The organism is Paenibacillus sp. O199, from assembly GCF_001636635.1.
Taxonomy (GTDB): Bacteria; Bacillota; Bacilli; order Paenibacillales; family Paenibacillaceae; genus Paenibacillus; species Paenibacillus marchantiae.
The window spans coordinates 230,686-288,356 of record NZ_LGRP01000007.1 but is presented as its reverse complement, the minus strand read 5'-3'; the positions used below and the strand labels follow the sequence as shown (position 1 = coordinate 288,356).

At 45.4% G+C, this 57,671-nt stretch carries 47 protein-coding genes and 1 riboswitch (2 of these 48 only partly in view); of the genes, 36 read left to right on the top strand and 11 right to left on the bottom strand.

The genetic code is table 11. The features are described from left to right. Nucleotides 1–1,048 carry the 5' portion of an alpha-amylase family protein gene (locus A6049_RS13630; protein WP_063565164.1) on the bottom strand. It extends 929 nt beyond the left edge of the window, so the window shows 1,048 of its 1,977 coding nt (coding positions 1–1,048); it begins with the start codon at nt 1,046–1,048; its stop codon lies off the left edge, out of view. A gap of 135 nt (nt 1,049–1,183) precedes the next feature. On the opposite strand from A6049_RS13630, the gene A6049_RS13625 reads away from it, so the two are divergent. Further along, nucleotides 1,184–2,062, top strand: a complete 879-nt coding sequence (locus A6049_RS13625) for an AraC family transcriptional regulator (protein WP_063565163.1) — start codon at nt 1,184–1,186, stop codon at nt 2,060–2,062. A 73-nt stretch (nt 2,063–2,135) separates the two neighbouring features. Here the strand turns inward: A6049_RS13625 and A6049_RS13620 are convergent, their stop codons facing one another. After that, the gene (locus tag A6049_RS13620; protein WP_063565162.1) at nt 2,136–2,792 is read right to left on the bottom strand and encodes an NADPH-dependent F420 reductase; all 657 of its coding nucleotides are present in this window, start codon (nt 2,790–2,792) and stop codon (nt 2,136–2,138) included. A 145-nt stretch (nt 2,793–2,937) separates the two neighbouring features. Here A6049_RS13620 and A6049_RS13615 point away from each other — a divergent pair, with 145 nt between their 5' ends. Together A6049_RS13615 and A6049_RS13610 are read left to right on the top strand one after the other, a co-directional pair. After that, a complete protein-coding gene (locus A6049_RS13615) occupies nt 2,938–3,528 on the top strand; it encodes a TetR/AcrR family transcriptional regulator (protein WP_063565161.1) in 591 nt (196 codons plus the stop codon). 89 nt (nt 3,529–3,617) lie between these two features. Beyond that, nucleotides 3,618–4,787, top strand: coding sequence for an MFS transporter (locus A6049_RS13610; RefSeq protein ID WP_063565160.1), 1,170 nt, complete (start codon nt 3,618–3,620; stop codon nt 4,785–4,787). A 162-nt stretch (nt 4,788–4,949) separates the two neighbouring features. Here the strand turns inward: A6049_RS13610 and A6049_RS13605 are convergent, their stop codons facing one another. The 3 genes from A6049_RS13605 to A6049_RS13595 all read right to left on the bottom strand — a co-directional run bounded on the left by A6049_RS13605 (nt 4,950) and on the right by A6049_RS13595 (nt 8,762). Next, the gene (locus tag A6049_RS13605) at nt 4,950–6,131 is read right to left on the bottom strand and encodes a multidrug effflux MFS transporter (RefSeq protein WP_063565159.1); all 1,182 of its coding nucleotides are present in this window, start codon (nt 6,129–6,131) and stop codon (nt 4,950–4,952) included. 224 nt (nt 6,132–6,355) lie between these two features. Continuing rightward, a complete protein-coding gene (locus A6049_RS13600; protein WP_063565158.1) occupies nt 6,356–6,841 on the bottom strand; it encodes a CcdC protein domain-containing protein in 486 nt (161 codons plus the stop codon). A gap of 394 nt (nt 6,842–7,235) precedes the next feature. Next, a complete protein-coding gene (locus A6049_RS13595) occupies nt 7,236–8,762 on the bottom strand; it encodes a multicopper oxidase family protein (RefSeq protein ID WP_095206084.1) in 1,527 nt (508 codons plus the stop codon). 185 nt (nt 8,763–8,947) lie between these two features. Here A6049_RS13595 and A6049_RS13590 point away from each other — a divergent pair, with 185 nt between their 5' ends. The 18 genes from A6049_RS13590 (at nt 8,948) to A6049_RS13510 (ending at nt 31,215) form a co-directional block, all read left to right on the top strand. Continuing rightward, nucleotides 8,948–9,712: an IclR family transcriptional regulator gene (locus tag A6049_RS13590; RefSeq protein WP_063565157.1), complete on the top strand. Its 765-nt coding sequence runs from the start codon at nt 8,948–8,950 to the stop codon at nt 9,710–9,712. Nucleotides 9,713–10,010: 298 nt separating this feature from the next. Beyond that, the gene (locus A6049_RS13585; protein ID WP_063565156.1) at nt 10,011–11,150 is read left to right on the top strand and encodes an ABC transporter ATP-binding protein; all 1,140 of its coding nucleotides are present in this window, start codon (nt 10,011–10,013) and stop codon (nt 11,148–11,150) included. Beyond that, complete coding sequence (locus A6049_RS13580) at nt 11,147–11,797, top strand: ABC transporter permease (RefSeq protein WP_063565155.1); 651 nt, start codon at nt 11,147–11,149, stop codon at nt 11,795–11,797. Before A6049_RS13585 ends, A6049_RS13580 begins: the two co-directional genes overlap by 4 nt. A 29-nt stretch (nt 11,798–11,826) precedes the next feature. Continuing rightward, nucleotides 11,827–12,765, top strand: a complete 939-nt coding sequence (locus A6049_RS13575) for an ABC transporter substrate-binding protein (RefSeq protein ID WP_063565154.1) — start codon at nt 11,827–11,829, stop codon at nt 12,763–12,765. A gap of 76 nt (nt 12,766–12,841) precedes the next feature. Further along, complete coding sequence (locus A6049_RS13570) at nt 12,842–14,203, top strand: LLM class flavin-dependent oxidoreductase (RefSeq protein ID WP_063565153.1); 1,362 nt, start codon at nt 12,842–12,844, stop codon at nt 14,201–14,203. 67 nt (nt 14,204–14,270) lie between these two features. Next, complete coding sequence (locus tag A6049_RS13565) at nt 14,271–15,941, top strand: urocanate hydratase (RefSeq protein WP_205412014.1); 1,671 nt, start codon at nt 14,271–14,273, stop codon at nt 15,939–15,941. 45 nt (nt 15,942–15,986) lie between these two features. Next, nucleotides 15,987–17,093, top strand: coding sequence for a DUF917 domain-containing protein (locus tag A6049_RS13560; RefSeq protein WP_063565151.1), 1,107 nt, complete (start codon nt 15,987–15,989; stop codon nt 17,091–17,093). Next, nucleotides 17,086–18,630: an HAL/PAL/TAL family ammonia-lyase gene (locus tag A6049_RS13555; RefSeq protein ID WP_063565150.1), complete on the top strand. Its 1,545-nt coding sequence runs from the start codon at nt 17,086–17,088 to the stop codon at nt 18,628–18,630. Before A6049_RS13560 ends, A6049_RS13555 begins: the two co-directional genes overlap by 8 nt. 36 nt (nt 18,631–18,666) lie before the next feature. After that, a complete protein-coding gene (locus A6049_RS13550; protein WP_063565149.1) occupies nt 18,667–19,494 on the top strand; it encodes a DUF427 domain-containing protein in 828 nt (275 codons plus the stop codon). A gap of 1 nt (nt 19,495) precedes the next feature. Beyond that, entirely contained in the window at nt 19,496–20,338 is an 843-nt protein-coding gene (locus tag A6049_RS13545) for a DUF427 domain-containing protein (protein WP_063565148.1), read from the top strand. A gap of 133 nt (nt 20,339–20,471) precedes the next feature. Beyond that, on the top strand, nt 20,472–20,594 hold the full coding sequence (locus tag A6049_RS32590; protein WP_079697598.1) for a sporulation protein YjcZ: 123 nt from the start codon (nt 20,472–20,474) through the stop codon (nt 20,592–20,594). A gap of 158 nt (nt 20,595–20,752) precedes the next feature. After that, complete coding sequence (locus A6049_RS13540; protein ID WP_063565147.1) at nt 20,753–22,465, top strand: sensor histidine kinase; 1,713 nt, start codon at nt 20,753–20,755, stop codon at nt 22,463–22,465. After that, nucleotides 22,462–23,868, top strand: coding sequence for a response regulator transcription factor (locus tag A6049_RS13535; protein ID WP_063565146.1), 1,407 nt, complete (start codon nt 22,462–22,464; stop codon nt 23,866–23,868). Before A6049_RS13540 ends, A6049_RS13535 begins: the two co-directional genes overlap by 4 nt. 49 nt (nt 23,869–23,917) lie before the next feature. Next, nucleotides 23,918–25,576 (top strand): extracellular solute-binding protein, encoded by a 1,659-nt coding sequence (locus A6049_RS13530; RefSeq protein ID WP_240321390.1) that lies wholly within the window; start codon nt 23,918–23,920, stop codon nt 25,574–25,576. Nucleotides 25,577–25,913: 337 nt separating this feature from the next. Beyond that, nucleotides 25,914–27,650: an extracellular solute-binding protein gene (locus A6049_RS13525; RefSeq protein ID WP_063565145.1), complete on the top strand. Its 1,737-nt coding sequence runs from the start codon at nt 25,914–25,916 to the stop codon at nt 27,648–27,650. A 61-nt stretch (nt 27,651–27,711) separates the two neighbouring features. Continuing rightward, a complete protein-coding gene (locus A6049_RS13520; RefSeq protein WP_063565144.1) occupies nt 27,712–28,626 on the top strand; it encodes an ABC transporter permease in 915 nt (304 codons plus the stop codon). Between the two features lie 13 nt (nt 28,627–28,639). Next, nucleotides 28,640–29,533 (top strand): carbohydrate ABC transporter permease, encoded by an 894-nt coding sequence (locus A6049_RS13515; RefSeq protein WP_079697595.1) that lies wholly within the window; start codon nt 28,640–28,642, stop codon nt 29,531–29,533. Nucleotides 29,534–29,592: 59 nt separating this feature from the next. Further along, nucleotides 29,593–31,215 carry a glycoside hydrolase family 13 protein gene (locus A6049_RS13510; RefSeq protein WP_063565143.1) on the top strand — a complete coding sequence of 541 codons (1,623 nt, stop codon included), beginning with the start codon at nt 29,593–29,595 and terminating at the stop codon, nt 31,213–31,215. Between the two features lie 30 nt (nt 31,216–31,245). Here A6049_RS13510 and A6049_RS13505 read toward each other — a convergent pair whose 3' ends face one another. Next, nucleotides 31,246–32,139: a LysR family transcriptional regulator gene (locus tag A6049_RS13505; protein ID WP_063565142.1), complete on the bottom strand. Its 894-nt coding sequence runs from the start codon at nt 32,137–32,139 to the stop codon at nt 31,246–31,248. 182 nt (nt 32,140–32,321) lie between these two features. Between A6049_RS13505 and A6049_RS13500 the strand changes: the two genes are divergently transcribed. Both A6049_RS13500 and A6049_RS13495 read left to right on the top strand, forming a co-directional pair. Next, on the top strand, nt 32,322–33,377 hold the full coding sequence (locus tag A6049_RS13500; RefSeq protein ID WP_063565141.1) for a YeiH family protein: 1,056 nt from the start codon (nt 32,322–32,324) through the stop codon (nt 33,375–33,377). 576 nt (nt 33,378–33,953) lie between these two features. After that, nucleotides 33,954–37,337 carry a galactose-binding domain-containing protein gene (locus A6049_RS13495; RefSeq protein ID WP_063565140.1) on the top strand — a complete coding sequence of 1,128 codons (3,384 nt, stop codon included), beginning with the start codon at nt 33,954–33,956 and terminating at the stop codon, nt 37,335–37,337. Nucleotides 37,338–37,460: 123 nt separating this feature from the next. On the opposite strand, the gene shc is transcribed toward A6049_RS13495, so the two are convergent. Beyond that, nucleotides 37,461–39,356 carry a squalene--hopene cyclase gene (gene shc, locus A6049_RS13490; RefSeq protein ID WP_063565139.1) on the bottom strand — a complete coding sequence of 632 codons (1,896 nt, stop codon included), beginning with the start codon at nt 39,354–39,356 and terminating at the stop codon, nt 37,461–37,463. Between the two features lie 354 nt (nt 39,357–39,710). On the opposite strand from shc, the gene A6049_RS13485 reads away from it, so the two are divergent. Both A6049_RS13485 and A6049_RS13480 read left to right on the top strand, forming a co-directional pair. After that, nucleotides 39,711–41,222, top strand: coding sequence for a glycoside hydrolase family 30 protein (locus A6049_RS13485; RefSeq protein WP_063565138.1), 1,512 nt, complete (start codon nt 39,711–39,713; stop codon nt 41,220–41,222). Between the two features lie 229 nt (nt 41,223–41,451). Then, entirely contained in the window at nt 41,452–45,519 is a 4,068-nt protein-coding gene (locus tag A6049_RS13480) for an S-layer homology domain-containing protein (protein ID WP_063565137.1), read from the top strand. Between the two features lie 126 nt (nt 45,520–45,645). Here the strand turns inward: A6049_RS13480 and A6049_RS13475 are convergent, their stop codons facing one another. Together A6049_RS13475 and A6049_RS13470 are read right to left on the bottom strand one after the other, a co-directional pair. Then, nucleotides 45,646–46,104 (bottom strand): OsmC family protein, encoded by a 459-nt coding sequence (locus A6049_RS13475; protein WP_063565136.1) that lies wholly within the window; start codon nt 46,102–46,104, stop codon nt 45,646–45,648. 181 nt (nt 46,105–46,285) lie between these two features. Continuing rightward, entirely contained in the window at nt 46,286–47,203 is a 918-nt protein-coding gene (locus A6049_RS13470) for an AraC family transcriptional regulator (RefSeq protein WP_063565135.1), read from the bottom strand. A gap of 244 nt (nt 47,204–47,447) precedes the next feature. Between A6049_RS13470 and A6049_RS13465 the strand changes: the two genes are divergently transcribed. The 8 genes from A6049_RS13465 to A6049_RS13430 all read left to right on the top strand — a co-directional run bounded on the left by A6049_RS13465 (nt 47,448) and on the right by A6049_RS13430 (nt 53,831). Beyond that, nucleotides 47,448–48,035, top strand: coding sequence for an NAD(P)H-binding protein (locus tag A6049_RS13465; RefSeq protein ID WP_063565134.1), 588 nt, complete (start codon nt 47,448–47,450; stop codon nt 48,033–48,035). Between the two features lie 85 nt (nt 48,036–48,120). After that, complete coding sequence (locus A6049_RS13460; RefSeq protein ID WP_063565133.1) at nt 48,121–49,107, top strand: aldo/keto reductase; 987 nt, start codon at nt 48,121–48,123, stop codon at nt 49,105–49,107. A gap of 178 nt (nt 49,108–49,285) precedes the next feature. Continuing rightward, nucleotides 49,286–50,263 (top strand): aldo/keto reductase, encoded by a 978-nt coding sequence (locus tag A6049_RS13455; RefSeq protein WP_063565237.1) that lies wholly within the window; start codon nt 49,286–49,288, stop codon nt 50,261–50,263. A gap of 76 nt (nt 50,264–50,339) precedes the next feature. Next, nucleotides 50,340–50,440: riboswitch (guanidine-I (ykkC/yxkD leader) on the top strand. 95 nt (nt 50,441–50,535) lie between these two features. Continuing rightward, nucleotides 50,536–50,877, top strand: a complete 342-nt coding sequence (locus A6049_RS13450; protein ID WP_063565132.1) for a DMT family transporter — start codon at nt 50,536–50,538, stop codon at nt 50,875–50,877. Then, nucleotides 50,874–51,188, top strand: coding sequence for a DMT family transporter (locus A6049_RS13445; protein ID WP_063565131.1), 315 nt, complete (start codon nt 50,874–50,876; stop codon nt 51,186–51,188). The genes A6049_RS13450 and A6049_RS13445 overlap by 4 nt, the downstream gene beginning before the upstream one ends. A gap of 177 nt (nt 51,189–51,365) precedes the next feature. After that, nucleotides 51,366–52,745 carry a DEAD/DEAH box helicase gene (locus A6049_RS13440; RefSeq protein WP_063565130.1) on the top strand — a complete coding sequence of 460 codons (1,380 nt, stop codon included), beginning with the start codon at nt 51,366–51,368 and terminating at the stop codon, nt 52,743–52,745. A gap of 174 nt (nt 52,746–52,919) precedes the next feature. Continuing rightward, a complete protein-coding gene (locus A6049_RS13435) occupies nt 52,920–53,249 on the top strand; it encodes an antibiotic biosynthesis monooxygenase (RefSeq protein ID WP_063565129.1) in 330 nt (109 codons plus the stop codon). Between the two features lie 231 nt (nt 53,250–53,480). After that, entirely contained in the window at nt 53,481–53,831 is a 351-nt protein-coding gene (locus A6049_RS13430; RefSeq protein ID WP_063565128.1) for an MmcQ/YjbR family DNA-binding protein, read from the top strand. Between the two features lie 150 nt (nt 53,832–53,981). Here A6049_RS13430 and A6049_RS13425 read toward each other — a convergent pair whose 3' ends face one another. Beyond that, nucleotides 53,982–54,530: a TetR/AcrR family transcriptional regulator gene (locus A6049_RS13425; protein WP_063565127.1), complete on the bottom strand. Its 549-nt coding sequence runs from the start codon at nt 54,528–54,530 to the stop codon at nt 53,982–53,984. Nucleotides 54,531–54,732: 202 nt separating this feature from the next. Here A6049_RS13425 and A6049_RS13420 point away from each other — a divergent pair, with 202 nt between their 5' ends. Together A6049_RS13420 and A6049_RS13415 are read left to right on the top strand one after the other, a co-directional pair. Continuing rightward, nucleotides 54,733–55,908 carry an MFS transporter gene (locus tag A6049_RS13420; RefSeq protein ID WP_063565126.1) on the top strand — a complete coding sequence of 392 codons (1,176 nt, stop codon included), beginning with the start codon at nt 54,733–54,735 and terminating at the stop codon, nt 55,906–55,908. Nucleotides 55,909–55,994: 86 nt separating this feature from the next. Beyond that, nucleotides 55,995–56,465, top strand: a complete 471-nt coding sequence (locus A6049_RS13415) for a GNAT family N-acetyltransferase (RefSeq protein WP_063565125.1) — start codon at nt 55,995–55,997, stop codon at nt 56,463–56,465. Between the two features lie 91 nt (nt 56,466–56,556). Here the strand turns inward: A6049_RS13415 and A6049_RS13410 are convergent, their stop codons facing one another. Continuing rightward, nucleotides 56,557–57,153: a TetR/AcrR family transcriptional regulator gene (locus tag A6049_RS13410; RefSeq protein WP_240321389.1), complete on the bottom strand. Its 597-nt coding sequence runs from the start codon at nt 57,151–57,153 to the stop codon at nt 56,557–56,559. A 129-nt stretch (nt 57,154–57,282) separates the two neighbouring features. Between A6049_RS13410 and A6049_RS13405 the strand changes: the two genes are divergently transcribed. Next, nucleotides 57,283–57,671, top strand: the 5' portion of a protein-coding gene (locus tag A6049_RS13405; RefSeq protein WP_063565123.1) for a cysteine hydrolase family protein. Its footprint extends 193 nt past the window's final position; 389 of the gene's 582 nt are visible here — the first part of the coding sequence; its start codon is at nt 57,283–57,285; the stop codon falls past the right edge of the window.

Here is a 57,671-nt window from a genome sequence, read left to right as displayed (position 1 = left end):
AGGCTGCTTCCACTGACAGCAACGCGATATCGGCCATAGCGGTAGTATCTCGGCACCATTCTTCCTTTGCTTCTACCTCGCGGTAAGCTTCCCCGATCAACGAATACGTGGCAAGGTCCATCTGACCACCTGGATGCAGCTGATCTCCAATGGAGCAGCGTGCCCCGTTCGCAAGGCTCAGTGCAGTTTCATAACGCAGCGCGTTGGGGTGCTTGTATCCACCGAATTCGCCCCAAGAGGTATGGAATTTTCCGGTCATGCCGAGGAAATCCATGCCCAGTGTTTGCGCATAACGTGCAGAGAGTGGGAAGTGGTCGTACCCCCAGCCGCCCGTTGGTAGCGATTCCAACTCTAAATGGGTATTTACATGGGCGAGATCCCGCCGCCCTCGGTCGACGTGACTGCTGTTGTGGAACACTGGTAATCCGGGTTTCACTGCATGCACAGTCTCATTCATTCGATTAGCATAACGAGCATACGTCTGTTCCCACAGTTTTTTCATATCTTGAATGTTTCGTGGATCGGAGCCCTGTGAGCGAATCTCGGCAACACAATATTGACAATAACATTCCCTAACACCAACGATATCGAGGAAGATGCCGTCCGCATCATAATTCTTTACGACTTCCTCGACCTGTAGAGTGAGCACGTCAAGATAAGGGGTGTTCATGCAAAATTGATGATATCCCGGTGTCATGAAGTCGGCTGTCCAACTGATTTGCTCCTGCTGATTGCGGATGAGCCACTGAGGATGCTTGCGGGCGAGTCGCTCATCCAGGCCAGCAGAGAGATAGACCGGTGTCTTCACGCCTATCTCATGAGCAGCTTCAATCTGGGCACCCAGAAGATCGAAATTCAGATGTGGATGCATTTGATTGGCGGTTGTCGGGTGATAGGCCCAGCCATGATGGCACTTGGAGAAAATGGTGATGGAATCGACGTATCCAGTCTTAAGCATCTCCTGAAATTGCTGCTTCGAAAAATCACGGCCAATGCCTTCAATGGCTTCTGACGTATGAAAATCGAGATGAACTTGACGAAATTTCATGCTTGCATCCCCCTGGTCATTAAATGATAGAATCATATTATATCTACCACTCTAATCGATCATCAGCTCCGATACAGCTGACAATCACGACTATATATAGCACATTATCTACATTTTAAACAAAGGAGGGATCTCATGCTTGTACTTGAACTTCAAGTTCCGCCGTTTCCGCTATTAGCAGCCATTGGGCACACCGAATGGCAGCCGGGCATGCAGCATGCCCAGCGTAGCTTTGATGTGTTTGATCTTATTATTTGCGCCAAAGGAGAGCTGTACATGGAGGAAGATGGCCTCCGTTACGAGATTGCGGAAGGTATGATGCTGGTTCTTGAACCTGGCAAAGACCACCGTGGCTATAGACCAACGGATGTGCAGACGGAAGTATACTGGATTCATTTCCAGCTTCCCTCTGTGCAAAAGATGATTTTGAAAGAAAAGACGACTTGGGAGCAGCCTTTACTTCAACAAACAGACCAGGATATTGAGGCACCCCCAGGAGTCATTGAAATTCCCAAATTCGCCGGGGTGGATTTACGTAACCTGGAGCCGATAATGAAAGAAATGCTTGATCTGCACCATGTACTCACCCGTCAGCGCTCCTTCGAGCTGCATGTTCTGTTGGGCCAATTCCTGCTGCAGTTACAGAAGGGAATGAGACAGAACAGCCCGCAGGCTCGTTCCTATTTTCTAAGCGAGAAGGTGGCGACTTATCTTGGTCAACGTCTAGATCAGCCGTTTGATTCCGGACAGATGGTGCGTGATCTGCTTTATCATTTTGATTACCTGGCCCGCTGCCTGAAGCAGTGTACGGGGATGAGCCCGCTGCAATACAGGCATCACCTGCAAATGGAGAAGGCCAAGCGGTTATTGGCACATTCGGAGCTTCCGCTGAAGCGTATCGGCGAGTTGTGTGGACTGCAGGACCATAACTATTTTACTCGGTTGTTCAAACGTCAAACCTCCCTTACGCCTGGAGAGTACCGCAAGAAGCATCAGTTGTATTTCATGGAATAGACATGATCAAACGAAAAACCGCCCGAAAGGGCGGTGGATGATGACGTATTCAATGTCCTGAAATTTCAAATGCTCAAGCTTTAAAGTCCTCGCTTCGTACAGGACTAGCATTCGATAAGGCCTGCCGAAGACTATCCGCTCCATGCTCCTGGTAACTAGGAGTCCCCGGTTGTTGGCGCCACGATTCGTCCAAACCGCCGGCGTCTATGGCGTCAAATCCCAACTCTTCGACAAGTTGAAGTACAATTTTCTTTGTATCCGGATCATCACCAGCTACCGGGAGAGCAAGTCGATCCGGTGAGCCGGCAGGCAGTCCACGTTCAAGCAGATTAACAGCGGAAATCCCATTAAAGGCTTTGTTGACAGGATGTTTCAAGAATTGCTCGACCCAGCGGCTTTCAGGTAAGCCACCCTCGATCTCGGCAATAAAGCCGTCACGCTGACGGGGGTAATAGTTCCCGGTGTCAATAATGGCAGCACCAGGTGCAGTTTGGTCTAAGATACCATCAGGGAGATCCGGAATATTCTTTTGTGGAATCGTTACAATGACCAGCTCGGCTCCATGGGCGACGTCCGTTACTTCAAGCGGTTTTGCGCCTGTCTCTTCAGCTAGATCCGTCAAGGTATGAGGACCGCGCGAGTTAGCAATCGAGACATCATGACCAAGTTTGGTGAGACGACGGGTGAGATTGCCACCGATATTTCCCGTTCCAATAATTGCGATTTTCATTTATTCCGACTTCCTTTCCCGATTTAATATGGTATGACATCTTCACTGTAACAGAGAACAATAGAGCTGTAAACAACTTCTTGACTGAACGTTACAAATTACCTATACTAAGATTTATTATTTCGTTGAGAAGGGAGGAAATGAAGTGACCAGAGGTGGAAGACCACGAGAATTTAAGGATACGGCTGTGATTGACGCAGCCATGGATGCCTTTTGGTTGAACGGATACGAAGGGTGCTCTACTGAGGATCTATGTAAACAGACCGGTCTCGGGAAGGGCAGTTTATATAATGCGTTTGGTAGCAAACATGATTTATATGAAAAGGTACTCCAGCGTTACCATGAGGAAGGAATACGGGAGCAAAGCGAGATTTTACAGAGCCCCTTACCGTTGAAAGAAAGATTACGCGGCCTGCTGGAGTGGGGTGTACAGGAAGATTTCTCGGAATCAGGGCGAAGAGGCTGTCTCCTAATTAATGCAGCAATGGAACGGGCACGGGTTGATCCTATGGTTGAAAAAGTGGTGACACGGCATATCGGATTGTTGGAGGATGCACTTTGTGATCTGATGGAGCAGGGTGTCCAGACAGGAGAGATTACTTCAGGGAGACCAGCCAAAGAACTGGCAAGCCTGTTTCTAAGCAGCTATTACGGACTTCGCGTGCTTAACAGTTCTTCACAGAACCGTGATCTGGCAAAAAGTATTGTAGAAGGTACATTGGCAGCTATTTACTAGCCGGGTAATCCGGCACTTTTTTTGCATTAGTTTTGTACCGATCATTACAATAGTGTAGTTTTTAACTCATATGAAAAGGGGAATTGAAGATGCCATTGGCAATCTATGTGCTTAGCTTGGCTATTTTTTGTATGACTACCTCAGAATTTATGGTAGCTGGAATGATGAATACACTTGCGGGGGAATTTGGAGTATCTGTCTCGCAAGTAGGATATTTGATTACAGCCTTTTCAGCGGGGATGGTCGTAGGAGGTCCCTTACTAACCGCTGCTCTGCTGAATATGCCTAGGAAAAAAGCGTTCATTATGCTAACCGGACTGTTTCTCGCTGGACAGTTGCTTGGCGCGATCGCAGGTAGCTATGAGGTTATGATGGCCTCACGCATCATAGCAGGTGTTGCTTCCTCAGCTGCTTTTGGCGTATCAATCTCGATCTCTGCTTCGCTCGTGGAGGAAAACCAGCGGGGACGGGCGGTGTCGATAATCTTCGGGGGTCTTATGATTGCTACGGTTCTGGGTACACCTGCTGCAACGTGGGTGGCCGATGCTTATGGCTGGCGTTTCAGTTTTTGGGCGGTCGCCATTCTTGTTCTACTATCAGGAGTAACTGCATTGCGGTTGATCCCCGTATTATCCAGACCGGAGCCCACGAGTTTGCGTCATGAAATGAAATCTTTTCGCAATCGCAAGCTCTGGGCGGCTTACCTGACAAGTTTTCTTATTATAGGAGCCACATTTGCAGCATTCAGCTACTTTGCTCCAATTTTTACAGAGTTGACGGGCTTTTCAACGTCCGCGGTGCCACTATTGTTTGTTGTGTATGGAGCTGCTACGGTTGCTGGTAATCTGATCACTGGTCGACTGGCGGACCGATACACTATGCTGATTCTAACGATAGGGCTTGTTCTCTTGACGTTTGGTCTTCTGACATTCGCCATTGGCGTACATACAGCTGCCGTGGTTATTCCTGCCGTAATCATCATCGGGTTGGCCGGGGTTCCAATGAATCCGCCTATGGTCGCGCGAGTGATACGCGCGGGAGGAAGTGGTCTGATGGTGAACACCGTTCATACCGCGATCGTCACCTTTGGTGTAGTGGTAGGATCTTCTGTTGGTGGCTTGGCCATTAGTGCCGGTTACGGCCTGGTTGCGCCGATCTGGGTCGGGGTTGTGTTGGCTTTGGTAGGTGTAATTTCGCTGCTTCCGTATATGCGTGGAATCTTCAAAGTTAAGGTTGCAGATATGGATATAAAACATTAAAAACGTTTGATAAGCCGATTTGGCTTTCAGACTTTATGTTCAACAATATGAATAAAAGCAGCCCAGATACGATAAAAGTACTGGACTGCTTCTATTTTTTTGAAATGTGCCCCGGGACATTTCTTCGTATTATTTATAATACAAATGAATTACCCTAATAGATTATTCTTCTGAGATAAATCTTTTGCCAAGCCACAACATTCCGACGCTAATGATTAGAAAATATAAGGGCATTATCAGCAATGAACCGTTATGCAGAGCACCCATTCCCCATGTCGTAAGGCTTACCAGCAAGTAGTAGCCTAAGCTGAATATAGCACCTGCTGTGCCAATTACATCTTGAAAATGAACAAGCGCAAGACTTAGACAATTGGGCAAAGCAATACCTGCGCCAATCAACAGAACAAACATGGCAGTTAACATGCAGATGATTTGCAAAAGATTGGGCAGCATAGACAAGCTGCTTCCAAGGGTTAGGAGCAGAGCCCCGCTGGTCATGACCAGACAACCCAAACGAATAATCTTTTCCGGTGCGTAAACGGTCAATAATCTTTTGGAGATCATTGCACCGACCACCGATGCCAAGGCCACAATAATGCCCAGAAAACCATAAACGCCAGGCGACAGATCAAAGTGTTCAATGAAGATGAAGGGAGCTTCGGCATAATAACTGAATAAAACTCCGTTAATACCACCGATCAATACGCCAAACACCATTACGCGCGGCATGGCGAGCATCTTTTTAACAACCGGAAGTATAGCCACCTTGGATCGTAAAGAAACGTTCGTTGTCTCCGGCAGTTTAATAAAAGCATATATGAACAACAAAACGCTCATCAGTACTAACGCAAAGAATACCCATCTGAAGCCAAGGGCCTGATCAATCCAACCACCAATAAGGGGCCCAACTGCCGGCGTAAATGCAATGACAGCAGAGATTTGGGCAAACATCGCATGTCTTCGATCTCCCGATACACTTTCGCGAAGCATGGTTTGAGTGATAATTGAGCCAGTTGCGGCACCGAAAGCCTGTACGAAACGGCTGACGAGAAGCAACTGAATTGATTCCGAATAAAAGCACATCAAGCTTCCAATCCCATATATGATGAGACCGCCCAGCATTGCAGGTCTGCGACCAATCAAGTCGGACAGCCAGCCCCAGCAGAAAACGCCTAAGGCAAATCCTATAAAATAGATGCTTAACGTGAATTGTACGGAACTATTAGATACACCAAGTGCTGCTGCGATATCTGGCAGAGATGGAGTGTAGATGGTTTCGCTGATTTGTGGAAAAGCGATAAGAACAATCATTAAAAGCAAAGATGGTACAGCATATTTCTTCATTATATATTAGCCCTCCTACAAGCTTATACTCTGTTATGACAACAAGAATATGAGCCTAGCTAGGGAAAGGGGGGCATCATGATGGCGAGACGACTATAAATCATCATTTGTTGAATTACCTTTCATCATTATAAGAGTAGGAGGGTTTGACAATCATTGTTAATACTCGGCCTAGGTTAACATGCTTGATATGCCAAGTCAACCAGCTCTAGCTAATCGTACGATTAAGCAGTTTTGTCCCAAGCTCTGAACGTACTAGACTTGGAATTATGAAATTTAATGAAGCTAGCTATTCGCCAAATGGCAATATAGGACAGGGCAACTACATTATTCAGGAATCCAAGAGTCTTGGGATCAATGCCTGAGATGAACAAGAAGTCAAAGAATCGGATCGAGAAGATAACAATAATTAAAACATAAAGAGATACGTTTCTTTTATAATACATCTTGCCATCCGATTTCCGCTCGAATTGCGTCACCAGAATTAATGGGATCGACAGAATTGCACCTATAGCGATCGAACTGATCATTCTGCCTGATGTAAGCACCAATGTAGGGTCGAACAATTCAAACAAAGATGAAGAGATATAAAGGATCGGAATTAATAATTTCCGGCCTGATTCGTGCAATGGCTTCTTGCTGCCCTGGATAACGCCCCTTAAGATAAGCACGACAATTAATAATGAGATTGTTAAAGATATTGGATTCATGGTAAGCACCTCGTTTGTTTTTTGTGTAACCTAAGTATCGAGGATATTTAAAATTTATATCAGTGTACAAAGTAATTCGTTTAAGGTGACTTTTGTCATCTTCCCAAAACAAATAGGGCGACCTCTTCTCAATTGAATCCGGGAAAAAGTCGCCGCTTCAAAATCTTTTTTTATTGTCCATGTGACAGGGCTATGACCTCGGAAGGCACCTGTCGCTCAATTTGACGAAGTAGAACAACTTGACCGCTGCAATTTTTTACAGTTAGATCGTAACGGCCCTGATGGTGGCAACGGACAACTACTTGTTCGTTATAAGTTCCGTTGGCTGGTACATATCTCTTTTTTAGTGGTTTTTTTAGATATGTCCACTCATTCATTGCAGTGCTGGAGTGAGCTAAAAAATATCAAACGGTCGCATCATTTCGTAGTCTTCATGCTCAAGCATGTGACAATGCCATACATAACGCCCGGTAAAAGGTCCGAAACGAGCAATAATCGTTGTAACGTAACCGAAGGGGGTTGCTACAGTATCTTTTAATCCCATTTCATACGGATTAGGAGGAGTGGGGGGGCCTGTGAAAATAAGTTTTCCGGTTTTCTGAAAATGAGAAACATCAAAAGGTTGACGATCAAGAATTTGAAAATCAACCAAATGAATATGAATGGGGTGAGGGTCATCATCAATGATATTAATGATACGCCAGATTTCAATCGTATTTACTTCAATTCTTTCGGAAATTCGATCCATCCACATTTTTCCATCTAATAGATTTAAGGAGCGACCATATTGATCCTTCACTCTGACAAGTGTTAAATATCTTGTTCTCTTTGCCATACTTTTTGGGAGTCGTTCGAATGCTTCTAAATAAAATGGAAGTGAGCTGGTATCTATACTTTTTAATGGGACACTTATTCTGAATTGCATGATATCTATTGTTTCAGGGGACGCACTCTTGGTGACATTTTTGAGAATAATAGTTTGACCATAATATTGAGAAAAATCAATGATCACATCTATACGCTCGGCACTTAAAAGTACAAATTCGTTTATTCTTATTGTTGTCTCAAGAAAGCCGCTATCGGTTCCGAGTTGATAAAATGGTTGATTGGATTCCATTTTTAATGTAAGGATTCGACTATTGGATGCGTTTAAAATTCGAAAACGGTATTTTCTTGGTTCTACCTCCAAAAATGGATAAACCTTGCCGTTTATCAGAATGGTATCCGCATCAAAAGGAGGAACAAGGGAAGGATGAGGCAAGTTTGCATCGTTTTGATCCGGTTTGCTGGGGTAGTTTAGAGATCCGTCCGGATTGAAAGATCGGTCCACAATGAGTAGAGGGATTTCATATTTTCCTTTCGGAAGATTAAGGGATTGTTCATTTTGGTCTCGAATGAAATAAAATCCCGCGAGTCCTGCGTAGACGTTCAATCTTGTAATGCCTACTGTATGATCGTGGTACCATAACATTGTAGCTCGTTCAATATTTGGATACGTATAAACCTCTCGTTCAAACAAAGGTCCCGTTTGCTCAAAATTTCTCGTAAACCAAGCTTCGGGGTAGCCATCACTATGAGCTGGCGTTCTTCCTCCATGTAAATGCACAACGCTCCTACCCTCTGGAACAGTAATTTCCGAACCATGAATCGTAGTATCAACGGGAAGAAAGTGCTTATTGGGCAGGTCGTTCATCCATTTAACAAACACGGTTTCATTCTTCATCACTTCAAACGTAGGACCTGGAAATGTTCCGTCATAACCCCATAAACGGGTAGGCCCGAGGTCTCTATGCAGCTTCTGAGAAAACTCCTTCATAGTCACTTCGTAATAAGAACTATTACTGCTTCGCTTCCTAGGAGATAATGTGTTTGGAATAGGCAGTTCATCCACGAATTTTTGTAGTTTTATCTTGTCAGGCATAAGAATTGGGAGCCTCCCTACGGTTAGAATTACTATGTAATTTTATGATCTTGAACTTGTTCATTATGTTAGTTGTATATAACTATTGGGTATGCATTCTATTTGTATGTCATTTATACAAACGAGTAAAACGATAGTGATTTCCGCAATCTTTCACTATATGATAAAAGAAATGGATGATTTCAATGAAAGGGAGCGTCGCTTTGGATCGGAAAAGTGGAACAAACACTCTTGGAAGGGCTTTGGATATTTTATTTGCGTTATCTGAGGCGAATGGAACATTATCAGTTAGTGAGATCGCAGAAAAGGTCAGCATTCCAGAAAGCTCAACCTATCGTTTTTTGCAAACGCTTGAAAAGAACGGGATTGTGGAGCGTAGGGGCAAAAATCAGATCGGACTTGGTTTGCGTATTCTGGATTTAGCTCGTAGCTTGAATCAGCAAATTCATCGTGAGTTGTTGTCACTTGCATTGCCTATTATGATCAATCTGATGGAGTCTACACAGGAAACTTCGTTATTGTTCGTTAGAACTGGAAATGATGCTGTATGCATTCAACATGTGAAGGGCCGAGGTCTTATTCAATTTGTAATCGAAAACGGTAGACGTTTGCCTTTACATCAAGGCGCTTCTGGAAAAAGTATCCTGGCTTTTGAAAATGAGAAGACGATTGAGCAGGTTGTAGCGAATATTACAAACGATCGGAACCGATCGGAATTGATTGATAGTTTGAAAGCTGTCAAGGAACAGGGCTTCGCTTGTACTGAAGGAGAATATGATCCCGATGTATTTGCGATTGGAGCACCGGTATTGGATAGTCATGGTCTTGTCGTGGCAAGTCTATCTATTGCGGGTCCTTTATTTCGCGGGACGAAAGAGAGGATACCCGAAATGATTAATAGCGTTATGGAATCGTCCAAGCATCTCTCCAATCTACTTGGAGGGGAATAGAAGAAAATCACCGATCACAATTAATCCCGATAGAAATAGTGGAATTAATGATTGACAAAAGAATGTCCTTGGTAATATTATTGAAATAAGAAATTTAATTATCGCATGTTAATAATAAATGGCTGACCATAACAGTGGAGGTCTTGTTTTTCGCCCATTGGCGAGAAATAAGGCCTTCTTCTTTTTTAGCAAGAATTCGCAATAATAGTTAAATGATGACTGAAGGATGTAAAAAAATTTATTCGTTTATCCGAGTTAACAAATTTGTTTACTGTATTTTGGAGGGAGAGGAAGAACGATGACTGAAGCAGTGGCAGTTGAATTCCAGCATGTAAATAAAAATTATGGCTCTGGCAGTGTGCTGCATGATTTTAATCTTACGGTACCGAAAGGACAGATTGTAACAATTATAGGACCCTCGGGTTGCGGCAAAACTACACTGCTCAAAATGATCAATCGTCTTGAGGAACCGAGTCAGGGAAAGGTTCTTGTTGAAGGGCGAGACGTAGGAGCCGCAGATGCAGTCCAACTTCGACGCGATATCGGATATGTAATTCAACAGATTGGACTGTTTCCACATATGACTATTGAAGAGAATATTGGCATTGTTCCGAGGCTTAAGGGAGCGAGAAAGGAAGAACGAAAAGAGAGGGTTGATCTATTACTGAACCTGATCGGTCTCCCAGCTGAACAATATAGCAAACGTTATCCCCATGAGCTTAGTGGCGGGCAGCAGCAACGGATCGGAGTAGCCCGTGCATTGGCGTCAGACCCTTCCATTATTTTAATGGACGAACCCTTTAGCGCACTTGATCCCATCAGCCGAGTCCAGCTTCAAAAAGAACTGATCCAGCTGAATCAGCGGCTGCATAAAACGATAATTTTTGTCACCCACGACATTGAAGAAGCGCTGAAGATCGCTGATCGGATTATTCTACTGAAGGAGGGTGAGGTAATTCAGAACAGTACACCTGCGGAGCTGCTGGCCCATCCGGCAAACGACTTTGTGATCGAATTTATCGGCCAGGAGAGGTTTCGTCCTTCTTTTCCAAGTGGGATGGCACAGCATATTATGATTGACGGTATCTCGATAAGTAATATTTCAACAATCTCAGAGGCACTTGAACTCCTGCGCTTGAATCAGGCTGATGCTCTTGCTGTGACCGGGAATTGGGGAGAACTGCTGGGTATTGTAGGAATCGAAGAAATCAGCGAACATCTGCAGCATGACAGCAAAATGAAGGTCGGTGATATTGTGAAAAATGGGACCCGCGCCCTCTTTGAGAACACACCGATCTCTGATGTATTCGAACTGATGCAAAGTCAACGAATATTGCCTGTCGTGGATGATCAGAACCGTTTAATCGGTACGGTAACCCGTTCAGGTGTTATTGAAGCCATTGGTCGACACTTTCACCGAGAGGAGACCAGTGCATGAACCATATATGGGATACGTTAGCTGCTGACTGGCCGATGATCGTTGAGAAAATGGGAGAGCACATGTATCTGTCCCTCATTTCCGTCCTCATGGCGGGAATCATTGCAATACCCCTTGGTATTTATCTGACCAGCCGCAAGCGGATGGCGGATACAATCATTACTGTAGTCTCTGCCATCCAGACCATTCCAAGTCTGGCGTTGTTCGGATTCATGATTCCGCTGGTAGGCATCGGCACAACACCTGCCATTATTGCATTGACCTTATATGCCGTGCTTCCGATGCTCCAGAACACCTATGTCGGTATTAATGGAGTTCATCCTTCTCTGATTGAGGCAGGAACCGGGATGGGCATGACCAAATGGCAGATGATGAAGATGATTCAGCTTCCGATTGCGCGTAGTGTCATCATGGCCGGCGTAAGACTCGTCGCGGTGCAAACGATAAGTCTTACGACAATTGCGACCTATATTGCCGCAGGAGGACTGGGAGATATCATCACAAGAGGCATTGCCATGATCAATACGGTTACCATTATGGAAGGGGCCATCCCCGTCTCGCTGCTGGTAATCTCCGTTAACTTCATTTTGCTGCTTCTTAACAGGGCACTTACCCCAAAGGGGTTGCGGCATTTGAATAAATTTTAAGCTTTTACCTAGGGAGAGGGGCACCAATCATGACAACCACCAACAAAAAAAGATGGAATGTAACCAAAGGAGGCAGGCTACTTATCACCCTTGGGCTGGTGTTGACAACCGTGCTGACAGCAGTGGGGTGCTCGAATTCCAATGCGTCCGGGCGTAACGATACCATCGTACTGGCCACGAAAGGATTCGCAGAGTCTGATATTTTGGCCAACGCCTTCAAACTCTTGGTTGAGAATGACACGAAGCTGAAGACAGAGATTAAGAAGCTGGACAACACACTGCTCTGGAATGCCATTGACTCAGGGGATGTGGATGCCTATGTAGAGTACAGCGGGACGGCCTTGATCAATATTTTGAAGCAGGAACCAGAATTTGATGCAGATAAAGCATTTAAAACAGTCGTAACCCAACTCAAGGAAAAGAACAAATTGATTGCGCTAGACCCCCTAGGGTTCAACAATACCTATGTCTTTACAGTACGTAGAGAAACCGCTGAGAAGTATGGGCTAAAGACAGCTTCTCAACTTGCTGAGAAATCAGGTGAACTGGTTTTTGGAGCCAGTGAGGAGTTTCTGAATCGCCCAGATGCCTGGCCTTATGTAGAGAGCATATACAAACCAAAGTTCAAGGAGACAAAGTCCATTCAGGACCCTTCCTTGCAGTATCAGGCGATAAAGCAAAAGCTGATTGATGTGAAGCTCTCGTATTCAACGGACAGCCAAATCCTGGCCAATGACCTCGTAGCGTTGGAGGATGACAAGCATGTGTTTATTCCGTATGATGCATTTCCAGTGGTTCGTGAGCAGACGCTGGATGAACATCCCGAGTTGAAAGAAGTCCTCAACAAGTTGGCAGGAAAACTGGATGAGAAGGCAATGCAAAAGTTGAATGCAGAGGTGGAACAGGATCAGAAACCGGCACTTGATGTTGCGAGGGACTGGCTGAAAGCCCAAGGGCTAATCAAGTGAATTTCTACATGATGGATCAATAATTAATGGTAATTACGTTGTCTAACAACGAGTTAATAAGAGAGGGTGACGCATTGTGAGTAATGATAAACGGCAGCTTGCGCTGGGGGCAATGATGTTTTTTCCGGCGGGTGAGCATATTTCAAGTTGGAGACATCCCGGGTCTGAAACAGAGGGACTCCTTGATTTCAATTATTACAAAAGAATTGCGCAGACGGCGGAGCGTGGAAGATTCGACATGTTCTTCTACGCCGATGAACTGTACGTCTGGGATCGATTCGAATCCGGTATTAGCCATGCCAATAGCATTCGGCCGGAGCCGTTCACACTGCTTTCCGCTTTGGCGGCGGTAACGTCTCATATTGGTTTGGCGGCGACCATCTCGACGACCTATAACGATCCGTATCATATTGCCCGGAAGCTGGCGACGCTGGATCATTTCAGTGGCGGGCGAGCCGCGTGGAATATTGTGACGTCTCAGACGGACGAAGAGGCCCGGAACTTCGGTAAGGAACGCCATCTGCAGCATGAGCTGCGATATGAACGTGCGAAAGAATTTGTAGAGGCAACGCAAGGACTTTGGGACAGTTGGGAAGAGGATGCACTGCTGTTCGACAAGGAAAATGGGTACTTTGCAGACAAGAACAAGCTGCACAATCTGGATTACGAAGGTACTCATTTTAAAGTAAAAGGACCCCTTAATATCTCCCGTCCACCACAAGGGTATCCTGTTTTGATCCAAGCCGGAGCTTCGGAAGCCGGTAAAGAGGTAGCCGCGGCAACGGCCGAAATTGTATTTGCCCCTGGTGGCACATTCGCAGAAGGGAAAGCGCTGTATGAAGACATCAAGGGAAGGCTTTCCAAATATGGACGTTCCCCCGATGAGATCAAGATATTGCCTGCCTTGATGCCCATTATTGGTGCTACTGCGGAAGAGGCAGCAGAGCAGCTTGCTATTGTGGAGAATCTTACTCCAGACCGACTGGCTTTGGACTTGCTATCACATTACATCGGGGTAGACGTTTCCGGCTATCCGCTGCATGAACCGCTGCCTTTTCTACCTGAAGTAGAAGGCTTTAACCAGAGTAAAAGTGGTTTACAACGTATCCGACGTATCCTCAAGGAAGAAGATTTGACGCTGATTCAGCTTGCCAAACGGATTGTAAGCAAACGGGCTTTTGCCGGAACTCCCGAGCAGATTGCCGATCATATTGAGGAATGGTTCAACAATGGTGCTGCGGATGGATTCAATATTGCCTTTACTCACCTTCCTGGTGCTCTGGATGATTTTGTAGCAGAGGTAGTGCCCATTCTTCAGCGTAGAGGTTTGTTGCGCCTAGAATATGAAGGAACTACACTGAGGGACCATTTTGGACTCAGCAAACCAGAGAACCGCTATTCACAAGAAAAGATTACTTTAGGAACGGCAGAAAGATAACTCAACGAGGAAGTACAAATAGCTCTAATGTGATGATTTAGCAGGAGAAGGAAAGCGAGGAGTGACTGTGAAAAAGATTGTTGCCGAACGAGGCGGCGTGCTGCGATGCAAAGGCTGGCGTCAGGAAGCACTACTGCGCATGCTGGAGAACGTGCTCGAGAACGGTGAGAACCAGAAGGAGCTGATCGTCTATGCCTCCCTTGGAAAGGCCGCCCGTAACTGGCCTTCCTATCTGGCAATTGTCGATACCCTAAAGCAATTAGAGGAAGACGAAACACTGGTCATTCAGTCAGGCAAACCGATTGGTGTATTCAGAACCCATCGGCAAGCACCACTTGTCGTAATGGCTAACTGCAATCTGGTCGGCCGATGGGCAACCAGTGAGAATTTCTATGAGTTGCAAGATAAAGGACTGATCATTTGGGGCGGCCTTACTGCGGCTGCTTGGCAATACATCGGATCACAGGGTGTCATACAGGGAACCTATGAAATCTTCCAAAGTATCGCAAGGCTGCACTTCGGCGGCGATTTGCGAGGACGTTTCATTCTAACCGCTGGATTGGGCGGTATGGGGGGCGCGCAGCCTTTAGCAGGTTATATGGCTAATGCGGCAATCCTTTGTGTAGAGGTTGCGGAGGAGAGAATAGACAAACGAATTGCTGCCGGTTATTTACAGCGAAAGACAGATAGCCTGGATGAAGCATTACTATGGATTAATGAAGCTGTAAGCAGCGGCACAAGCCTGTCCGTTGGACTGCTCGGAAATGCTGCGGATGTTTATCCAGAACTGCTTCGGAGGGGTGTCCAGCCGGATATTGTGACTGACCAAACATCTGCACATGATTTGTTATACGGCTATATTCCAAGCGGATACTCACCTGCATCCGCTGGTGTGGCACGACGAGAACATCCGACGGAGCTTCAAGCCGCTGCCGGAGCTTCAATTGCGAATGAAGTAAAGGCGATGTTGGAATTCAAACAACGGGGCGCGGTTGTTTTTGACAATGGTAACAATATCCGTTCACAAGCAGTGCAATATGGAGTTACGAATGCTTTTGAGATCGATATATTTACGGAAGCTTTTCTTCGTCCCCTTTTTGCGCGGGCTATCGGTCCTTTCCGCTGGATCGCTCTTAGCGGCGAGGCAGAGGATATACGAATCATTGACGATTATATCCTGAAAGAATTTAGTGATAATGACATCGTATCCAATTGGATCAAACTCGCGAATACGTATGTGCCGTTTGAGGGATTGCCGGCCCGTATAGGCTGGTTTGGGCATAAAGACCGCAGCAAGCTGGCACTCGCGGTTAACCAATTGGTTCGAGAAGGAAAACTTGCAGGACCAGTCGCCTTCTCCCGAGATCATCTGGATGCAGCAGCTATGGCTCATCCCAACATTATGACCGAGCGAATGAAAGACGGAAGCGATGCGATTTCGGACTGGCCGTTGTTGAATGCCATGCTCAATTGTGCATCCATGGCTGATCTGGTGGCGATTCATTCTGGCGGAGGGGGCTACTCTGGTTATATGACAAGTGCGGGAGTCACCATTGTAGCCGACGGATCAGAGGCAAGTGATGCACGTCTTCGTACAGCGCTTGACAATGATACTGGTCTTGGCGTACTCCGATATGCGGATGCCGGTTATGAGCAATCGTTGGCCGAGGTTAAAACAAAGGGGATTGCCCGAATTGATACCCATCAATATGAAACCATTTCATCCACTGTAAAATAACATCGGGAAATGGTTCAACGAAATTTTCATCTAGGAGGAGATTTTATGCGGGAATTAACAAGAGATGATGTAAACGCTGCTGTCAAAGGCGGCTCTGTATTTGCCAGCGGCGGCGGAGGCTGGGTGGATCATGGACTGGAGATTGGACACGCGGCACTGAGTATCGGACGACCGAAGCTCCTGTCGGTAGATGAACTGCCGGATGACGCCATTATATTGACATGTACCGCAATTGGGGCACCTGCCGGACGAGACTGGCAAATGCTTGGAAAGGACTACATTAAGGCTGTTCAGCTAATCATTGAAAACTATGATGGCAAAATAGCCGGGGTCATGACTCCGCAGAATGGCATGTCCAGCACCATTAACGGTTGGCTGCCAGCAGCAGCCCTTGGTCTTGCTGTTATTGATGCTACTGGAGATATCCGCGCACATCCAACTGGCAAGATGGGCTCACTTGGCCTCGCGTCTTCTATTGATTACGAGACGATACAAGCAGTGGCTGGCGGTAAACCAGAGATTGGCAGCTACATGGAACTTGTGGTTAAGGGAACTCCGGCACGGACCTCCAATATACTGCGTACTGCTTCGGACATGGCGGGTGGGTTTATTGCTGCCGCACGGCACCCGCTCCCGATCAAACATATTAAGAAGCACGCTGCGATCGGTGGCATCTCGATAGCGATTGAGTTGGGCCGTGTCATTATGGAGGCAGAGCCGGATGGTCCGGAAGCGGTGCTAGAGGCCGTGGTACACAAGACCAATGGAAGAATCCTCGGCAGAGGGACGGTGACGACAAAAAATGTTCATTATTCAGGTGCTTTCGATGTGGGTACGATCGAAGTATCCATCCCCAACCGTAGGCTTACACTTCATGTGATGAATGAATATATGGCTGTTGAGGACGATGAAGGTACACGCCTGACCACGTTCCCGGACGTAATTACTACGTTTGACCTGAAGAAGGGTCTGCCTGTGAGTGTAGGAGATGTTGAAGAGGGTATGGAAATAGCGGTCTTCGCCATTGATAAATCCAAGGTACCACTGAGTTCCAGTGTAAAGGACCCCACCGTATATCCCGAGGTGGAAGAAATGCTGGGCATCGATTTGCAGAGCTATGCTTTTGACAAGGAGAAAACAATCTATGCTTGAGGAGAGCATTCTCTTGCTCAGCTCTAACCAAATTGTATTGGACGGAAGCCGCATGACCATTGAGGATGTGGAGAGTGTGGCTCGTTCGCGGAGATCCGTAGTGATTGCAGATGAAGCCTGGGAACGACTAGTCTCTGCACGTAAAGTAATTTATGAACTAGCTGCAGAAGGCGTTCCTGTCTATGGACTGAATCGTGGAGTAGGCTGGAATAAGGACAAGGTCATCGGAGATGATTATTTTGAAGATTATAACCGGAATTTATTGTTATCTCACAGTGCTGGGGTGAAGCCGGAGGCTACAGAAGATGTCGTTCGTGCTGTGATGCTTGCCCGGTTAAATAGCCTGCTTGCAGGAGCTACCGGTGCTCAGCCCGATATTGCCAAACGTTATGCAGATTTTCTCAATATGGGTATTCACCCGGTTCTACCGCTTCGCGGATCTGTGGGTGCGGCGGATATTACCTCGATTTCGCATATCGGTCTGGCCATGATTGGTAAAGGTGAAGTGAACATGGCAGGCAATCGGATAGCAGCGAGCGATGCGTTAATGGTAATGAGTTTGGAACCCCTGCGCCTTGGCCCCAAGGACGGTCTGGCTATCGTCAGTTCCAATGCTCTCTCAGCCGGAAACGGAGCACTGGCGCTCTTCGACATCCAAGAATTACTGGATACCGCAGACTCTGTATACGCGCTGTCTTTGGAAGCCATCCGGGGAAATATTAGTCCGTTGGATGAAGCGGTTCATCTCAAGCGTCCTTTTCCAGGGCAGTTAAAGAGCCTGGCCATGGTCCGGCGTAGTCTGCGTGGCAGCGGACTCTGGAATGGTTTTAATCCTGATTCGCTGCAAGACCCGCTGAGCTTCCGTGACGCTTGCCAGATTCATGGTGCGGCAAGAGATGCTTATGCCTATGCGCGCCAGCAGCTTGAAGTTCATCTCAATAGCTCGGACGATAACCCCTGTGTGCTGACAGAAGAGCGGAGAATCTTGTCCTGCGCCAATTATGATCCCATAACATGGACATTAGGCTTCGAGATGCTTGGAAGTGCGCTGCATCATGTATCCAAAAGTTCATGCTATCGCATGATCAAGCTGGGTGACCCGGACTTTACAGGGTTAAGCCGTTTCTTAACTGCTGATTCGAGCCGCTCCGTCGGTTTCTGCACGGTTCAGAAAACAGCAACCTCACTGGATGCAGAAATTCGTCATTTGAGTAATCCCGTTTCATCTGATTATTTCTCACTCGCGGGAGACATGGAGGATCATGCTGCCAATTCTCCTTACGTTGTAAGCAAGGTAAGAGAGATTGTTGATCGTGTTACTTATATTTTGGCGATTGAAGCGCTCCATGCTGCTCAAGCTATTGATCTGCGTATGGATATGACTCTGGGTGAGGGGACAAGAGCAGGTTATGAACTGTTGCGTTCCGAGGTTCCTTTTTTGTCTGAAGACCGTAATCAAACCATAGATATAGAGCGTGCTTACCTTCTGCTTAAGGAAGGGAAATGGCTGAAAGCAGTTCGTGGGAAGATGAATTAATTCTCTCAATAATGATGGAAAGAGGAGGAAGTTACAATGGCACATGTTGATCCCCAGTGGTCTTTACGGGACCATTCCCATGAGGGCTGGCAAATTCGTGCGGAGGTCAGTCCAAAGTGGATTCGCGTAAAATTTGACGGGCAGTTTATCGCAGACAGCAAGGAAGTTCTCGTTGTTACCGAAACAGGTAGACTCCCCGTTTATTATTTTCCGAAGAAAGATGTGAACCTTGACGTATTCATACCTTCAGAAAAGCTGGTGAATGATCCGTATAAAGGAAATCAATTGTTTTGGCATATTAGCAGCGGTGGACGTACGGTAGAGAATGCGGTATGGAGCTATTCGGGTGTGCAACAGGAAGAGGTCTATTTGCAGAATCATTATTCTTTTTCATGGAACAAAGTAGATGCCTGGTATGAAGAAGAGGAAGAAGTATTCGTTCATGCGCGGGACCCGTATTCTAGGGTGGATGCGATTCCAGCCTCACGTCATGTTCAAATCGAGTTAGATGGAGTAATTGTTGCTGATAGCAAGCGACCTGTGATTCTCTATGAGACAGGATTGACCCCGCGTTATTATCTTCATCAGGAGGATGTGCGCCTTGATTTGTTGAAGCCCGTTGATTTAACCACAACTTGCCCTTATAAAGGGATTGCCAGCTATTGGACTGCTTCAGTTAATGGAAGAGAATACAATAATCTTGTTTGGAGCTATAAGGACCCATTACCAGAAGTTCATGAAGTTGAAGGACTGTTATGCTTTTATCATGAGTCAGTGGATGCGCTCTATGTGGATGGGGTAAAGTGGTCCCTATCTGCTGATGATCGCCTTCCTTACCGCAATTTAGGATGGGGGGTAAAGTGAAATGGTAAATCATCTGGATTCATCTATTGCCTGCTCTCTGCGTCAGGAAGATAAACTAATGTTGAAGGCAGATCTAAATCCGCGCCGGGTTCACATCACGTTTGCTGGTGAGACTATTGCGGACAGCACACGTGTTATTACACTTCATGAGCGCGGCAAGCTACCGGTTTATTATTTTCCACAAGTAGATGTGTCGCAACAATTTCTGGTGAAGACCGAGTTGCAGACCCACTGCCCTATTAAAGGGGATGCTTCTTACTGGACCATTCAAGTGGGTGAGCGTATTTCTGAAAATGCAGTCTGGGGTTATGAGAATCCACTTAAGGACATCGAGTCGATCAAAGGTTTTGTGGCTTTCTATTGGAACAAGGTGGACGCCTGGTATGAAGAAGAAGAGCAGATCTTCGTCCACCCGCGTGACCCATACAAGCGAGTTGATGCGATCCAAAGTTCCCGCCATGTTCAGATCGTTCTAGATGGCATCAAGCTTGCAGATAGCCGCCGCCCGATGATTGTATTTGAAACGGGCGTCCCCGTTCGCTATTATCTTCCGATTGAAGACGTGGATCAGAATGTGCTCACCGCAAATGACAAGCATACATCCTGCCCTTATAAAGGTGATGCATCCTACTGGACGGCTGTTCTCAATGGACAGACCTATGAGAATATCGTGTGGAGCTATCTAAATCCAATTCCTGAAATTCCAAAGATTGCTGGATTGATGTCGTTTTATAATGAGCAAGTCGATGTCTATGTGGATGGCGAGTTACAGCCCAAACCAAAATGGTACTATTCTGCACTTGAATTCTTTAATGAAACTGAAGTAACTGTCAGAAGACAATGATGAGTGTGTGATGGGGGACTCTATCTGCTGCATAAGCGGATAGCGCCCTTTTTTTGATGATTGGCTCAAAAGCCTTGTCAATACACAACGATTTGAATACCTTATGACATAACACAAAAGAGGAGGAGATTACATGAGTGAAGTAGGATATGGAAATGTTGGAGGTCTTGGTGGATACGGTGGTTTCACATCCATCGGTGCAATCCTTGTTCTGTTCATCTTGTTGGTCATCATCTCTAAAGCGTTCCTGGTTTAATTCCTTTACCTTATGAACAACTCTGCTGGCATTCCGCTGGCAGAGTCTTTTTGTCATGATTACAATTTGAAAGCGTTTGACATATAGAATTATCAATCTATAATTATGGAGTTATGCATTCAACATAGAATGGATGAAGTTAAGGAGAATAGGTTGGAATGACACTTAAAAAAAGGATCTTTTTGCTGTTTTTTCTCAGTGCGTTTATTCCCTTCATTAGTATATTTGCAATTTCCTACTACACCATTGATTCCATTTTTGCGAACAAGATCGATGATGGCATTCGGAGCAATTTACAGCAGGTGACTTCCTCACTGGAGAATTCGATCACCAACCTGAATCATGTTACTCAGCAATTGTCTTACAGTGGTACATTAGGTAAAAAGTTGGATGAGGTGTTGAAACCATCCTCCAATATATTTGAATTGATTGAAACGCGGGATGAATTAAAGAGCGAATTAAATGTCGTAACGTTTACCAACCCGAATATAGGTTTGACATTGTATTATTTTCAGAAGGATGGCTCCACACAGTTCGGAAACTTTCCCATAAAGGACCGTTTTTCACCCGAATCTTTGCCTGTGCTCTCCAAAGCATATGGGATCACCTACTATGGTCCTCATGTCAGTATGAACCGGTTTGATGATCAACTCGTCTTATCCGCCATGCGGAAGGTAAAATTACCCCAGAGGGACGATGCTTATATTTACGTTGAATCCGGTTTTCACCTTGCGCAGGATATATTGGGTTACAATCAGTACAAAGGAGATTTATCCCACTTGATCCTCGATGGAGAGGGAAACATTGTGTATAGTGAGATTCCCGAAGCGATGAAAGTCGGTGAGAATTTTTCCAGCTTATCGAATGGTACAGCATCGGACGGAATAGCTCGCGGTCATCATTGGTTCAGACAGGACTCCACTCAGAACTGGAGCGTTGTGTCGGTGATCTCGCAGGCCAAGTATCAACAGGAGAAAAACCAATGGTTGCTTCAAATATTACTGGTCGCTTTATTTTTCCTTGGCTTTACGGTATTTCTGGCTTGGTTGCTGTGGAAGATGGTTTATAAACCCCTCGGTCTGTTCCATTCGCAAATCAACGGAATGTCTCAAAATCCACAAACGGCAGGCAGTCAGACCCGTACGCAAATTCCCGAATTTGATTTTCTGTTAGGCGAATTCTCGAATATGCAGCATCAAATCGGTGACCTCTTTAAAGAGGTGCAGCAGAAAGAGAAAATTCGTGCAGATCTTGAAGTGGAAAAGCTGCTGTACCAGATCAATCCTCATTTTTTGATGAATACGCTGGATACGGTCCACTGGCTGGCGGTAATGAATGGACAAGGGGAGATCGACAAGCTGGTGCAGTCCCTGAATAAGCTGTTGTATTACAATTTAGGTAAATTGGGACAGGTTTCCACAATGGAAGAAGAGATTGATGCGCTTAGACAGTACTTGACCCTGCAGCAAATCCGCTATGATTTTGAATTTGATGTGCGTATTTCCGCAGATGAGCAAGTGCTTCAGATACCTGTACCTCGTTTTATACTACAACCGTTGGTTGAAAATTCACTTTATCACGGACTGAGCGACGAAGGTTTTATTCAAATTGAAGTCACACGCAAAGAAACGCTAAACATTATGATTCAGGATAACGGAGCAGGCATGACGGAGGAAGCGATTGAAAGACTTCTGAACAACCGTGTAGCTGAACATCAAAAAGTAGGGATGGGCATTGGGCTCAATTACGTTCACCGCATGTTAAAAGCACAATACGGTGATCAAGCTCAACTGGTGATTGAGAGTGAATTGGGAACAGGGACAAGCATATTGCTTATACTTCCGATCAAAGGAGAAGATATCTCGGCATGATTAAGGTATTGATTGTGGATGACGATAAATTGGTACGAAAAGGAATAAGCTCCGCGATGCCGTGGAACGAGTTCGGCATGGAGGTAGTTGGAGAAGCAAGTAACGGGGCTAAGGCATTGGATTTTCTGGAATCCAACTCGGTAGATCTGATGTTAACGGATCTGGCGATGCCGGTGATGTCTGGCATTGAACTGATGCGCGCTGCAAGGCAGCTCTACCCGGAACTTCATATTGTCGTGCTTACTCTTCATCAGGATTTTGATTATATCCAGGAAGCACTTAGGCTGGGAGCGATCGATTATATAGCCAAAGTTCAGCTCGAGAAGGAGCAGTTCGAACATGTGTTGAATCGAATACATACCCGGATTGGTGAGCTCGCGAATACAAGACGAAAGCTGCCGCAGCTTGGTGAAACTAATATCCATTACCGTAAAGTGTATGCTCTGGTTTCACTGGACCGAAAGTCCGGACAGAATTGGCCCATTGGACTCGAATCCAATGTAGACGAGGTCCTATTTGAAGTGGAACGGAACAGCTGGATGTGGGCGGCATCCCTGAATGGAGAGGATCAGCTATTCGATAGATTGAAGGGATACTTGGATCAAATTCCCCAAGGAGCCCTACTGGTGTTGTCTGATGTTCAAGAACGGACATGGTCGCAAATTCAAAACTGGATTATAAACTATACAGAAACGTCCTTATTTTATGCGTATGAACCCCAAGATCCGGTTATTGCCGTTTCCTTGAATGAACAAGACACTTCTCCAACAGAACCTCAGGATGAGGACATGGATCGAATTAAGCGAAGTTGGTTTCTATCTCCGTGGACGCATAACGACAATTTTTATAACCAGCTTGTTGAAGAGTTTAAATCCCTAAGGCTGCAAAAAGGGCAATTGATGGGATTACTGTATTCCCTGGTCATGGAGTGGAACCATCTTTTTGCCCAGACTACGCTGGGCAGAATCTCAATGATCCATTCTTTTCAATCCTGGTACGAAGTGGAACAGTGGATCAAGCAGACCTCTGAGAGTATTCGAAAGGCGGATGAACAGACTTCGTATTCTCAGGAAATGATAGATGGTGTGAAAAAAGCCGTGATGATTATGCAAAATGATTTGGATCAGGCTTTTACAGCTTCAGGGCTGTCCCAGCAACTCAACATTAGTCGAAGTTATTTCAGCCAATGCTTCAAGGACATCATGGGAAAAACCTTTAATGATTATTCCCGATATATCCGAATGGAGAAGTCGAAAGAGTATTTATTGAACACAAACAACACGATTTTCTGGATTGCAGAGCGGGTGGGTTATACGGATGAGAAATATTTCAGCCGAATCTTTCGCGAACTGACAGGTGTGCTGCCTAGTGAATATCGACAATTAGGCAGAGCGGACAAATAGTGTACGCTCCACATAACCGACTGACAATCCGGTGAAAGAAGGGAAAGCAATGATCAAGAAGATGGCTGCGTGTGTTGTTGTCGTTAGCTTGATTGCAGGTATCGTATTTTTCAGTATTTCTTACTTTCGGGAATCGCCAATTGGACCAGCAACAACCATACCTGACACAGCTGCCACCGATCCATTTGGCAAATATGAACATCCCGTTTCCATTCGGTTGGGATATGTGGTCGACCCAACTGGTACGGATCTCTCTGAAGGAGAGACATTAGAAAAGAACATGTGGAAAACGGCGATTAAACAAAACCTTAACATTGATGTTGAAGTCATGTGGCAGGTATCCAAAGAGAATTTCGGTCAGAAAATTGATTTGGCTATCGCCAGCAATGATTTGCCAGATGCGATGATCGTTAATCAGGTTCAGTTGAATGAGATGGTCAAAGCGGGAGAAATTGAAGATCTAACCAAGGCATACGCAAGCAGCGCTTCACCCGAGATGAAGAAAATTATCGACAGCACCAATGGTTTGGCACGGGAACAAGTGACCTTTGAAGGGAAAATGATGGCTGTTCCGTCTGTGACGGCGGAAGACTTCAGCATGCTCTGGATCAGGCAGGACTGGTTGGATCGTCTTGGGTTGAAACCACCGAAAACGGTGGACGAATTGGAAGCGATCGCGAAGGCCTTTGTGGAGCAGGACCCGGATGGGAACGGAAAACGGGATACGATCGGGCTTGCCTCAAGCACAAGTCTGTTTAACGATTTCAACAACAGTGCTTTTGCTTTTGATCTAACACCGATCTTCTCGGCTTATGGAGCTTTCCCCGGATATTGGCTCGAAAAAGATGGAAAACCTGTATACGGTTCGATTCTACCAGAGACAAAGAACGCTTTGGTCAGGCTTCGTAATATGTATGCCAAAGGTCTCCTTGATCCAGATCTGGGCATTCGCAAAGAGCCAGAGGAAACTGTTATTAGCGGACAGGCGGGGATGTTCTTTCAAGGTTTCTTTGCAGGCTACTGGCCGCTCCCAAGCGCTTGGCTGAATGATCCCAAGGCGAACTGGCAGGCTTACGCGCTCCCACTGGATGCAAATGGAGCATTTCGTGTGAAGGTGGATAATCCCTCAAGTTCTTTCCTGGTGGTTCGCAAAGGGTATGCTCATCCGGAAGCGATCATTAAAATAAACAATCTGTACCTCCGGGATGAGTTCAAGTATGGTACGAGTTTTATGCTCAGCCGCAATTTCTTTGCTCCAGCAGATGAAGCACGATTTGAATCCAAAGCCGTGCAGGAGATTCTGGCTGGAACCAAATCCCCAGCTGATTTCAAGGACAAGTCCGAATATAAGCTGCTGGAAAATACAGTTTCGACGATAAAACAAACCAAGCTAAAGCCTTATGATCAACTTGACATTTCGTATTGGGATCAGCACAGTGAGAACTTTATGCGTGGTTATTCATTGCTCGTGGGTGGAAGAAACTTCTTTGATCCGAATATTCATAAAGTTCGAAGCCTTACCTACAAACGCACGCCAGCCATGGAGAGCTCGTGGGTTAAACTGTCCAAATTGGAACATGATACGTTTTTGAAAATTATTTTAGGCGCTGCACCGATCGATTCATTCGATCAATTTGTACAGGAGTGGAAGGAACAGGGCGGCGATCAAGTAACTGCTGAAGTGACTGCATCCCAGAATCAACGCTGAAGAGCTAACCTATACAACGCTGAATTCCACACGTTTTTGTACTCAATTCAATCATTCATAGCCGGTAGACTCCTGTTTGAGGAGTTTGCCGGTTTTTCTTTGTGCCACACTCGCTGTGCTACCTTCCCTTATTAACGAGGATAGACAAATGTAAGTCAGTAGGTAAGATAAATGTTCACAACCTCCATGTTGCTCGTTGATCCGAGTGAAAACTGTATACATTTCTCTATCCAAACTAGCGTTTAATCCCTATCTCGATTAAGCTTCTCCAAGTTTTATAATGAAAGCGCAAACAACATGATAGAGAAATAATCAGAACGAAGGGGAGTTGAATTTGATGAGAAATAATTGGTCAATAAAAAGCAAACTGTTGACGAAACGACTGGCTGTGCTGTCCATGTCCGCATTGATGGTTTCCGTCCTTGCAGCCTGTGGGGGATCCTCCAATCCACCGACTGCTGAGGATGCAGGCCAATATGAGGTAACACCTGGAGATCCGTTCAGTGCCTATAAAGACGAAGTGACGGTAACGATGGGGCGTGTTACGACGGCGAACCCGAAATTACCGGCTGGAGATACATATGAGAACAATGCGTATACCCGTCTGGTTAAAGAATCGTTTAACGCACAAATTAAGGACCAATTTGAGGCTAACGGTGAAGATTACAGTCGTCAAGTTTCTCTTGCAATCGCTTCCGGGGAACTGCCCGATATGATGCGTGTCGATTCCAAGGATGAACTTAAAGAACTGGTTGATAATGATCTGATTGAAGATCTGACGGAAGTATACAAACAATATGCCACCGATAACATCAAACAGGTTTACGACTCCTACGATGGCCGTGCACTGGACAATGCTACGATTGATGGCCGACTGATGGGCCTTCCAGCAACCTCTCTGGACTCCGCACCAACTATGGTTTGGGTTCGTCAAGATTGGCTGGATGTGCTGGGAATCAAACTTGATGCTGACGGAGACGGTGCCATCAAGCTCGAAGATGTAGAGAAAACAGCAGAAGAGTTCCTGAAAAAAGATCCTGGGCAAACCGGGAAACCGGTGGGCATTCCTTTTGTGAACACCCTGAATACGACGGACTATAATGGTTCTGCCTATACTATGCTGGGTGTTGCTTCAACCGAAGGGGCGTATCCTCAATACTGGATGAAGGGTGAAGACGGCAGCATTGTTTATGGTTCAACTACAGAGGAAACAAAGCAGATGCTGGGTGTTATGGCCGACTGGTTCAAGAGAGGTATCATTGACCCGCAATTTGGAACTCGTACTTTTGATGATATCAATGCACTATACACAAACGGTCAGAGCGGAATTGCTTTTGGACCGTGGCACATTCCAGACTGGGGACTGAGCAGTGTTAAACAGATGGATAAACATGCGAAATTCACGGCTTACACGCTGGAAGATGCAGACGGCAAGGTAAACGTGGCACACGCCAATCCATCCGGTCAGTTTATCGTAGTGAGAAAAGGATATGAACACCCGGAACTCGCGATTAAAATTATAAATCTGTTCTACGATAAACTGGCAAATGACAAAGATGTCGCAACTACCATGCCAGAGGCAGCCAAGTATTTGGAAAGCGGCGTAGACGGTTCAACCAGACCTTTTAATATCGAAGTCAACTCGGCAACCTCACTGCTGGATGATTACTCCGACGTCGTTCGTGGAATTAAAGGCGAGATCGGTTTGGATCAAGTTCGTACAACAGAATCTAAGAACAATATTGGCAGTATCCAAACGTACTTGAAAGACCAGGATACGGATGATGTAACAGCTTGGTCGAAATATCACTCACGTATGAACGGAGTGGGGCTAATTGATAAGTTGACCCGAGAAGGCAAATTTAACTGGATGACGCCAGCGTTCTCTGGAACTACACCAAGCATGAAACAGACGTGGGCTAACCTGACCAAAATGGAACAGGAATCTTTCATCAAAATCATAACGGGTGCAGAACCGCTGGATTACTTCGAAACATTCGTCACCAATTGGAAGAAACAAGGCGGCGATCAAGTGATCCAGGAGATCGAAGCCGAGACCACATCCCAAAAATAATTAAGCTAACACTGCTGATAGGCTGCGCTAAGCAGCCTTTCTTCAGGAAAGGGGTTCATCCATGAAGCAGGAAAAATATAAAGCAAGAAACCGCTTGGGCACGGGTGCCATGTATCATATGATGATGCTGCCAGGCATTTTATTTTTGCTGGTATTCAGCTACATTCCAATGGTTGGTGTCATTACGGCGTTTCAGGATTATGTACCAGCCAAAGGTATGTTTGGCTCCGAGTTTGTTGGACTCAAGCATTTTATTTATATGTTCAAACTGCCGGACATCGGCCAAGTGATCAGCAATACGTTGGTGATTGCCATCGCCAAGATTCTACTCGGGACACTGATGGCCATCATTTTTTCCATTTTATTAAATGAAATCCGTTTTAAATTCGTTAAAAAATCCGTGCAGACCATTGTATATCTGCCTCACTTTTTGTCTTGGGTCGTTCTGGCCTCCGTGGTCGTTAACATGTTCAGCCTGGATGGAAGTGTAAATCAGATTTTAGCCTTTTTCGGCTTGGAAAATATTAATTTTCTCGGAAGCAATACCTGGTTCCAACCGCTAATTATCGGGACGGACGTATGGAAGGAATTCGGTTATAGTTCCATCGTTTATTTGGCTGCAATTACCTCGATTGATCCCGGCCTATATGAAGCGTCAGGCATAGATGGAGCGAGCTGGTGGAGAAAAGTATGGCATATTACATTGCCCGGTATGCTGCCTATTATCCTGCTCATGGGGGTCATGAGTCTGACCAATATTTTGAGCGCAGGCTTCGATCAAATCTACAATCTGTATAACCCGGTTGTCTATGAGTCGGGCGATATTCTGGATACCTATGTATACCGGATTGGTCTCGTTGGCAGACAGTATAGTTTTGGTACGGCTGTTGGGTTGTTCAAGTCAGTGATCGGTATTGTTCTATTATTGTCCGCCAACGAATTGGCCAAAAAATACACCGACAGAAAAATATTCTAAGGAGGCGAAACTTGTGTCTTATTCCGCAAGCCTGAAAGACCGAATGGGCCGGTTTGTCATCTACGCCATCGTTATATTGCTGGCTTTGATCTGCCTCCTTCCATTATGGAATATCGTTGCGATTTCATTCAGCAGCAGTGAGGCCGTCTCGGCCAATGCCGTAGGTCTGTTACCCGTCAAGTTTACAACAGCCGCTTATTCGAAAATTATTGAGGATGCGCAGTTCTGGCGATCCTTTGGCATTTCCGTTCTACGTGTGGCTCTATCCCTTATACTCAACATGATTCTTATTGTTTTGATGGCTTACCCGCTCTCCAAATCGAAAAGGGAGTTTAAGGGCAGAAATATATATATGAATGTCATGATTTTTGCCATGCTGTTCAGTGGGGGCATGATCCCTAGTTATCTGTTGATCAAAAACCTGGATATGCTCAATACAATTTGGTCGCTTGTACTGCCAGGTGCTGTCCCGATATTCAGTGTCATCCTTGTGATGAACTTCTTCGCCGCAGTACCGAAAGCACTTGAAGAAGCGGCATTCATTGACGGAGCGAACGCATTGCAGGTTCTGTTCAAAGTGTACGTGCCCGTGTCTATTCCGGCGCTGGCGACTGTATCCCTATTCAGTATCGTGGGCACATGGAATGATTTCTTTAGTGGATTGATCTATATGACCAAAGTCAGCAATTATCCGTTAATGACCTACATACAGTCTCTTAACGTAAATATTGCTGAACTTCTGCAATCCGGCACAAACTCAGCTCAGCTCAGCAATCTGACTGAGATTTCGAACAAAAATCTAAATGCAGCCAAAATCGTAGTGGCTGTCATTCCGCTGCTGCTGATTTATCCGCTTCTGCAAAAATACTTTGTAACCGGAATTGTTGTGGGGTCGGTAAAAGAATAATAGTGAATGAAACGGATATTGGATAAGCAGAATCTGGTTCAAGAGAAAGGTGGTGCGTTATGGGAAATAAAAATTGGTGGAAAGAAATTGTCGTATATCAAATTTATCCCCGCAGCTTTCAAGATAGCAATGGTGACGGAATCGGGGATCTGAAAGGTGTATTATCCCGACTCGATTATCTGAAGGATCTTGGCATCGGTGCGATCTGGCTGTCACCAGTGTGCAAGTCTCCGCAAGATGACAACGGGTATGACATTTCCGATTATCAGGATATCGATCCGATGTTTGGTTCACTTGAAGATATGGAATTGCTAATTCAGGAGGCGGGCAAGCGGGACATCCGAATTATCATGGATCTGGTGCTTAACCACTCATCAGACGAGCACCCCTGGTTCAAGGAAGCCCGGAAAAGCAAGGATAATCCGTACCACGATTATTATGTGTGGAGAGATGGTGTGGAAGGAACACCTCCCAACGATTTAGGTTCAACGTTTGGTGGATCGGCCTGGGAATGGGTCCCCGAGTTGGGACAGTATTATCTGCATCTTTTCTCTGCTAAACAACCGGATCTTAACTGGGAGAACCCCAAGGTACGGCAGGAGATATACGATATGATTCAATGGTGGATGGATAAAGGCGTAGGTGGTTTCCGTCTTGATGTTATCGATCTGATTGGCAAGCAGCCTGACCTCAAAATTACAGGAAATGGGCCAAATCTGCACCAATATATGCGTGAACTCAGTAAAGAGACATTCCAGAAGGGTGATCTGCTAACCGTCGGAGAAACCTGGGGAGCAACGCCCGAGAGTGCCAAGCTTTATAGCAACCCGGACGGCAGTGAACTATCCATGGTCTTCCAATTTGAACATATTAGCCTGGATGAGCAGGAGGGGAAAGGCAAGTGGGATCTCCAGCCGCTGGATCTGCTTCAATTAAAGAAAGTGTTATCCAAATGGCAGACCGAACTGAAAGGAGAAGCCTGGAACAGCTTGTTCTGGAACAACCATGACCTTCCGCGGATCGTGTCCCGTTGGGGAAATGACGGGGAATATCGTGTGCAGTCTGCCAAAATGCTGGCTACTCTTCTTCATGGCATGCAAGGTACGCCATATGTGTACCAGGGTGAAGAGTTAGGCATGACGAACGTACGTTACCCAATTGAAGAATACCGTGATATTGAGTTGCTGAATCTGTATAAGGAACGGGTCGAGAATGGGTATCCAGAGGAAGAAGTGATGGAATCCATTTATGCAAAAGGCCGTGATAACGCACGTACGCCGATGCAGTGGGATGCTTCCGAAAATGCGGGTTTTTCGGAAGGCAAACCATGGATTTTGGTAAATCCGAATTACACGGAGATTAATGCGGAAGAATCTATACATGATCCGAATTCCATTTACCATTACTATAAAACACTGATTCAGCTGCGAAAAGAGCATGAAGTGATCATTTATGGGGATTATGAACTGTTGTATCCGGAAGACACCAACCTTTTCGCTTACACACGAACACTTGGTGATACCAAATTGCTAGTCCTGTGCAACTTCTATGGCAAAGTTGTTCCATTCCAGCTTCCAAGCGAATTTGCAGGGGATAAAAGATTATTAATTAGTAACTATTCGGACGTTGTTTCAGAGAACGCACTTCGTCCTTATGAAGCAAGGATGTATCTGCTTGTGTAATTTCAAAAGAGGGTTGAGGGCGAATAGCCTTCAACCCTTTTTTTTGACAAAAAGAAGCTTTTGCAAGAAAACATCAAGCGCCATGGAATGTGAATGTTCCTTGTGGCGAATGATGGAGAAGCTGCGTTCCAGATGCAGCTGTCTAATTCGCAGTTCTTCGATTTCCCCGGTTGCCAACTCCTTATGAACAATCCATCTGGATACCATTGCAATTCCGAGTCCCGCAGCAACAGCTTCCTTCACACCCTGACTGCTGGTGAAAACATAGGACCGCTTCGGACGGATTGCAGTCTGTTCCATAAAATGATCGCTAAACGCGCGTGTTCCCGAACCCAACTCACGAAGAACCCAGACCTGATCCTGAAGCAAGTTCTGCTCTACCACGACGGAACCGGAAAGGGGGTGACCGGAAGGAGCTACTACGATCATCTCATCCTTCATGTAAGGGATAACGTCAAGGTCTGCCGAGGCTTGCGCTTCACCCTCCACAAATCCGACATCCAGCTGATTTACCCTAACCGCAGACAGAATCTCCTGGGTATTGCCAATCGTAACCTGAATGTTGACCTGCGGATACTGTGATGCGAATTCTGCCAGCTTCTTAGGCAAAATATATTCACCGATGGTGAAGCTTGCCCCGATCTGAATGCTTCCGGTCACTTCATCCCGCAGCATCTGAATCTCCTGCCGCGCTTCATCGTAGCGGGCCTGAATGACTTTAGCATGTCTGTAGAGGATTGCCCCCGCTTCAGTCAGGGACACTTGCTTTGGAGAACGATGCAGCAGCTTGGCTCCCAGCTCATTCTCCAGATTTTTGATATGCAGGCTCACCCCCGGTTGGGACAGATTCAGCAGTTCTGCGGCCTTGGAGAAATGGCTTTGTTCCGCAACGGTAACGAAGACTTTTAACGCATCAGTTATCATTAGAATTCCTCATTTGAATAGTGTGTTTTTATAGTTATAAGCCTATTGAGCTCATTTTAGCATAAGATACCTAACCAATCATAAGTTTTTATAATGGTTAGGATCGCAGAATCATATTTCACTTCCTTCCTGTCTGCTTCTATAGTGAGGATATACTTTATCCAATAAGGAAGTGTGGAGCTATGATTTTACAGACCCAATTGACATTCGTTAAAAACATAAAAGGTGTTAGGAACAGGGGATTTCTGCAGGGGATCGGACTGACTTTATTACTCTCGTTTATTGCCAAGTTGCTGGGTTATCTACCGTTCTTAAATATTATGGGTCAATTGGTTATTGCAATTCTGCTTGGTATCCTGTACCGGGCAGTGCGTGGCGTTCCGCTGACCGCTCAATCAGGGATCTCCTTTTCGGCAAAACGATTGCTACGGTTTGGCATCATCCTGCTTGGTTTGAAGCTGAACCTTCTGGATATTGTCCATGCAGGCTACAAAGTCGTTGCGCTAGCGGCAATCAATGTTGTTGTTACGATTTTTGTTGTCTACGGACTGAGCAAATGGTTAAAGATCGACAAGCGAATAGGGCTGCTGACTGCTTGTGGAACAGCCATCTGCGGTGCAGCGGCAGTGGTCGCGATTGCGCCACAGATCAAGGCCAAAGATGAAGAAACGGCAGTAGGTGCGGCCACGGTAGCTATATTGGGAACAATCTTCACCCTTGCATATACATTGTTATACCCGGTATTGGGTCTAAGTGCGAAAGGATATGGCTTATTCACAGGAGCTACACTGCATGAAGTGGCACACGTCATCGCTGGGGCTGCACCAGGAGGGCAAGCGGCAATAGATATGGCAGTTATCGTGAAGCTAACCCGGGTCGCTATGCTGGTGCCGATTGCACTGATCATCGGTTTGTGGAGTGCACGACAGGCGCGTGGTGGAGAGCAAAAATCATCTAAAGGTATCCGCTGGCGAGAATTGCCAGTGCCCTGGTTCATTTTCGGTTTTCTGGCTATGAGTGGATTAAACACGCTGAGCATTATTCCGCAAGAGTTGATCTCAGGGCTTCTGGTTCTCTCCTATATGCTGCTCGCGATGGCCATGGCTGGATTGGGGTTGGGTGTGGATATTGCAACCTTCCGTCGTCTGGGCAAGAAACCTTTTTTGGCAGGATTGCTGGGCTCTATGGTGTTGTCCATTCTAGGCTTCATGCTTGTTCGTGGCTTTGGCCTGAACTAAGGATTGTATTCAAACTTAGGTATTCCCCTAAATGAATTTAATAAAAAGCACGCATGACCCTAAGTGGATCAATGCGTGCTTTTTGTTGTTTTAAAGAAGCTGGTCATTAGATCCAGAACGAACACGAAAGGAATAGTATAAATCAATCGCTTGAAAAAATATAAATATTTCCCTCTTTTGGTTCAAAAGTCCGAAATGCACACATGAAAGTCTGGATAACGATGTATTTTCTGCTCGCAAGCCTTAAGGCTGCTCGTTAACATCCAAAAAGGAACATCAGAAGTCCGAATACCGTCTCTAGGGGTCCGATAAGGAGAATTGGAAGCGGTTTATACTTAATCTATTCCATAGATGACAAATCCAAGCAGAAAAGCAAATCAGTTTATCCAAGAAACTCCTCAAGGTAAGTAGCGACCCAATATTATGGTTTCACAATCCTTTTTGAATGCCTTTGCTATTTTTTTGTCATGTACTTTGATAAGGGGGTGATGATCGGCGCAGCGAAAAAATAAGGCAGATCAACCGTCCATTTTCATTGAAAAACCATTTTGCTAATAACCTGAGGAGGAATTGAATTTGCGCAACAAGTACATTATGTGGTCACTCGTATTAACGATGCTGATCTCGAACGTATTCCTGACTGTCGGATTTCCATCTCCTGTATCAGCAGCCGAAAGTCCGGACCTGGCACAGGGCAAACAGGTTACCGCGAGCGGGTACAACCAAACATACAGCCCGACCAATGTGATTGACAGTAACCAAGCAACCTATTGGGAAAGTACGAATAGCGCGTTCCCCCAATGGATTCAAGTGGATCTTGGCACCAGCACCAACATTGACCAAATCGTATTGAAGATTCCGACAGTGTGGGAAAAGAGAACCCAAACGATAACCGTGCAAGGTAGCACCAACGGTTCATCGTTCACGGATATCGTGGGTTCTGCAGATTATGTATTTAATCCAACCGTTGGGGAGAACTCGGTTACCATCGATTTTCCTGCTGTCGAGACAAGGTACGTTCGCTTAAGCGTAACGGGCAATTCCGAGTGGCCGGCAGCTCAACTGTCGACATTTGAAATTTACGGTCCAGCCAGTGAGGGACCAATGCTACCTGGCCCCGATCCTGTGGATCCCCCAATCATCCCTACAGAGGGAAGCAACATCGCCATCGGTAAGTCGATTACTGCATCGTCCAGTACCTTATCCTTCGTAGCTGCGAATGCAAACGATAACAATATCAATTCGTACTGGGAAGGGGGCAGCAATCCAAGCTCACTGACGTTGGATCTCGGCTCCAATCATAAGATTACATCCATTGTACTTAAACTAAACCCGGATCCGGTCTGGAGCACCCGAACACAGACCATTCAAGTGCTTGGACATAACCAGGATACAACCACCTTCAGCAATCTGGTTTCCGCCCAATCATATACATTCAACCCGGCTTCCGGTAACACGGTGACCATTCCCGTTACAGCCACGGTTAAACGTCTGCAACTGAACATTACCACGAACTCGGGCGCTCCTGCCGGGCAAATTGCTGAATTTCAGGTATTCGGCACACCTGCACCTAATCCTGATCTGACGATTACAGGCATGTCCTGGTCTCCATCTTCTCCAGTGGAGAACAATGCCATCACCCTTAATGCCATCGTCAAAAACATTGGTTCCGCTGCTTCTCCAGCTTCTAGCGTCAACTTCTATCTAAACAATGAACTGGCGGGTTCCTCACCAGTAGCTGCTTTGCAAGCAGGGGCTTCGACTACGGTCTCGCTTAATGCTGGCAATAAAGCAGCTGCATCATATACGCTCAGTGCCAAGGTGGATGAGAATAACCAGATCATTGAAGAGAATGAGGGAAACAATAATTACACACACGCTTCTTCTTTGGTGGTTGCACCGATTACAAGTTCTGATCTGGTAGGCACGGTCTCTTGGAGTCCAGGAACCCCTACAGCAAACAGCACAGTAACATTTACAGTTAATCTGAAAAATCAAGGCAACATGGCCTCCGCAGGTGGTGCACACGGAGTTACAGTGGTTCTCAAGAACGCTGCCGGAGCAACACTTCAGACGTATAGTGGTTCCTATACCGGTACATTGGCACCTGGAGCTTCGGTCAATGTCAATGTAGGTACCTGGACTGCTGTAACTGGTAACTACAATGTGACAACTACCGTAGCAGTGGACAACAATGAAGCTCCGGTCAAACAAACGAATAACGTCGTTACAACAGGTTTGAACGTATATTCAGCTCGTGGTGCAAGCATGCCTTATACCCGGTATGATACGGATGATGCTACGCGTGGTGGCAGTGCCACACTGAAATCCGCACCAACCTTTGATCAGGCTCTTACGGCTTCGGAAGCCTCTGGCCAGCGCTATATCGCACTTCCTTCCAACGGTTCTTATGCTCAATGGACGGTTAGACAAGGGGAGGGAGGCGCAGGTGTAACCATGCGATTCACGATGCCGGATTCCACAGATGGCATGGGTCTTAACGGCGCACTTGACGTTTATGTTAACGGGACCAAGGCCAAAACGGTTCCTTTGACCTCCTACTACAATTGGCAGTACTTCTCCAGTGATCATCCGGGGGATACGCCAAGTGCAGGACGTCCGTTGTTCCGTTTTGATGAAGTGCACTGGAAACTGGATACACCTCTAAAAGCTGGAGATACCATTCGTATTCAGAAAAACAATGGAGATAACCTGGAATACGGTGTGGATTTCCTCGAAATCGAACCCGTTCAAGCGGTGATCCCGCGCCCGGCTAACTCTGTCTCTGTAACCGATTTTGGTGCGATTGCAAATGATGGAAAAGATGACCTTGCCGCATTCGAAGCGGCGGTCCAATCCGCGGTATCTACAGGCAAGACTCTATATATCCCTGAGGGCACGTTCCATCTGGGCAATATGTGGAAAATTGGTACGCCGACGAATATGATTAACAACCTCACCATTGTAGGTGCAGGCATCTGGCATACGAACATTCAGTTTACTAACCCTAATGCAGCCTCAGGCGGAATTTCTTTCCGTGTGCAGGGTAAGCTGGATTTCAGCAATATTTATATGAATTCCATGCTGCGTTCGCGCTATAACGAGAATGCAGTTTACAAAGGTTTTATGGACAATTTCGGTAAAAATTCAAAGGTTAGCAACGTATGGGTTGAGCACTTTGAATGTGGTTTCTGGGTAGGGGATTACGCCCACACACCTGCAATCATTGCCGATGGCCTAGTGATCGAGAACAGTCGTATTCGGAATAACCTTGCTGACGGTGTCAACTTTGCCCAAGGCACGAGCAATTCGACTGTACGCAACAGCAGTGTCCGCAACAATGGTGATGATGGTCTGGCCGTATGGACTAGCAACGTGAATGGTGCTCCTGCCGGTGTGAACAACACATTCTCGTTCAACACGATTGAGAATAACTGGCGCGCCGCAGGCATCGCGTTCTTTGGTGGCAGTGGACATAAGGCAACCAACAACCTGATTGTTGACACGGTTGGCGGTTCGGCGATCCGGATGAACACTGTTTTCCCTGGATACCATTTCCAAGATAACACAGGCATTCTGTTCTCCGATACAACGATTATTAACAGCGGAACAAGTAAAGATCTGTACAATGGTGAGCGCGGAGCTATTGATCTTGAAGCTTCCAACGATTCCATCAAGAACGTTACGTTTACCAATATTGACATCCTCAATACGCAGCGCAGTGCTGTTCAATTCGGATACGGCGGCGGTTTCCAGAATATTGTGTTTAATAACATCAACATTAATGGTACCGGTCTGGACGGAATTGAGACATCTAGGTTCACAACCCCACATAAAGGTGCAGCAATATACACTTATACCGGTAATGGTTCTGCCACATTCAATAATCTGACAACAAGCAACATTGCCAACCCTAATGTGAATCAGATTCAAAATGGCTTTAATTTGATCATTCAATAAATTATTTCAAACAAAAACAGGGAGCTCTTAAGAGCTTCCTGCTTTTTTAGGTTAATTTAATGAAGTATGGGTGAACATTGATCGGGAACTGAAATATTGAAAAATAGCCCGTAAAGTAAGTTTTTAAGATGCCCCATATTTGCTTCTGTAGTGGCTTAATGTGAGAAGAGGCCAAATATATGTATAGCTGTGATAATGGGAATAAAAGTTCCCGGGAAGACCTGCGCCTGTGGGATATGAGGTTCTCCAATCGTTCTCGTGCATTGATGCAATAAGCCGTAGAACGCCTTGATTCATCTCAGGTGTAGGCTTGGGTTGGACTGCAATGAGCGCGTCAAGTGCCCAAGCGGTCTGGGAAGGGGTACTTTCCCCTAATGGCACATAGTGCAGGAGTCGGTCACTTTGACAGGATTCTCCCCAGCCACCGTCGGAGTTCTGGATGCTTAAGAGCCACTGCGCTCCTTTTTGCACTGTACCATGGCTTGCTGGTAGTCCAACTGCCGTAAGACCGGTTAATGCAGCCCAGGTACCGTAGATATAACATACGCCCCATCTTCCGTACCATGAGCCATCCTTTTCCTGGTTTCGAATGAGCCATTTTGTTCCACGTTTGATCCATTCATGCCTGGTATCAAGCCCGGCAAAGTTACCGAAATACTCCAAGGTACGTCCCGTTAGGTCAGCCTCTGAAGGGTCTGTAGCCGCAGATTTGGCACCATCGATGGCGAGCCAGGTGAGCATCTCCTTGTTCGTATTTTTTTCGAATGCCGGCCAGCCGCCGTCTTTATTTTGCATGGACAGGACCCAATTCAGCCCACGATTCCAGGATTCCTGAAACGTTGGAAGAGTAGTGGACAAGCTTCGAATAGCCCGTAAAGCTGCTGTTGTATCATCCACGTCTGGATTGATTGTATTCGACTCCGAAAATCCCCATCCTCCAGGGACGGTATTCGGATTATGGATGCTCCAGTCGGCTCTTTTATCTTGCTGACGGGAGAGCAAATAGGAGGCCGCGAGTTGAATAGCCTTATGGTCATCAGTAAGAGAAGCCTCCTGCAATGCGTAGGTGATTAAGGCCGTATCCCATATGGTAGAGGGGGAGTTTTGAATTGTTGTTTGACCTCCTGAAGAACGGCACTGCATTGCCGTGAGTCCGGTTATGGCTTTTGTAATCAGGGGATGCTGCTTATCGTATTTTAGGGCCAATAGGGCAAAGATCATGAGAATTGTACTGCTGGCGTAGCTGTACAATGTGCCATCAGACTCAATCCGCTCTATTATGAACTGTTCTGCCTTTTTTCGTGCAGTGTCGTGGATGTGGCGAGGGTTACCGATCAGTCGGCTGCTTCCGCTTAGAATGTCGTCCTGCATTTCCTGATATCCCGGAGTCGTTAGCTCATCTCCAACATTTCGTGAGTCGGTCAGATCAGATAGATCGGGCGCATGGGGTGGTGTAAGGGCGAAGCGCAAGTCGGCCATAATGAGCATGGGAGTGAGGTGAACTCTGGAATAACCGGAAAATTCAAAATAGTTGATGGGAAAATAGGTAGGGAACATCAGTATTTCCAGGGGGATCATAGAGATGGATAAAGGCCATTTCATTTGTCCGGTAGCGGCAAGAATGGCTTTGGTCAAAATGCTGCTAACTTTTCCAATACCTCCTTTGGACTGAATATACTGTTTGGCCCGCTGGATTGGCTCGTCCGTACTCTGGCTGTACCCGGAGTATAGCAGGGCGTAGTACGCTTCAACCGATGCGGATAAATTTCCATCCTCTTCATCGGCGTACAATTTCCAGCATCCATCCTGTTGCTGTTCGTTAAGGATACGATCATGCAACTCCCGGATCAGCGCTTCATTCGGGACTTCCAATACCCGAAAGAGAATGATGACATAAGCATCAATTACCGTACCGTTCTCAAAACAGAAATGCCAGGAACCATCTTGTTGCTGCTGTTGAAGCAAGGAAGTCATGATCCGATTTATTTCCTCATCAATTGCGCTCAGTACATGGCTCATTCCAGGGATACCTCCAGAGGACGTCATTTTTGTATTATATGATGGCAATCAGGGGGAAATGAGGAGCAGAATGAGCGTGGAATCCAGTCCATTTTAGGATTTTCTACAATTTTATATAAAAAAATAAAATTTAGTGTTGAAATTTTTTCCAATAAAGTGTATAAATATCTTTGTTAACGCTTACAAGATTTTGATCTACATCTTTCTCCGATACCCTTCAAAAAGGAGGTGAAAGTACTACGACATGCAATAACTGAAAAAAGGACTTTATGATTTTAAAAATGAAATCGATTTCATTTTGTAGTATCTGATATTCGGCAGTCCAAATTATCATAAATCAAAGGAGATATGTTTATGAAGATATGGAAAAAGAGTGCGTTAGTGTTGCTGTCCACTTTTCTGGTAACGGCGGGTTCATATGGTTCATATATGCCCAAGACTGCGCATGCAGCGGGTGAACAGGTGGAGGTATGGATTTCAACTTCAGACCCTAATTCTGAACCAGCAGTGGGGCTTAGAGCAGATGCCAGACTCACCAAGATTGCATCAAAAAACTTCAGCAGCAACTCAGGCAATGCGGATGTTACCATTACGGTCAACGAAAACCAAACGTATCAGCAGATGGATGGTTTTGGGGTGTCATTAACGGATGCTTCCGCATGGCTCATGAACTACAAGCTGGATAATAATAAGCGCGCGGAAGTGATGGAGAGGCTGTTTGGCAACACAGGCATTGGACTTAGCTTATTGAGACAGCCGATCGGAAGCTCCGATTTTGCTTGGGCCGCCTATACCTATGCCGATACGGCAAATGATACTTCACTCAGCCAATTCACGATCGACCGGGACAAGGCTTACATACTGCCCATGGTCAAAGCGGCAATCGCCAAGAATCCCAATATCAAAGTAATGGGTTCCCCATGGAGTGCGCCTGCCTGGATGAAATATTCCAACAATCTGAACGGCGGCAAACTGAAAGCAGAACACTACGGAACATATGCGAATTATTTCAAAAAGTACATTGAAGCCTACCAGGCTGAAGGGGTACCCATCTATGCTGTCACGTTGCAAAACGAGCCAATGTACGAGCCATCCCATTATCCTTCCATGGGTATGAATGTAGAGGATCAGACGGGCTTTATCGGCGATTATCTTGGACCAACACTCCGCAATGCCGGAATCAACACCAAGATTATTGCATTCGACCATAACTTTCTGAACTGGACCTTCCCGAACCAGGTCATTACGAATCTGAAGAACGCAGGCAAAGGCAGCTACGTATCCGGGAGCGCATTCCACCATTATGACAGTGGGGACGGATCAACAATGACCTCCATGCATAACAGTCACCCGGACAAGGAAGTTTGGTTCACGGAGGGTGGTTTCGGCAACTGGAATGATCCGCAGAATGGTACCTCATCTGGTTTCGATAATATGATGAATGAGTTCATTAATATTACGAGAAACTGGTCCAAATCGATCATTCTCTGGAATGCTGCCCTGGATCAAAAAGACGGTCCTGCATTGCTTTCACCGAACAACACGAACAAAGGCATGATTACAATCCGCAACTCGGACAACCGTAATGACGCACCTGAGAATAATGTCACATATCACAAACAATATTATTTGCTGGGTCACTTTAGTAAATTTGTAGTACCCAATGCATACCGCATTGACAGCAACACCGGATCTGAAGTCAAAAATGTGGCTTTCCGCAATCCGGACGGTTCCAAAGTGGTAGTTGCCTACAACTCTTCCAGCTCGTCGAAAAATGTGAAGATCCAATGGGGCAGCCAAAGCTTCGTTGTCACTATTCCAGGCAAGTCCGCTATGACGTATAAATGGAATGGAAATGTTTCTTAGGGGGTAGCAGGAATTCAGATTCCCGCATCCAACAAGCTAGGGGCCGCGAGCAGTCGCGGCTCTTTTCATTTGTTTTTATTTAAAGATCATCCATCGTATACATTTGTTGTGATTTTTACATATTCAAGGATTTTACAATTTTTATATTATGAATTTTTAGTTTAACTGTCCTCTTACATTGGGTTGATATACTAGCCTGAGCTTTTATATGGGAGAGGGGTTAGACAACTTGAAAGACATCAATCAACGCTGGGTAGCGACGATCCTTGTGGCAGTAATGGTTATCCAATCATTCTGGACATTTGCAGGAATCGGACATGCTGCAGCATCAGAAAACCTTAACACCAGCAATTTAGCGAAAAACGTGGTGATCAGCCATTTTTATGGAGGCAAAAAAGACGACGTACTCGACGTGTACGGCAACGACTTTGTAGAACTATATAATCCGACAGCAGAACCTGTTTCGCTGAACGACTGGTCTATACAATTTGCTGATAACCAAAAGAATAACTGGAAAGTAGCTCATCTAGGGACAATGACTGCCCAGATTCCGGCATTTGGTTATTATCTGATTGCGCTTGGCAGCAATGGTAATGTCGGGGAGCAGCTTCCACAGCCGGATGCGACTGAAGCTTCATTTAAACTAGATAACAACAATGGAAAGCTGGTTTTGTTGAATACGACACAACTGTTGACGGCCAATGATCCGATGGCTGACGCTTTACAGCAACATGTGGTTGATTTTGTTGGATATAATGCAGATGCTTATTGGGGAAGTCCGGCTCCACAAGCTGGCAAACAAAACACCATGCAACGATTGGTGTTCGATCCGCTGAACCCGGAGAAATCCACTAAAGAAGCTGCGTTTCCGAATCGCGGAAACAACTGGGACACTCGGAATAACGGAAATGACTTTGAGAAGGTCAAAGGGGCGAAGGCTCGCAATTCAAGCACAACTTCCGCCTATGTCATTCTGGAAAGTAATCAAAGGTTAGAAATGCAATCGGCTTCGAGCGTAGATCCTGTACATAACAAGATTGTGTTGAATGCATTTGGAGGCTTGGTTAAGCAGGGACCTTGGTCATCCGACGACTTCAGTGTGCTCGGCCTCCCGGCAGGATTCACTGCTGAAGCCAATGCGAACGGAGATCAGATCGAAGTGACCATAACTGGAGACGATACCGGGAATGTGGTTTCAGACAGCCTTCTGACATTTGAGATTCATCCTGGTGCGTGGGATCAAGTACACAGACCAACCTCATCCTTAACGGTGTATCAAGGAAGCAACACCGTAACTTTGGCTCAATTTACACCATCCAATAAGATTGTAGCAACATTGGACTCCTCATCGTCCAACATTCGTATGAACAGCGCGAAGGACTTAAATACCACGATCCAACTCAATCTTAGCGCCGGCGTTCCCGTGGATGGGGTATTGGACTCGAATGCTTACAGTGTGACGGGCCTTCCTGAGGGAGACTGGAGTATCCAGGCTGAGGGCCGAAGCAGTGATCGTACAATTACGCTATCCATTTCGGGTATATCCACTTCTGCTGTCATGAACTCCGTCATGTTGAATGTGACGTTAATGGCTGAGGCTGTGCAGGATCCGGACTGCCTGGCTTCGGAAGTGATCAGCGTCCCCCTGCTTCGGTACAGTCAACCACTTCTTGCTGATGAGAATCGCAAACATGTCGTTGAAAACAGCATCATAGCGGACAATACAGGTTTTAATGACCCTGCCACCAAAGAATATAAATATGGAAGTGACGCCATGGGAGCGAATGAATATACCTTCCTGCGTGGTACACATTCCTTATTCAAGGCTGATCTGGCAGCGGGTCTTATTCCTTCACCGAATTCGGTCATTCCAGGCTGGAATGAGAAGGACATCCTTACGTACACGCAAGGCGATGCCCATATTCAGAATGTGGGAACTTTTAACGACAGTACTAATCAAATGGTGTTCAGCTTGAACGATGTGGATTCTTCCGGCATCGGCAGCTTTTATGATGATCTGATTCGCTTTGTTACAAGTATTTATGTGGTCAAATACGAAAAAGATAGCTCTGCGACTACCAATCTGCAGGACGCCGATTTCCGGGACGTATCTCGTACTTTTCTAGATACCTATAAGGATACTCTGATAAAGATTAATAGCGAGATAAGCCCCAAAAACACTAAGTTGACCAAAAGCAATGTAACTCCATATACGAAAGAGGTCATGGACAAAGTCTCCAAAGTGTCTTATGAGGAAGCATTGCAAAAGTTGCTCGGCAAGCGGGCACTTGATGGAAAATTAAACATTGCCGGCAACTCCGATAAGTTTGAAGCCGCTACAGATGCGGAGAAATCTTCCCTGCAAGATGCTTGGGAAGCATACAAATTGCAAGTCAGAAGCAATTTCCTCAATCTGAGCGATGATGAATTCGATGCCTATTTTAAGATAAAGGATATTGTACGCCGTATTCATCAGGGAATTGGCAGCATTGGGGTTGAACGCTACAATGTGTTAATCGAAGGAGCAAGTGAGGCCAATACGGATGATATTCTGCTCGACGTGAAAGAGCAGACCCGGGACGCCAATTTATCGAAAGATGCTTATCTTAAAACTTCAGTTGATCCCGATTCTTATCTGGGTGTACTCGAAGCAATGAATCGCTCGTATCTGATCAAGGAAGTCTCACCTTTTAAAGGGGATTACACGGATAAGCCGTTTAAGAACAAGCAAGAGCTGGAGCAGTATTTGGTCGATGCAGCCAAGGCTTACGCTTATGCAAGCTCGCGCTTGGACAAGGTATCCGATGAGTTGAACTACCGTTTTGAGGAACGTTTTGTAACAAATATCGTACCCATCTGGGATGATTTGCAGAACTTTATTCTTAATGCAGCGGAGGATTACTCCCACCAGGTCGCAGCTGATTTTGCGCTTGTGAAGGAAGATATGCGAACCGGGAAGCTGATTGACGTTTCCACATTGGATGATTTATCTGTTGATCAAGGCGCTTTGACTCCAGCATTCAATCCTGCAATCACGGCGTATACTCTGAATGTTGAACAAGCAACAGACTCCATCAGTATTACGGCGAAGGCTACGGATAGCCAAGCTACTTTGTCTGCTAAAGGTGAACCCTATGCAAACGGAATAAATCAATCTTTCGGGTTGTCTGTTGGAAAAAATGTAATTCCAATTACGGTGCAAGCACGTAATGGATCAAGCAAGACTTACAGTATAACTGTCGTCAGAGCCGGAGATTCCACCTCGGTTCCACCAACGTCTTCGACTCCTTCAACTCCAACTGGAGGAACGAGTGGTGATCAAACGGGTACTACTGCCAACAGTGGAACGATTACTGTGAATGGTGGATCGTTGAGCCTGGGCGGAGTCAAAATCAATGTACCAGCCGGAGCGATGGAGAGCAGCATCGTCATCTCCGTAAATAAAGTAAGCCAAACGTCGAATCTGTTCACCGATTCCACATTGAAACTGCTCGGGGATGTCTATGAGATTACTGCAAGCAAGAGCGGGAATTTCAGCAAACCGGTAACTGTCACCTTGCCATTCGACAAGAACAAGGTAGACTTTGACAAATCAATAGTGGGATTGTATTGGTTCAACGAGCAGGCCCAAAAGTGGGTTTCACTCGATAATATGAAAGTGGATCAAATGAATGGAACGGTATCGGGAACCATTAATCATTTTACCAAGTTTGCTGTTCTGGTATCCGATAAGACCGTAACGAAAGCTCCGGAAGGAACCAAGAATTTCACGGATCTCGTAGGACATTGGGCTTCCGGCAGTATTATGGATTTGGTTGAACTCGGTGTGATCCAGGGTTATCCGGATAACAGTTTCAGACCGGATAAAAAAATTACCAGAGCCGAATTTGTTACTCTTATCATTAAGGCTTTACATCTGCAAGGCTTTGCTGACAAAGGATTTGCGGATACTACGACGCATTGGGCGCAAGACGCAATTTCCACTGCGGCAGGTCTGGGCATTGTGAATGGATATAGTGATGACACCTTTGGTCCAGATGAATTGGTGACCCGTGAGCAAATGGCGACAATGGTCGTTCGTGCAGCGCAGATCGCTGATTCAGACAGTAATATCAGCTTCTCCGACGGCGCTGAAATATCCGGTTGGGCACGTTCAGCACTTGCTGCCGCCATTACTAATGGGCTTGTTAACGGTTATCCAGACGGAACATTGAAGCCAAAAGGGAATACAACTCGCGCAGAAGCCGCTGCACTCATCGAAAGAACTATTCAATTGACAAAACAATTCACATTATAAATCCAAGATTTTAATTTTAAAAAGGCTGCTCTCCAGCAAGTTTAACTTGCTGGGAAGCAGCCTTTCTGTATTGTTTGTATGTTTTTGTATTGCTTATATCTTTTTGTACCTGGTTCATTCGTTTTGTTACAATGATATCCCATTTTCGATAATGACGCGATTGAGCTTGGTATTCACCGGATTGGAAATCGTATCACCCACAGGACATTTACTTTCTAGAAATTGTACAAATGATTCAACTTTTTCTTCAGATGAGCTGGTTTTGATATAAAACGTGTATCGGATATCGGAATAACCGGGGCGTACATCAGATCGGTTAAAAAATCCGTCAAGATCCAGTTCACCTTCAACTTCAACTCTGAAATCATCAAGGACGACATCGAATTTGGAGGCATAGACCCGGGCCACAATGGATTGACATGCGCCAAGGGAGGCAAGTAAAGCTTCTACAGGATTCATTCCTGTATCCGTACCACCGAGGTTTGTTGGCTCATCGATGATCAGTTCGAATTGTCTTGCTTTGGTGATTACTTTAACCCCATCTTGTAGGTGTGCAGTAGCTTTGAAAGTCTGAACATTAGCCATCCGATACCTCTCCTTTATAAAACATTGTATGTAACTTGGTTTAGTATGGATTATAGTTCCATGAATCACAAGTTGTCAATATAAGGATGGGAATAGAATTAGATATTCACTCTTTAAATTAAAAAATGGATAGCCTAATGCTATCCATTTCTCTAACATTTCAACTTCTCAGCCGGTGTACTTATTCACTCATAACATGATCATATTTTTCCTTCAAACGTTTGATATCTGCTCTCGGCGGCGCGCCGAACATGCGGGAGTACTCCCGGCTGAATTGCGACGCACTCTCGTAACCAACCCGGAATGCTACATCCGCAGCATCAGCTGACTCAGCCATAAGGAGACGACGTGCTTCCTGAAGCCTCAGCTGCTTCTGAAACTGAAGTGGGCTCATGGCGGTAATTTCTTTGAAATGTCGATGGAACGAGGACACACTCATATTGGCTGTCTCCGCAAGATCTTCGATTCGAAAAGGCTGCTCCCAATGTCGAACAATATGCTCAATGGCTTCCCGAATCCGGTAGCTACTGCTGCCTTCCACTGCAATCTGGGCCAGTTCAGCTCCATAAGGTCCCTGCAAAAGCCGGTACAGGATCTCCCGCGTATAGAGTGGGGCAAGGAACGGGATTTCTCCTGGTGTATCCAGCAGCCGAACCAATCGAAGTACAGCATCTTGAATGGAGGGCTCCATCTGTCCAACAAATAGGGCGCGTCTGGCGTTTTCTTTAGACGTGACCTTAATATTACATTCATTCAGTACTTCAAGAATCTGGTTCTGTGTAAACTCAAGCTTCAGACTCAGGTAAGGCATATCAGTGGATGCTTTTATAATCTGACCAATCACTGGAAGGTTCATGGAAGCAATCAGATAATTGGATGGTCCGTATTCGAATCTTTCCTGTGCCAGCAAGATTTCTTTCAAGCCTTGAACGATCACACAAAAGGAAGGCTTGTAAACCCTGTAAGCAGGCTCACTTATGCTGGAATGCTGATAGACATACAGGGAAGGGATTACCGTTTCCTTAGAGCTGTTATGAATGGAATGGCGCTTGATTAGTTCGGTGAGTTCCTGTTTCTGCTGCACTGCGTTATCGGACATACATATCCTCCTTGCAAGTTGTTCTTGCTTCATTATAAGACTTAACGACCTTAGACAAAAGTGGGCCTGAGAGGATCAGGCAATCAATTAAGACAAATGATATACCGCTTCGCTCCTTCAGTTCGGCATAATAATTTTAGGCTCGCAGAATCAAGCAAGGGGACGCAAAAAGGCAATCAGCCAGCAAATCTGTAGTACTTCTACGAAAACAGAAAATTTATCCTGAACAAAAGGAGGTATGGGAATGAGTCATGTATTAGTTTTGGGTGCCAACGGTCAAATCGCCCGCGAAGCGATAGACTTGTTTCTCAAGGAAACCGATGTCAGGCTAACACTCTATTTGCGGAAATCCAGCAGGCTTGGAAATATCGATTCGAATCGTGCGCGTGTGATCGACGGTGACGTGATGGATCAACTCAAATTGAAAGACGCCATGAATGGCGTGGACGTTGTCTATGTCAATCTTGCAGGTGATCTGGAACAGTACGCCAGAACCATCGTGGAAACGATGAAATCTGCAGGAGTGAAACGACTAATTTTTATCAGTTCTATGGGGATCTACGATGAAGTGCCTGGACAGAAGTACAGCAGTATATTGGACCCTTATCGTAAAGCAGCTTCCATTGTTGAAGCTTCAGATCTAGATTATACAATCTTACGACCAGCGTGGTTTACCAGATCAAACGAGATTGATTATGAAATAACCCAGAAAGGCGAGCCATTCAAAGGCAGCGAAGTATCCTGTAAAAGCGTGGCTGCTTTGGTGGTTAAGTTGGCAGAGTCACCAGAACTGGAAATACGACGCAGTCTTGGTGTGAGTAAACCCCATTAATTCAGTGTACTCCTAAATGGAGATAATAAATTTATGTGCGTTAGTTCACATTCACATCATTTGAATGAAGAAAGGAAGTTTTATGATGCAAAAACGAACACTGGGAAATAGCGGATTGGAAGTTTCGGCAATTGGGCTTGGTTGTATGGGAATGAGTTACGGGTATGGTCCAGCTTCGGACAAAACGGAGATGATTGCGGTCATACGGGAAGCTGTTGAACACGGTGTAACTTTCTTTGATACCGCCGAAGTCTATGGTCCATATATCAATGAAGAACTCGTTGGCGAAGCACTTTCCCCTGTACGTGATCAGGTTGTCATAGCGACAAAGTTCGGATTTGACATTCAAGGTGGCAAACAGAGCGGGATGAATAGCCGTCCTGAGCAGATCAGGAAAGTTGCTGAAGAGTCTCTTAAACGACTTAAGATCGAGGAAATTGATTTGTTTTACCAGCACCGTGTTGATCCGGATGTGCCGATTGAAGAGGTTGCCGGAGCCGTGCAGGATCTGATTCGAGAAGGTAAAGTGAAGCATTGGGGGTTATCGGAAGCAGGCGTGAACACGATTCGACGTGCGCATACCGTTCAGCCAGTCGCTGCTGTTCAGAGCGAATATTCCTTATGGTGGAGAAGTCCGGAAGAAGAACTGATTCCAGCGCTTGAGGAGCTCGGTATTGGGTTTGTCCCTTTTAGTCCTTTGGGTAAAGGATATCTCACGGGAAGTTTTAATGCAAAAACAACGTTTGATCAGGGGGATTTGCGTAATATTCTGCCACGCTTCACGCCCGAGGCGCTCGAGGCCAATCAAGTGCTGGTTGATCTGTTGAAAGAGAAGGCGGAGAAGATGCAAGCTACCCCTGCGCAAATCGCACTTGCTTGGTTGCTGGCCCAAAAACCATGGATTGTACCCATCCCGGGAACGCGCAAGTCAAGTCGTCTCAAAGAAAATATGGGTGCGGCGGACATTGAACTTACACCCGAAGATGTACAGAGCATTAATGAAGCAGCTTCAAAAATCACCCTGATGGGTTCTAGATATACGGAAGAATTGGAGAGAAGAACGGGTCTTTGATCCATTTTAGTATGCCAGAAAGATGGGTGGGAAGGTTGAGTAAACGCTTATCGAACCAAGTGAAACAAATTGTAATCGAGAGATTGGAGTCCCAGATCAAATGGGAAGAAAATCCGATTTTCAAAGAATTGTATCTCAGTTATTGGATAAAATTAACTTCATAAAGGAGTGTTTGATTATGGAATATGTAAAATTGGGTCGTACCGGACTGGACGTTTCGAGATTATGTCTTGGTTGCATGAGCTATGGAGTCCCTGAACGCGGAATCGCTCCATGGTCGTTGAATGAGGAAGAGAGTCGTCCTTTTATCCAAAAAGCGCTGGACATGGGTATTAACTTCTTTGATACAGCCAACGTCTATTCGGATGGTACAAGCGAAGAAATCGTGGGTCGTGCGTTGAAGGATTTTGCTCGTCGTGATGAGGTTGTTATTGCAACAAAGGTTTACTTCCGCATGAAGCCGGGGCCAAATGGTGCAGGTTTGTCGAGAAAAGCCATTATTAATGAGATTGATAACAGCTTGAAGCGCCTAGGCACCGATTATGTGGATCTGTATCAGATCCATCGATGGGACAGCAGTACTCCAATAGAAGAAACGATGGAGGCCCTTCATGATGTTGTTAAGGCGGGGAAAGTCCGTTATATAGGAGCTTCTTCAATGTACGCCTGGCAGTTTATGAAGGCCCAGCATACGGCGGAACGCAACGGCTGGACCCCATTTGTCTCCATGCAGAATCTGTTGAATCTGATGTATCGGGAAGAAGAGCGGGAAATGCTGCCTCTCTGTCGTGAAGAGGGAGTGGGTGTAATTCCATGGAGTCCTCTTGCCAAAGGGCGTCTTACTCGGAATTGGGATGAGAAAACAGCCCGTTCATCGAACGACGAAGCTGGAGACCGACTTGCTGCGGGAATGGTTGATGCCGATCGTAAAATAGTGGAGACTGTCGCTGATATTGCGAACAAACGAGGTGTTTCCAGAGCAACCGTTGCACTGGCATGGGTATTGCAAAAAGAAGGTGTCACCGCACCAATTGTGGGTGCAACGAAAGAACATCATCTGGAGGATGCCGTAGCAGCCTTGTCAGTCCAGCTAGATGCGCAGGAGGTTGCAAGCTTGGAGGAATACTACGTACCACACAAAATATACGGCATGTAAGTTCCCTCTAGCCTAGTAGCGAAAAAGGGTTGCCAATCAAAAAGAATTGTGTATAATTGGAGTCACATCAAAATACTCAAATGTTTTCTAGGGTTCCGCGACAGTTATGTCGGTCTGGTCCGAGAGAAAACTCACAGCCTATTGGTTGTGTCACGGAGGGACAAAAGCCTGGGAGATGAACTGCTTAATGCAGTTTGTTTCCCGGGCTTTTTTATTTTGGCTTCATGTAACTAATAATACACGTAGCAAAATTTGATAAGGAGTGTGTAGAAATGAACAAAACCTGGTTGTCCGTCGTTATTGCAGCTTTATTTGAAGTCGGTTGGGTCATTGGATTGAAACATGCCAGTGGTTTTCTGGAGTGGGGTGCTACACTGATCGCGATTATTGTCAGCTTCACCTTGATGATTGCAGCATCCCGCTCACTTGATGTAGGGACTGTATATGCGGTATTCGTTGGATTGGGTACAGCAGGGACTGTGCTGGCAGAGATTATTTTGTTTGATGCGGCGATTCAATCTGGGAAAATGCTGCTCATTGGGGTTCTTTTATTGGGCGTAATCGGTCTTAAAATGCTCAGCAAAGGAAAAACAAAGGAGGTACATGAATCATGAACTGGGTATTTCTTGTTTTGGCAGGTGTCTTTGAAATGATTGGGGTTCTGATGATTAATAAATTGCACAAAGATCGTAACCTGACGTCAATCATACTGCTGGTTGCGGGATTTGGACTAAGCTTTCTGTTCCTATCGCTGGCGATGAAGACTCTTCCGATGGGGACGGCATACGCTGTATGGACAGGAATCGGCGCTTCCGGGGGAGCTATTCTCGGCATGATATTTTATGGAGAACCTCGAAATGCGTTAAGAATTCTGTTTATTGCCATGGTGCTTGGATCAGCAGTAGGGTTGAAACTGGTAAGTTAATAGATTGATGTTTCATCGTTTGTTCAGAGCTAATTGTTGTTCAACCAAAATGGCATCCAGGGCTGAATTTTCAAAATATGATATACAGAAGTGCTTTTTAATGTTATCCTTATGTGTTACGTTTTGAAATGAGATATACGTCAAATGAATATTTGTTGCGTAAATTAAGGAGACCTAATGACATTTAAAGACTTGAATATTATACCCGCAATTTTGGAAGGATTAAGCAAAGCAAACTATACTGCCCCTACACCTATACAGGAACAGGCGATTCCGGCCGTATTGGCAGGCAGAGATTTACTTGGCTGTGCGCAAACAGGTACAGGCAAGACGGCAGCATTTTCTGTGCCTATCATTCAGTTATTAAGCGAAAAGTCGAACGGCCCCAAAGCCGCACGCCATATTCGCTCATTGATTTTAACACCAACAAGAGAACTTGCGATTCAGATTTCAGATAATATTAAGGCGTATAGCCGTTTTACCGATATTCGTTGTGCCGCAATCGTTGGTGGCGTTTCACAGAAAGTCCAGGAGCGTGCGCTCAATCAAGGTGCAGATATTATTATTGCAACGCCCGGTAGACTGATTGACTTGGTCAATCAAAAGCGTATTGATCTGAAACATGTGCAAATACTGGTTCTTGATGAAGCAGACCGCATGTTGGATATGGGCTTCATTCATGATGTGAAGCGAATCATTGCGAAGATGCCGAGCAAGAAACAGACCTTATTCTTCTCAGCTACAATGCCTCCTGAAATCACAAAAATGGTAAAAACACTGCTGGTTGATCCGGTAAAAGTAGAAATTACGCCCGTCTCCTCCACAGTGGATCGAATTGAACAGTCTGTGTATTTATTAGAAAATGGCAAAAAACAGAGTCTGTTGAATCATATCTTGCAGGATAAATCTATTGTTTCGGCATTGGTATTCACTCGTACAAAGCGTGGAGCTGACCGTGTAACTCGCGATTTGTCCAAAGTGAATATTACGGCTCAGGCCATTCATGGCAACAAATCTCAAAATGAGCGTCAAAGAGCCTTGAATAATTTCAAAAGTGGAGTTACACGAGTACTGGTGGCGACGGATATAGCGGCAAGGGGCATTGATGTTGAAGAGCTGTCACATGTAATCAACTTCAACCTTCCTAATATTCCGGAAACGTATGTCCACCGAATTGGCCGTACAGGTAGAGCAGGGCATAGCGGAATGGCGATTTCCTTTTGTGAAAAGGAAGAGCTTCCGTTCCTGAAGGATATTGAGAAAGTAATCAAGAAGACCATTCCTGAAGTGAAAAATCATCCTTATCCGATGACAAGTGTGCCTGCTTTTGTAAAATCGAATCAAACATCGAAGTCTGCACCTCATAAATCTGCAGCCGATAAACCCGCGAAGTCAAAAGCGAATCCGGCTCGCAAACCTAAATCCGAGTGGTTTAAGAAGAGCGGTAAAGCTAATCACAGTAAGCCAAACGGTAGTAAGCCAAATAGCGGTAAACCAAACCACAATAGTACAAGTCACAGTAAACCAAAGAGTAGCAAAGTGAATAAAGCTCTCTAAAATAACGAGCAAATGCCTTCTCCATTTCGTGGAGGAGGTTTTTTTATGAACACAAAATCGATACGATATTGATAATCATTTTCAATAAGAATAGAATAATAGAGAGGAACTTAAAAAATGTCCCAAGGCCATTGTATCCAAGCAGTGACTTGAGGCAATCAGGAGGCGTAATTCATGTTCATTCAAACTCGCGTTATGGTAGTCGAAAAAGGCCATAGTCATAAACTGGTGGAACGTTTCAGTGCCCCTAGCCCTGTAGAAGAAATGCCGGGACTGATTGATTTCAGTGTAATGGTTAACAAAAAGAGTAAAGAACACGAAGAAGTGATGGTGCTGATTCGTTGGGAGTCGGAAGAAGACTGGAAGAATTGGGAGAAAAGCGATGTGCATATTAAAGGTCATAAGGAGAAAAGAGGACAGGAGAAACCCGAGTATCTGATTAGCACTACGGTAAATATGTACGAAGTACAGAAAGTGAAGACAGCTAGAGTATCGAATGCATAATTCGAATGATGAAAAACCGATTTCATGAATTATTTCATGGAGTCGGTTTTTTTTGTTGTATGTCCAAATAAGTTGCGTAGCGATCAAGGAAGCTGTCTGAGAAGATGATGCCTGTGATACAGGAAGAATAGTTGAAATGAAATGCTTGATATTTACATGCAAACGTACATTCGGTATCATTAGATTGGGTAGGGAAAGTTGTTGTCTTCTGCGCAAAGGAGAGATACTGAATTGAAGAATAAGATTATAGAGTACTGTTTGAAGAAAAAAGGTGCAACAAAGGATTATCCCTTCGGAGCCGATCCTGTTGCTATGAAAATTGCAGGGAAAATGTTTGCGCTTATTTTTGAGGACAAGGCGGAAAACGTTCGCTTGAACTTAAAATGTGATCCGATCATTGCCGAAAACCTGAGAGAGCAGCATGAAGCCGTTCAACCGGGGTATCATATGAACAAAAAGCATTGGAATACCATTATTCTAGATGGCTCCTTGTCGGAGCAGGATATCTTTGTCATGATTGATCATTCGTACGATTTGGTTGTCAAAACGCTGTCCAAGAGTCTTTTGGAATCCATATCTTAATTAGACCACATGCAATAACAATTTAGACAGCAGGTGGTCGGCGCCAATTGCAGAAAAATCAGCTTTTTTTGAAAAGTAATAGCGGTAGTCCCAGGGTGTTAACTTCGTATCCTGAGACTACCGCTATTTTAGTTACGTGCACATTGCAAGTTATCCCAAATTCATTTTGATTAATTCTCCTAATTGCTCAGACATGACTTCGGGTGGATGGGGCATTTCGTTCTTGATCCACCACTCAACGACCCCCACATAAGACATGACCACATATTGGAGAATGATATCCTCACTTAATCCGGATTTTCTGGCCTGAGATAAGTGTACTTCCTCCTTAAAATCCTCATTAAGAAATTCAACCAAGCGGTTGCGGAATTGTACCGCTCCCTTACTGGCCATCATCGTCGAGAAGAACAAGTAATTCTGTTCCAAATAGGTAAACCAGGGAACGATGGATTCTTTCCATTCCAAGTCGGAAACCGAATGACAAATTTCACTTAATTCTTGGATATGCCCGTCAATGAGCTTGTCCAACAGATCATACTTATCGACGTAGTGCAGATAAATGGTGCCTCTGCTAACGTCCGCTCTATCGGAAATATCCTGTAGAGTAATATCATCGAAATTTTTTTCTGACATCAATTCAATCACTGCTGCTTTGATGGCTTCTTGTGATTTTCGAATTCTTCGATCCACTTTGGTCATGTGATTCTCACCAAACTTTCTAAAGATAATAAACAAATTTATGTTTAATGTTCACTAATTAACGAAACGCGTTCAATTAACAATGGTAAGCTTTCTTATTCTGTCTATAATTATTAACAGATGTTCATTAATATATCAATATTTGTTTTTATACAAAAACAGGTCAAAACATAGATTTCATAACTAGAGTGGGGGATGAATGATGCAACGTTTATGGACAAAGTCATTTATTCTAATGACGCTGGGTTTGCTTTTTTTATTTACTGCATTTTATATGCTGTATCCCACACTGCCACTTTTCATTAAAGAGATGGGTGGCAATGAAAAACAGGTGGGCTTGGCTATGGGAGCTTTAATGTTATCTTCCGTCATCCTTCGTCCTTTTGTTGGTGGACTACTGGATCGATTCGGCAGACGTCCGTTTATGATCGGAGGGTTGATTTTATTTATATTGGCGATGTACATGTACAACTGGGTTGGTGGAATTATCATGCTGATTGGACTTCGTATCGTGCATGGAATGAGCTGGGCTGTATCCACAACTTCCATGATGACAGCTGTGACTGACATGATTCCATCGGCTCGGCGCGGAGAAGGTATGGGGTGGTTTAGCACCTCCATGACGCTGGCAATGGCGGTTGGCCCCATGATTGGTCTGGGGATTATGCAAGGCACATCATATCAGACGATGTTTCTCTTTGCTGTTGGTTTGTCCGTCGTGGCCCTGCTTTTGACGCTAGGAGCCAAAATGCCATTTCAACCACATACGGACAGAAAGAAAATCCAAATCTTCGAAAAATCAGTCCTGCCTGTGATGGCGCCAATCTTTTTTCTTTTCATTGCATATGGTGGAATTACTACATTTGTACCCTTGTTTGCGGAGCAGATCAAAGTCAATTCTGGCACATTCTTTCTGGTCTATGCTGCGACACTTGCACTATCCCGGCCCATTGCGGGAAAGCTGTCCGATAAGAAAGGAGAGACAGCAGTCATTCTCCCGGCCCTTATCATTACGATCATTGCTTTGATTGTGCTTAGCTTTGCAACCAGTTTACTTGGCGTGCTCGCTTCAGCAGTTCTGTACGGGATCGGCTTTGGTTCCGCTCAGCCAGCTCTTCAGGCCATTACGCTCCGCCTTGCCCCCGAGGATCGGAAAGGGGCAGCCAATGCTTTCTTTTCAACGGCGACTGATCTCGGTATCGGACTGGGTGCGATGGTCTTGGGTCTGGTCTCTGAATACATGAGCTATCACATATTGTTTATGGTTAGTGCCTTGTCGGTCCTGGTTTCTTTTCTGCTTTTCATGATCTACGTAAGACGGTTGTTGAAAATCAAACAGACACTGCCTGCCAAAACGAGTGATTCCGTTTCATTGTAGTTGAATGGTAGTGTGTTAAATCAAATTTGTAGTATAATTTGTGCAGTTAAGAGCAGCAATTATTTCAGGATGCGGAGGCTTACTGCATGTTCATTAGAGAGATAGAAGAAAGAGATAATCAAGAAGTAGAGTCTCTGATTCGAAGTTGTTTGATCGAATTCGGGGCCAATAAATCTGGGACAGCGTGGGCTGATCCGAATCTGGGCGATTTTTATCATCTTTATCAACGCGAGGGCTCCAGGTATTGGGTGGTTGAGCATAACTCAACCGTTGTAGCTGGCTGCGGTATCGGACCCGTGGAGGGATTTTCACATATTTGTGAATTGCAGAAGATGTATTCCTTAAAAGAAGCACGAGGCACCGGAATCTCATATGAATTGCTTCAGATTTCCCTTGATTTTGCCAAAGAACACTATGAACAATGTTATCTTGAGACGCTTAACAATATGGTTGCGGCCAACAAGTTCTATATCAAGAACGGTTTTATTCCTTTAGAAGAACCGTTAAATGCAACGGAGCATTTTGCTTGTGATGCATGGTATATCAAGACATTATAAATTCCACAACTCATGCTCAAAGAGCCTAGTTCAAGCGGCAGATTGCCGACGATGAATTAGGCTTTTTGAGCATTTTATATACCCATTTACGTTAAAGAAACGTCAAACAGAGCTGCTCTACAATGCGGTCGGGAGAGTTGCCGCGCACGTTTTTTTGAAACAGATATGAATCATTACTCATGGCGGTCAGGAGCATGTCCGTTTTGAACAAGCTGATGGCCTGCGATTCGCCATTCCCTGTTGCCATCTCTTCGAATAATCCGAATAGCTGTTGATGCAATTGCTCATAAAGAGGACTTGAGGTTCTGGACTCTGATCCTTGATATACCTCATTCTCGATACCCGAGAGCAGCTCCGCATTTTTTTCTCTAAACTGGATAAACAACGTCAGCAGACCCCGCAATCGCTCAGATGGTGGATGCTGTGCATTCTCCTGCAAGTATATTTCTACTTCCTCGAAGAACAGCGTTGCGTTATCTTTGATCAAGTCCATACATAACTCACTTTTATTGCGGTATCGGCGGTATAAGGTACCCGCTCCAATCTGCGCTTCGGAAGCGATCTGATTCATGCTGACCCGCTCCACGCCGTGCAGCTCGAATAATTTGCTAGCTACATCCAAGATACGTTGGCGATTCTCGGCAGCATCCCGGCGCTCCGAACGAGAGGTTGTATTGGTTTTATCCACTATCTGTCACTTCCTATCCTTAGACGTCCAAAATTTGACAAGGGGAGAACCCTCCGTTTAATATCAAGAAGAGATTAAGCGGAGAGTTCTCCCTTTAATCTTAATCAAAACGAGAGGGATGTGCAACCCATGGAGAGTCATCATAACCAAGCTGCACTTCTGGTCATGGATATGCAGAACATCATTGTTTCGCATTATGCGAAGCACGAGGATGCACTGCTCCCATTTCAGAAAGCGATAGAAGCAGCTCGCAGACATAACTTACCTGTGATTTTTGTGAAGGTTGGTCATCGCCAGGATTCCCCTCCAATCAGTGAGCGTAACAAATTGTTTGGAAAAAAGTCGAGCCGTGGTGGAGAGAACGCAGCCAAGCCGGCAATGAAAGTGGCAATGGACATTCACGAATCGGTACAGCCACTCCCAGGAGAGCTCATTGTGGACAAGTTCCGCGTCAGTGGATTCTCAGGAAGCAACCTGAAAAACCTTCTTCAATCCCATGGCATTAATACACTTATTCT

Coding starts and splice junctions, on each gene's coding strand:
- A6049_RS13435 (WP_063565129.1), top strand. CDS start 52,920: ATGTTCATTCAAACTCGCGTTATGGTAGTCGAAAAAGGCCATAGTCAT.
- A6049_RS13455 (WP_063565237.1), top strand. CDS start 49,286: ATGGAATATGTAAAATTGGGTCGTACCGGACTGGACGTTTCGAGATTA.
- A6049_RS13610 (WP_063565160.1), top strand. CDS start 3,618: ATGCCATTGGCAATCTATGTGCTTAGCTTGGCTATTTTTTGTATGACT.
- A6049_RS13510 (WP_063565143.1), top strand. CDS start 29,593: ATGGGAAATAAAAATTGGTGGAAAGAAATTGTCGTATATCAAATTTAT.
- A6049_RS13600 (WP_063565158.1), bottom strand. CDS start 6,841: ATGAATCCAATATCTTTAACAATCTCATTATTAATTGTCGTGCTTATC.
- A6049_RS13445 (WP_063565131.1), top strand. CDS start 50,874: ATGAACTGGGTATTTCTTGTTTTGGCAGGTGTCTTTGAAATGATTGGG.
- A6049_RS13595 (WP_095206084.1), bottom strand. CDS start 8,762: ATGCCTGACAAGATAAAACTACAAAAATTCGTGGATGAACTGCCTATT.
- A6049_RS13440 (WP_063565130.1), top strand. CDS start 51,366: ATGACATTTAAAGACTTGAATATTATACCCGCAATTTTGGAAGGATTA.
- A6049_RS13560 (WP_063565151.1), top strand. CDS start 15,987: ATGCGGGAATTAACAAGAGATGATGTAAACGCTGCTGTCAAAGGCGGC.
- A6049_RS13555 (WP_063565150.1), top strand. CDS start 17,086: ATGCTTGAGGAGAGCATTCTCTTGCTCAGCTCTAACCAAATTGTATTG.
- A6049_RS13505 (WP_063565142.1), bottom strand. CDS start 32,139: ATGATAACTGATGCGTTAAAAGTCTTCGTTACCGTTGCGGAACAAAGC.
- A6049_RS13580 (WP_063565155.1), top strand. CDS start 11,147: ATGAACCATATATGGGATACGTTAGCTGCTGACTGGCCGATGATCGTT.
- A6049_RS13485 (WP_063565138.1), top strand. CDS start 39,711: ATGAAGATATGGAAAAAGAGTGCGTTAGTGTTGCTGTCCACTTTTCTG.
- A6049_RS13520 (WP_063565144.1), top strand. CDS start 27,712: ATGAAGCAGGAAAAATATAAAGCAAGAAACCGCTTGGGCACGGGTGCC.
- A6049_RS13415 (WP_063565125.1), top strand. CDS start 55,995: ATGTTCATTAGAGAGATAGAAGAAAGAGATAATCAAGAAGTAGAGTCT.
- A6049_RS13625 (WP_063565163.1), top strand. CDS start 1,184: ATGCTTGTACTTGAACTTCAAGTTCCGCCGTTTCCGCTATTAGCAGCC.
- A6049_RS13530 (WP_240321390.1), top strand. CDS start 23,918: ATGATCAAGAAGATGGCTGCGTGTGTTGTTGTCGTTAGCTTGATTGCA.
- A6049_RS13585 (WP_063565156.1), top strand. CDS start 10,011: ATGACTGAAGCAGTGGCAGTTGAATTCCAGCATGTAAATAAAAATTAT.
- A6049_RS13475 (WP_063565136.1), bottom strand. CDS start 46,104: ATGGCTAATGTTCAGACTTTCAAAGCTACTGCACACCTACAAGATGGG.
- A6049_RS13450 (WP_063565132.1), top strand. CDS start 50,536: ATGAACAAAACCTGGTTGTCCGTCGTTATTGCAGCTTTATTTGAAGTC.
- A6049_RS13545 (WP_063565148.1), top strand. CDS start 19,496: ATGGTAAATCATCTGGATTCATCTATTGCCTGCTCTCTGCGTCAGGAA.
- A6049_RS13465 (WP_063565134.1), top strand. CDS start 47,448: ATGAGTCATGTATTAGTTTTGGGTGCCAACGGTCAAATCGCCCGCGAA.
- A6049_RS13575 (WP_063565154.1), top strand. CDS start 11,827: ATGACAACCACCAACAAAAAAAGATGGAATGTAACCAAAGGAGGCAGG.
- A6049_RS13420 (WP_063565126.1), top strand. CDS start 54,733: ATGCAACGTTTATGGACAAAGTCATTTATTCTAATGACGCTGGGTTTG.
- A6049_RS13525 (WP_063565145.1), top strand. CDS start 25,914: ATGAGAAATAATTGGTCAATAAAAAGCAAACTGTTGACGAAACGACTG.
- A6049_RS13550 (WP_063565149.1), top strand. CDS start 18,667: ATGGCACATGTTGATCCCCAGTGGTCTTTACGGGACCATTCCCATGAG.
- A6049_RS13425 (WP_063565127.1), bottom strand. CDS start 54,530: ATGACCAAAGTGGATCGAAGAATTCGAAAATCACAAGAAGCCATCAAA.
- A6049_RS13460 (WP_063565133.1), top strand. CDS start 48,121: ATGCAAAAACGAACACTGGGAAATAGCGGATTGGAAGTTTCGGCAATT.
- A6049_RS13590 (WP_063565157.1), top strand. CDS start 8,948: ATGAAAGGGAGCGTCGCTTTGGATCGGAAAAGTGGAACAAACACTCTT.
- A6049_RS13470 (WP_063565135.1), bottom strand. CDS start 47,203: ATGTCCGATAACGCAGTGCAGCAGAAACAGGAACTCACCGAACTAATC.
- A6049_RS13500 (WP_063565141.1), top strand. CDS start 32,322: ATGATTTTACAGACCCAATTGACATTCGTTAAAAACATAAAAGGTGTT.
- A6049_RS32590 (WP_079697598.1), top strand. CDS start 20,472: ATGAGTGAAGTAGGATATGGAAATGTTGGAGGTCTTGGTGGATACGGT.
- A6049_RS13605 (WP_063565159.1), bottom strand. CDS start 6,131: ATGAAGAAATATGCTGTACCATCTTTGCTTTTAATGATTGTTCTTATC.
- A6049_RS13620 (WP_063565162.1), bottom strand. CDS start 2,792: ATGAAAATCGCAATTATTGGAACGGGAAATATCGGTGGCAATCTCACC.
- A6049_RS13540 (WP_063565147.1), top strand. CDS start 20,753: ATGACACTTAAAAAAAGGATCTTTTTGCTGTTTTTTCTCAGTGCGTTT.
- A6049_RS13535 (WP_063565146.1), top strand. CDS start 22,462: ATGATTAAGGTATTGATTGTGGATGACGATAAATTGGTACGAAAAGGA.
- shc (WP_063565139.1), bottom strand. CDS start 39,356: ATGAGCCATGTACTGAGCGCAATTGATGAGGAAATAAATCGGATCATG.